Here is a 41,540-nt window from a genome sequence, read left to right on the forward strand (position 1 = left end):
CTGGCGCTGGGGTCCGTCGTGCTGGCCGTGACCGGTGCGGAAGCGCTCTACGCCGATATGGGGCATTTCGGACGCAGTCCGATTCGTGTGTCCTGGCTGTTCTTCGTGCTGCCCGCGCTGATGCTCAACTATATGGGGCAGGGTGCGCTGTTGTTCCGCGAAGGCGCGGCGGCGCTGCATAGCCCCTTCTACAATCTGGCGCCGCAATGGGGACAGTTGCCGCTGGTCGTGCTGGCTACGCTGGCGGCGATCATCGCGTCGCAGGCGGTGATTTCGGGCGCTTTCTCCGTCACGCAACAGGCTATCCAGCTCGGTTTCATGCCGCGCCTGCGCATTTCGCACACCAGCGCGTCGGCTGCTGGGCAGATCTATATCCCCCTGATCAACTGGGGGCTGATGACGATGGTCATCCTGCTGGTGCTGGTGTTCCAGACATCGTCCAACCTGACGGCGGCCTATGGCATCGCGGTCACGGGTGCGATGTTCATCGACAATCTGCTGCTGACTGTGCTGCTTTATCGTCTGTGGCATTGGAAATGGTATTATTCCGCGCCGCTGCTGTCGGTCTTCTTCTTTGTCGATGGCGCCTATCTGGCGGCCAACCTGACCAAGGTGCCGGACGGCGGCTGGTTCCCGTTGCTGATCGGCTTCGTCGTCTTCACGTTGCTGACTACCTGGTCGCGCGGTCGGCGGCTGGTGCAGGACCGTCTGCGGGAAGCGGCCATGCCGATCCCGGTGTTCGTGGCGTCCGCCGCCAACAGCGCGGTGCGGGTGCCGGGCACGGCGGTGTTCATGACATCGACGCCCGATGGCGTGCCCCATGCGCTGCTGCATAATCTGAAGCACAACAAGGTGCTGCATGAGCGGGTGATCCTGCTGACGGTGAAGATCAAGGATGTGCCGGTCGTCGAGGATGACGGTCGGTGCAAGCTGGAGGATCTGGGCCGCGGCTTCTTCCGCGTGGTGCTGCATTATGGCTTCATGCAGGAGCCGGACGTGCCCGCCGCGCTCAAGAATATCAGCGGTTGCGGTCAGGCGTTCAAGATGATGGACACCAGCTTTTTCCTCGCCCGCCAGACTCTGCTGCCGTCGGCCAAGCCCGGCATGCCGCTGTGGCGGGAGAAGATCTTCGCCTGGATGCTTCGCAACGCGGAAAGCGCGATGGAGTTTTTCCGCCTGCCAACGAACCGGGTCGTGGAACTGGGCAGCCAGGTCGAGATCTGATTTTCTGTTTTCATATGTGGAAGTTCACACCGTCGCCGGGATCAGGATTATTCCCATCGTTTCCGGATAGGACAGCAAAAAGGGCGCGGCCTTGCGGTCGCGCCCTCTTCTTTGTCATCTCGAAACGGGATCAGGCGGCGTCACGATCCTTGCCGCTGATTTCGACCAGCTGACCGCCATTGACGGCGATCTTCTTGGGCTTCATCGCTTCGGGAATCTCGCGGACCAGCTCGATCACAAGCAGGCCATCGGCCAGATCGGCCTTTTCAACGCGGACGAAGTCGGCCAGTTCGAAGCGACGCTCGAAGCTGCGGTTGGCGATGCCGACATGCAGGAACTTGGAGCGGTCGGCGCCTGACGCGTCATCCTTGCGGCCGATCACCTGGAGCAGGTTCTGCTGTGCGGTAATGTCAATTTCATCGGGGCGGAAGCCGGCAACGGCCAGCGTGACGCGATAGCGGTCTTCGGACAGGCGCTCGATGTTGAAGGGGGGATAATTGTCGCCCTGAGCAAGGCGGGCGTTATTTTCGATCAGGTCGAACAGACGATCGAAGCCCACGGTCGAACGGCGATAAGGGGTAAGGTCGAAACTACGCATGAGTCATAATCTCCAACGAGCAATATGAACGTGCCGGACCCGTCAACTGGCATCCGGCGATAATCTGTCCGGCCCCATGTGGCGGCTGGACGGAATTGATATGGTTGTACTCTTTCGGGTTTCAAGAGCAGGCGGCTGTTGGAAAACGCCGTCTTAACTTCGCATGTTTCCCGTACATTCCGACAGGATGTTGCGCGCGCCTGATCCTATCGGAAAGAAGTATGGCGCTAGAGCAGACTCCGATCCGATTACATAGGCTCGACTGCTCTATGGTTTTGCTTTGCCGCGCTTTCCGAGCCAGCAGGCGATTCCATCTGCTTGGAAAACGCACCAGGCGGCGAAGCATAGGGCCATGAGAATGCAAGAAAGGATCGCGATAGGACAGGGCCAATAAAAAACACCCGGATCGTGTTTTCACGATCCGGGTGTTTAATGGACGATTGCTCGTCTCCCCCTTGGCCTGCCTCAACCGCTTCTTAGCCCCCTAAGCTCGAAGCGGGATGCAGTATCCCTGAACCACGGCCTTTCACCTGTGCTTCGAGTTTCTTGCTATGACTGGAGCAGGCTTAAGTCACGGGCAAAATCGGACTGCTGTGATTTTCGGTCCGCCCCTGTGGCGGCGATGCAACAATCCTGCAATGCTTGCCGTTAAGCATGCCGATGCCTAAGCCATCATCCAGATCCATATTTGAAGGGCCGTTCGCGCCACATGATTCTATCCCGTTACGAACGCATGATCGCCAAGCGCTACCTGCTGCCGGGCAAGGGGGAAGGGTTCATCTTTCTCGTCGCTGGCATCAGTCTGGTCGCGGTCATGCTGGGTGTCGCTGCACTCATCATCGTCATGAGCGTGATGAACGGCTTCCGCGCCGAACTGTTCGACAAGATCGTCGGCCTCAACGGCCATGCCGTGGTGCAAGGCTATGGCGGGCGGTTGCCTGATTGGCAATCCGTGCTGAAGCAGGCCAGGGCAACGCAGGGCGTGACCCATGCCACGCCGATGATCGAGCAGCCGCTGGGTGCCATCTATCAGGGACGGTTCGAATTCGCGCTGGTTCGCGGCATGACGGTGGACGATATACGGTCCAGCCCGACGCTGACGAAGAACGTCAAGGGCGGCACCCTGGCCGACCTGAAGCCCGATAGCGGCAATGTCGCGATCGGATCGCGGTTGGCGGAAAATCTGGGTATCCAGGTCGGCGACACGATCACCATCTTCAATCCGGCGGGCAGGACCACACCGTTCGGCACGGTGCCGCGCCAGATCGCCTATCGGGTGGCGGCGATCGTCGAGATCGGCGTCTACGACTATGACAAGGCCTTCGTCATCATGCCGATCCAGGATGCGCAGACATTGCTGCTGCTGGGCGACGTGGTGAACATGATCGAGGTGCAGACGGTCAACGCCGACAAGGTGGGGCAGATATTGGAGCCGCTGGCCGCGAAGGTCGCTGGCCGGGCCGTCATCACCGACTGGCGGCAGATGAACGCGTCGCTGTTCGAGGCACTGGCAGTCGAGCGGGTGGCGATGTTCGTCGTGCTGTCGATCATCGTGCTGGTCGCTGTGTTCAACATTCTCTCCTCGCTGATCATGCTGGTCCGCGCGAAGACGCGCGACATCGCGATATTGCGGACGATGGGGGCGAGCCGGGTGGGGCTGGTCAAGATTTTCATGACCGTGGGCGTCACCATCGGCGCGCTGGGCACGGCGGCCGGCATGGTGCTGGGCTTCACCTTCCTTTTCTTCCGCCAGGGAATGGTGAACGCGATCCAGTTCGTCACGGGACAGAATCTCTGGGATCCTTCGGTGCGGTTCCTGAGCGAATTGCCGTCCAAGTCCGACCCGATCGAGGTGACGGTCATCTGCGTCATGGCATTGCTGTTCAGCTTCCTCGCCACGCTTTATCCGGCCTTCAAGGCCGCCAATACCGATCCCGTGCAGGTGCTGCGCTATGAATGATGTTCTGAAAGTCAGCGGCTTGACCCGCAGTTTCACCCAGGGCGGGGTGACGATCGAGGTGCTGCGCGGCATCGACCTGTCGGTCGGGCCGGGCGAGATCGTCGCGCTGCTGGGGCCGTCGGGGTCGGGCAAGTCAACCCTGTTGCAGGCGGTGGGCCTGCTGGAGGGCGGGTTCGACGGATCGATCCGGATCGACGGCGAGGAAGCGGCGAAGCTCGACAATGACGGGCGCACCCGGCTGCGGCGCGATGCGCTGGGCTTCGTCTACCAGTTCCACCATCTGCTCCCGGACTTCAATGCGACCGAGAATGTGGTGCTGCCGCAGGTGATCCGCGACGTGGAGATGGATGCGGCACGCAAGCGGGCCGAGTCGTTGCTGACGTCGCTGGGCCTGGGGCACCGGCTGGACCATCGGCCGAGCCAGTTGTCGGGCGGCGAGCAGCAGCGCGTGGCGGTGGCCCGCGCACTGGCCAATCGGCCGGCATTGGTGCTGGCGGATGAGCCGACCGGCAATCTGGACGAGCGCACGGCGGACGTGGTGCTGGCCGAGTTCCTACGGCTGGTACGCGGCGAAGGGTCCGCCGCGCTGGTTGCTACCCATAATGAGCGGCTGGCCGAGAAGATGGACCGGGTGGTCCGGCTGCATGAAGGGAAGCTGGAGGGGGTCTAGGCCGCTGCCGAAGCGCCGTCCCGCACGGTCGCGACCAATATGCGGTCGCGGCCTTCGGTCTTGGCGCGCAGCAGGGCGGCGTCTGCGGTCTGGAGCAGGCGATCGGCGCGGCCGTGGTCGGGATAGGTGGCAAGGCCGAAGCTGGCGGTGATCGCGCCCAGTTCCTTGCCGCGATGCTGGATCCGCAGATCCTGGATGCGGCGCTGGATCTGCATCGCGCGGCCGAGCGCCTGGTCGAGGCTGAAGCCGGGCATGAGGATGACGAATTCCTCGCCGCCCAGGCGGAAGGCGTGGCCATTCTCGCGGAGCGAATCGGATAGCACATTGCCGACGGCGCGCAGCACGGCATCACCGGCATCATGGCCGAAATTGTCGTTGAACCGCTTGAAATGGTCGATGTCGACCATCAGGCAGGTGAGCGGGGTCGCGTTGCGCTCCGCATCGTTCACCAAGGTCTGAAGCATGATGTCGAACTGGCGACGGTTGGGCAGGCCGGTGAGCGCGTCGGCCATCGCCATCTCGCGCAACACATCGCGCAGGCGCAGATTGGCGAGCGCGAGGCCGATATTTTCCGCCAGCATCTCCAGATATTTGCCGGTCCGCTCCAGGTGGTTGGCGTTGGCCTGCGCCGGTTCCTCATAATAGAGCATGCCGATGCTTTCCCCCTGCGCTGCGAGCGGGATGCAGATGGTGCTGATCGGGACCGTCGTGTGGAGATGCTCGCAGGGGATATCGACCATGTCGCCGATCGGCCGGTGGGTCTGGCCACGACGCAATGCCCAGCAGGCGGAGGGTGGAAACTCGATGCGGGAACAGGCTGGGGACAGCCAGTCGCAGGCCTGTGTCATGGCGTTGCGGCGGTTGTCGTGAATGTAGAGCCGGCCGGGAAAATCGGGCGCGATCTCGGGCGCGAAGCGGCGGACGACCTCCACCAGATCATGAACGCTGTCGCAGCCCTGTAGCCGCTGGGTCAGGCGGGACAGCAGGTCGCGCATGCTGTGGTCGATGTCGCGTTCCTGCTCCAGCCGCTGCCGTTCCAGGCCGTTTTCGCGGAAGATGCGGATGGCCTGCGCCATGTCGCCAATCTCATCGACATGGGCGGAGTCCGGCGGGATCGCGTCCCAATCCTGCGCGGCGAGGCGCGTGACGACGTCGCTGAGGCGCACGACGGGATGCAGGATGCGCTGTTTCAGAACGAAATAGAGGACGCAAAGGAACAGCAGGGCTGTGATGCCCAGCATGACTTCAGACATGGTGCGCCATTGGCGGGCGCTATCGGTCGCGCGCGCCACCGAATGGTCGGTGCGCTGATCCAGCATATATTGGAACTTGCCGACCTGCGCCGCGACGCGGTCCAGTTCGCGGCCATATTCGTCACCGAACAATATCGTGCGGCCGGTGCGGTCGTCGCCCGCCTGGACCGCGCGGATCGCGGCCTCCTGCTCGTCGGTCAGGGCGTCCGACCAGTGCAGTGCCTGTTGGAGCGCGGCCAGTTCGCCTTCACTGGCACCGGCGTCGCGCAGGTGGGCTATCCGGGCCTCGACCGAGCGCAGCGCGGCCTTTTCGCGGCGATAGGCGATCAGGTGGCTGGGATCTTCGCTGATGACGAAGCCGCGCGCCTGTTCGGTGAGGCGGTAGACATCCTCCTCCAGCGTGGCGGTCGCCTGATCGAAAGTGGCGCGCTGCGCCACGGCGGTGCGTTCCCGTTCCTCCGCGCCCGACGCCATCAGCATCGTGGCGCCCGAGGCGAGGGTCAGGGCGACGGTGGCCCCATAGGCCCAGTTGGTGATCGTGGACAGGCGCATGATCGGCCGGATCATAGCGACGACTGGTTGGCAATCTCTTAAGGATGGCGCCAAAGCGGCCGGTCTTTGGAATTTGCCCACAGATTTCGTCGTCAGGGGGGTGTGCCGAATCGGTCGTCATGCCTAGATTGAACGGATGCCTCATGCCGCTTTCGTTCCGCTTCGCGTCTTTTCCTCCTTCACCATGCTAGAAGGGGCGATCGATCCCAAGAAGATCGCCAAGCAGGCCAAGGCCTTGGGCTTCCCTGCGGCAGCGATCACGGACCGTAACGGGCTGTATGGATCGATGGCCTTTTCCGACGCCTGCAAGGGCGAGGGCGTGCAGCCGATCATCGGCGCGATGTTGGGCGTGCTGCGGCCGGGGCGGCCGGCCAATGCGGCGCCGGTACATGACTGGATCGCTCTCTATGCGCAGGATGCGGGCGGGTACGACAATATCTGCGCGCTGGTGTCGATGGCGCATCTCGACCGGCCGGTCGAGGAAGTGCCGCATGTGACGCTCGATATGCTGGAAGGGCGGACCGATGGCGTCATCGCGCTGACGGCGGGCGGCGAGGGCGCGCTGGCGCGGTTGTTCGCCGAGGATCAGCCGGACGCGGCGGTCGCCTATGTCCAGCGGCTGGAGACGCTGTTCCCGGATCGCCTCTATATCGAGATTTGTCGGCGACTGGACCCGGTGGAGGGGAAGGCCGAGCCGCAACTGCTCGACCTTGCCTATGACCGCAACCTGCCGCTGGTCGCGACCAACCCGACCTGCTTTGCCGAGCCGCATTTCCATGAGGCGCATGACGTGATGCTCTGCATCGCCGATAGCGCCTATGTCGAGACGCCCGATCGCCGGACCAGCTCACCCGACGCCTGGATGAAGCCGGTGGGGGAGATGAAGCGGCTGTTCGAGGATCTGCCCGAGGCGCTGGCCAATACGCTGGTCGTCGCGCAGCGCTGCGCCATTGCCGCGCCCAAGCGCAAGCCGATCCTGCCGAGCCTGGCCGGTGATATCGAGGGCGAGGGCGTGATGCTGCGCGAGCAGGCGGCGGCGGGGCTGGAGGCGCGGCTGGAGAAGGCGGGAATCATCGGTCCGGAAGCCCGCCAGCCTTATTTCGACCGGCTGAAGTTCGAGACCGACATCATCATCCAGATGGGATTTCCCGGCTACTTCCTGATCGTGGCCGACTTCATCAAATGGGCGAAGGATCATGACATTCCGGTGGGACCGGGCCGTGGTTCGGGCGCGGGGTCGCTGGTCGCCTGGGCGCTGACCATCACCGACCTCGATCCGTTGCAGCTGGGCCTGCTGTTCGAACGCTTCCTGAACCCGGAGCGCGTGTCGATGCCCGACTTCGACATCGACTTTTGCGAAACGCGGCGCGGCGAGGTGATCCGGTACGTCCAGCAGAAATACGGCGCGGACCATGTGGCGCAGATCATCACCTTCGGTAAGCTGAAGGCGCGCGCGGTGCTGAAGGACACCGGCCGCGTGCTCCAGATGAGCTATGGGCAGGTGGACAGGCTGGCCAAGCTGGTGCCCAACCATCCGACCGATCCCTGGACGCTGGAGCGGTCGCTGAACGGCGTTTCCGAATTCAAGGCGGAATATGACAATGACAATCAGGTCCGCCGCCTGATCGATTATGCGATGAAGCTGGAGGGCTTTCCGCGCCACAGCTCCACCCACGCAGCGGGCGTGGTGATCGGGGATCGGCCGCTCAGTCAATTGGTGCCGCTCTATCGCGATCCGCGTTCGGACATGCCGGTGACGCAGTTCGACATGAAATATGTCGAGGGCGCGGGGTTGGTGAAGTTCGACTTTCTGGGCCTCAAGACATTGTCGGTGTTGCAGAAGGCGGTGAAGCTGCTGGCGGCGCGCGGCGTGACGGTCGATCTCGATACGCTCGCATGGGATGACAGCGCGGTCTACGACCTGCTCCAGCGCGGCGATACGGTGGGCGTGTTCCAGCTGGAATCGGAAGGGATGCGCAAGACGCTGGCCGCCGTGCGTCCGACCAATTTCGGCGACATCATCGCGCTGGTGTCGCTCTACCGCCCCGGCCCGATGGACAATATCCCGATGTTCGGGCGTCGCAAGAACGGCCAGGAAGATATTGAATATCCCCATATTCTCCTGAAGCCCATCCTCGAAGAAACCTATGGCATCTTCGTCTATCAGGAACAGGTGATGCAGGCCGCGCAGATCCTGGCGGGCTATTCGCTGGGTGACGCCGACCTTCTGCGCCGCGCCATGGGCAAAAAGGTGAAGGCGGAGATGGACGCGCAGCGTTCCCGCTTCGTGGAAGGCTGCGCGCAGAGCGACATCAAGCCGGCCAAGGCCAATGAACTGTTCGACTTGATCGACAAATTCGCGGGCTATGGCTTTAATAAATCACACGCGGCGGCCTATGCGCTGCTTGCCTATCAGACGGCGTGGCTGAAGGCGCATTATCCGGCGGAATTCTATGCCGGGTCGATGGCGTTCGATATTCACCTCACGGAAAAGCTGACCGTCTTCGTCGACGATATGCGGCGCATGGGGATGACCTGCCTGCCGACCGACCTAAACCGCAGCGAGGCGGATTTTACGGTCGAGGCCGTCCCCTATGAGGGCGAGGATCCTCGCCTTGGCTTTGCCGTGCGCTATGCGTTGGGCGGCCTCAAGGGTGTGGGTGAGAAGGCGATGGAGCAGCTTGTCGAGGAGCGCGACAAGGGCGGACCGTTCAAGTCGCTGGACGATTTCGCGGACCGGATCGAACCGCGCCTGCTCAACCGGCGGCAGTTGGAAAGCCTGGCAGCGGCCGGCGCATTCGACGGCATCCATGCCGACCGGGCGGGCGTCCACGCGGCGGCGGAAACCATCCTTTCGGTGGCGTCCAGCAATGCGGAAGCGCGAGAAAGCGGGCAGGGCGGCCTGTTCGGAGATGTCGAGACGCCCCATGCCGATGTGCGCATCCCGCCGCATCAGGCCTGGACCGTGGCCGATCGTATGGCGCAGGAAAAGGAGGCGTTCGGCTTCTATTTCTCGGCCCATCCGGTCGATCGCTACCGGCATCTGGCCGATGCGCGAGGCGCGAAAAGCTATGGCCTGGTCTGCCAGTCGCCCATGCCTGCGCCCAATGCCGAAGGGCGCGCCATGACGATCATGGCGGCGATGGTCGAGGATGTCCGCTGGCGTGAGACAAAGCGCGGCGCGCGCTATGCCAATGCAACCTTCTCCGACCAGAGCGGACAGTTTCAGGCGAGTTGCTTCGACGAAGAGGCGTGCAAGGCGATCGAACTGCTGGCGGCGGATGGCGATTGCGCGCTGCTGATCGTGGAACTGGACCGTCTGCCCGGCGAGGAAACGCCGCGTGTCACCGTGCGCGGAGTAGAGCCGTTCCGCGCGATTGCCAGCGCGTCGCGGATGGAACTGACGGTCGACATCGAAACAGTGCAGGCGGTCGAGGCGCTGGCGGCGTTACTGGCGGGCGCCGGCGGTGGTCGCAGCGAAGTGTTCCTGCGCGCGCCAGTAGGTGTTGGGCAGGCGGCGCGGATTTTCCTCGGCGACCGCTATAGTCTGGGCGCGGATCAGGTGGATGCGATCGCGACGATTGCGGGGCTGAGCATCCATCGGTTCGAGCGGATGGACGTGAAGGCAGATGGATATCGCACGAAGATGCGGCGGTCGGGAATGCGGCTGGTGGGGTGATGATTGCCCGCTTTTCGACAACCAGTCAGGTGCGCCAATTGCGCAGGATCGGTAGAAACTGAGGGGCGTGGCCGCCAGCGCAATGACCCTTGCGAAACGAAGTGTGGAGCGGCGGCCTTGCCGGTTTTAGTCGAAACTGGAGCGGTATCTGATCCGCAAAAGCGATACGATGGCGAATAACCAGGATGCTTTGCGTAGTGTTTGACGCAAAGCGTTTCTGGGTCAAAGCCTATGTCAGCGCCTTTTCGACTACCGCAACCGCTTGATCGAGCGGCTGGGCGCGATCACAGCTATTGCTGCATATTTCCTTCTGATAGCGCAGCTTCTGCAAGATATTCTCGGCCGCATCCCGATTGCCAAGACGGATTTCCGCGATAGCAAGCCCCGACATGGCGCCTGGATAGCCGTTCCGTCCCTGATACAGGCTTTTCTCGAAATAGCGGCGCGCGCCCTCGGCGTCTCCCATGCCCAACCTGGTAACACCTTTCAGAAAGCGGACCTGCTTGCTGCTGGTCCGGCCGACGATTTTCGACAGCAGGACGTCCGCCTCGGCATAATGACCGGTAGCGATCAGCCCTTGCACCGTGCCAATGTCGCTACTCTGCCAGAAAGGGCGCGAGAAATCGGTGACGCCATAGCCACCGTAACTATTTACCGGGGCTGACATTGGCGTGCCCAAGTTGAAATGTATCCCCGATACGCCGCCCACATGCTGAGCATGGGCAGGGGCTGCAACAGCAAGGGCGATAGGAAGAAGGGCAGTCAGGCGCATCGCATACTCCTCCGTCTAGTGCAGAGAAAAATTATGACCTTTGCAACATCTTGTCAAATTTAAGTTTCATGTCTGAACCTTTCTAAACTATATTTGTCATATTTTCGGCTTCTGCCTTGCGCCCGGCATTTCGCTTGCCCAGCGATGAGAGGGGCGCTGTTTCTGACCTGCCGTCCTCCCCTAGAACAACCGCATCTGCGCGCCCTCGGGTGGGCGAAACAGGTCGGATCGCAGCACCAATCGTTCGCCGCCCAGTCCTGCGCGGCGGCGCGCCTTGACGAAGCGGGTGCGGATCAGGTCGGCCCAGACGCCCCGACCCTTCATCCGGCTGCCGAAATCGGGATCATTGTCGCGGCCGCCACGAAGGTCGCGGATCATGGACATGACCTTGCCCGCGCGATCGGGATAATGTTCGTCGAGCCAGGCGCGAAAGAGCGGGGCAACTTCGTGCGGCAGGCGGACGAGGATATAGTTGACGTCGCGCGCACCGGCGGCAGCGACGCGAGCGACCACGCTTTCAATCTCATGATCGTTGATGGCGGGGATTATCGGGGACATGTTCGCCGATACCGGCACGCCAGCCTCTGCAAGCCGCGCGATCGCGGCGACGCGGCGGTCGGGATGCGGCGCGCGCGGTTCGAGGGCGCGGGCGATCTTCGGATCGAGTGACGTGACGGAGATCATCACCGCCACCAGATTGTCGCGGGCGAGGTCGGCGAGCAGATCGATATCGCGCAGGATGCGGTCGGACTTGGTGGTGATGAAGGTCGGGTGGCGCGTCTCCGCCAGCACCTCCAATACCTCTCGCGTGATCTGCCAGTCCTTTTCGATCGGCTGGTAAGGATCGGTGTTGGTCCCCATCGCGATGGGGCTTGCGACATGGCCCTTCTTCATCAACTCCGCGCGCAGCAATTTGGCCGCGTCGGGCTTGGCGAAGAGCTTCGTTTCGAAATCCAGCCCCGGCGAAAGGTCGTGATAGGCATGGGTGGGGCGCGCGAAGCAATAGATGCAGCCATGTTCACAGCCACGATAGGCGTTGATCGACTGGCTGAAGGCTATGTCCGGGGAATTGTTGCGTGCGATGATGGTGCGGGGATGTTCGACCGTGACTTCCGTACGGAGCCGGGGCACTTCCCCGTCGATGGCTTCCAGTGCGTCCAGCCAGTCGCCGTCAGCCTGGCGTTCAGGCATGTTGAAGCGCCGGCTTTCGCCGTTCAGTGTCGCGCCTCTGCCCCTATATACGGCCATGGTGGATGAATAGAACAAAATAGGAACATTGGCAAGTGGCGCGCTGCCTACTCGGCAGCTTCTTCCTGCAATCCGGAGGTGTAGCCGCCGATATCGGGCGCCAGAAAGCCGACATTCTGTTCGCGGATGTGGGCGGCTGCGTCGTCGTAAAAAAAGGGAAGGAAGGCATAGCGGCGGCCGCTGGTCACGGGCAGCGCTTCGTGCAGCAAGGAACAGGAGAAGACCAAAGCGCCGCCGGTGGGCGCGCGGTAGCTGCGCACGCCATATTCAGGGAAACGCAGTTCGCCGCCCTGATATTCCTCGGCATTGAGGTTGATCGTGCAGGCGAAACGGCGGTGCGCGGTACCCTTGGTCGTGTTGTCGCGATGGGGACGGAAATAACCGCCCCGTTCCGCGTCATAGCAGGCGATCAGGAAACGTTCGACGCGGGTCACGTCGAACTGGAAGGCGCGATGGATCATCGGGCGGAGCGTGCTGGCCATCCGGCCCTTGAGCTGCGCGATCAGGGCGGCATCCTGAATCATGTGGTCCTGCCGCCTTTTGTGCGAATGATCGAGCTTCAGGACGGTGATTCCGTTTTCCTCGCGCATGAAGCCGGAATCCTCGCCGCCGCCTTGCTCATGCAGGCTGATCAGGTGGCGGCAGAGAGGGGGTGGAAAAATGTCGGGTACGATGATGACGGGCGGATCAATGTCGGGCAGCGGGGGCGGGCTGCTGCGCAGCGTGGCGATCAGGGCTTCGCCTTCCGCCAGCGGTGCGATCTGGCGCACGCGCATCATCGGGTCGATCAGTAGCCAGTGGGGGTGATAGTGCTGATCGCGCAGCGCGCCGAACTGCGTCGAGATCGCGCCGTCATAGTCGAGGAACCAGCGGATGCCGGGCAGGCTTTGCGCGATGCGCCGCTGAGCAGCGTCCTGCGGATCCATCGTTACGCCGAAAAAGCAGGCCCGATCATCGTCGAAATAATTGCGGTGGCGTGCCAGCAGGGCGAGCGCATCGGCGCTGCCCGGCGCGGTGCCGCTGCCCATGAAGAGCATGACGATCCACCGTCCGCCCACGCTGTTGAAGGCGTAGTTGGGATTGCTGTCCAGCGCAGCGCCATGGAACCAGGGCGCCACCTCTCCGGGTGTGAGCAGGCGTGTCATGGCGGGAGAGTGCTTTGGACAGGGCGTGCCTGCAAGGGGGCTTGACGGCGAATAATGGCTACCACTGGCGGGATGGCATCCCTATACCCGGTGCATGGCATCGACCCAGAAGCACAAGAAACCCGAAAAGGTCCGGCCCGCCGGCTTCCCCTCCAAAGATCAGGTCATGGCGTTCATCGCCGAATCCGATACGCCCGCGGGCAAGCGGGAGATCGCCAAGGCGTTCGGCCTGAAGGGGCAGGAGAAGATCGCGCTCAAGGCGTTGCTCAAGGACATGGCGGACGAAGGGCTGATCGACATCGGCCCGGCGCGCGCCTTCCACAAGATGGGCGGCGTGCCCAAGGTGACGGTGCTGCGGATCGTCGATGTCGATGACACGACGCTGATCGCGACGCCCGAGCGCTGGGAAGCGGAGGGCCAGCCAGCACCGCGGCTGCGCGTGGTAGAGCGAGGGAAAAGGGGGGGGCTGACGATCGGCGATCGCATCCTGGCTCGCACCGAGGAGGCCGGGCGCGGCTGGGTCGCGCATCCGATGAAGAAACTCGCAAAGGCCAGCGAGGAACTGCTGGGCGTGGTCGAGGAAATGGCCGACGGCAAGCTGTGGCTGCGCCCGGTCGACAAGCGCATCCGCAAGGATACGCCGATCAGCGATGTCGGCACGGCCAAGCCGGGCGATCTGGTGCTGGCCGAGCCGCATGGGCGGCCGCCGCGCATTTCGGCGCGGGTGACGGACATATTGGGCGATCCCTTTGCGCCGCGCAGCTTCAGCCTGATCGCGATCCACAAGCATGGCATCCCCCATGTCTTCCCGGAACGGACGGAGGAGGAGGCGGTAAAGGCTTCCGCCCTGCCGCTGCACGAGGATAAGCGCGAGGATCTGCGCCACCTGCCGATCGTGGCGATCGACCCGGTCGACGCGCGCGACCATGACGATGCGGTCTGGGCCGCGCCGGATGAAGATGAGGCAAATCCGGGCGGTTTCAAGGCAATCGTCGCCATTGCTGATGTCAGCTATTATGTCCGTCCGGGCAGCGCGCTGGACAAGGAAGCGCGGAAACGCGGCAACAGCGTCTATTTCCCCGATCTGGTCGTGCCGATGCTGCCGCATCAGCTGTCGTCCGACATGTGCTCGCTGCGTGCGGAGCAGGATCGGGCGGCGATGGCGTGCCACCTCACCATCAACGCGCAGGGCAAGGTGACGGCGTGGCGCTTCACGCGGGCGGTGATCCGCGTGGCGGCGGTGCTGGCCTATGAGGATGCGCAGGCGGCGATCGACGGGCAGAAGGATCATGAACTGCTGGAGCCGGCATTGAAGCCGCTCTGGGCTTGCTGGGCGTTGTTGCAGCAGGCGCGCAAGGCGCGCGATCCGCTGGCGCTGGACCTGCCGGAGCGGCGGGTGGTGCTGGACGACTATGGCAAGATTGTCAGCGTGGCGGTGCGCGAGCGGCTCGACGCGCATATGCTGATCGAGGATTATATGATCGCGGCCAATGTTGCAGCGGCCAAGGCGCTGGAAGTAAAGAAGGCGCCGGTCATGTATCGGGTCCATGAAACGCCGAGCCGCGACAAGCTGGTGGCGCTCAAGGAATATCTGGCCACTTTCGACATCGCTTTCGCGCTGGGGCAGGTGGTCAAGCCATCGACCTTCAACCAGCTCATCAGGAAGATCGAGGGGGCGGAGGAGAAGGAGCAGATTATGACCCAGATCCTGCGTAGCCAGACGCAGGCCTATTACAGCCCGCAGAATATGGGGCATTTCGGGCTCGCACTGGGCAGCTATGCGCATTTCACCTCGCCCATTCGTCGCTATTCGGACCTGCTGGTGCATCGCGCGCTGGTGGGGGCTTATGGGCTGGAATTGCCCGCGCCCAAGGGGAGTGAGATTCCGGACCGCTCGTCGCTGAGCCAGGATGATTACGAGAATATGGGCCGGGTCGGGGAGATGATCTCCGGCCACGAGCGGCGTGCGATGGAGGCGGAGCGGGAGACGATCGACCGCTACGTCGCGGCCTATCTGGCGGCGCATGTTGGCGAACTGGTGAAGGCGCGGATTACGGGCGTGCAGAATTTCGGCTTTTTCGCGACGGTCGAGGGGCTGGGCGGCGACGGGCTGGTGCCGGTGTCGACGCTGGGCGCGGAACGCTTTTTCTATGACGAGGCCGGCAAGGCGCTGGAAGGCGTGGAGAGCGGCGAGCGCTACACGGTCGGGCAGCGGCTGGAATTGCGGCTGGCGGAGGCGGACCCGATCAACGGGTCATTGCGCTTTGAACTGCCCGATGCGCCTGCGCCGCGTGGCGGGCCGATGAAGCGCGACCGGACGCGGCCGGGCGTTGTCCATCGCGGCCGCCCCAAGAATATCCGGCATATCGGGTCGAAGCGGGGCAAGCACAGGAAATAACCTCCGTCCGTTTCGAGCGAAGTCGAGAAACGGATAGAACTGCCCCGCCGCGTTTCTCGACACGCTCGAAACGAACGGAGGTGTTTACTTCAACTCAGCCGGTCGATGGCATCGGCGTCAAGGCCGCCGGGAATGACCATGATGGGGCAGGGGAGCTTGCCTGCGTCCGCGCCGGCGAAGTGCGAGACGAGCTTGCCAGGATTGCCGCTGGCGGCCGCGCCGAGCACCAGCGCGGCGACATCGTCCATTTCTTCCAGTGTCTTGCGGACGACTGTTACCGCGTCGCCCTGACGAACGGTGATGCTGGGGCGGATGCCGGATTCGTCGCTCAGCGTGCCGGCGGCGCTCGTCACCAGAGCTTCCGTGCGTTGCAGCGCTTCATCCTCCATCGTCGCCTGCACGCCGCCCCACTGGACGAATTCGGCGGGCGGGATCAGCGCAAGGATGCGCACGGCTCCCCCGGTCTTGGCGGCGCGGCGCGCCGCGAAGCGCAGCGCGGTTTCGGCCTCCGGCGATTCGTCGACGACTACCAGATATGTCCGCACTCTTATCGTCCCCGTGTTGAATTTATGGCGATGTCAGTCCGGAAATCCGGCCAACGAACCATAGAGGTGAAATGTGGGGTATAAATTCCCCTTCCGCAAGCGGTCGCTTGACCGATCCGGCGAATGGGTGGAAACGGGGCACCAAATGGCGCGAGCCAATAAACCAGAAGAGGCCCCGAACGCATGAGCAAGACGATCCAGATGCCCGCCCTTTCCCCTACGATGGAGGAAGGTACGCTGGCCAAGTGGCTGGTCAAGGAGGGCGACACGGTGTCGTCGGGCGACCTGCTGGCCGAAATCGAAACCGACAAGGCGACGATGGAATTCGAAGCGGTGGACGAAGGCGTCGTCGCCAAGATCCTGGTTGCTGAAGGTTCGGAAGGCGTGAAGGTCGGCACCGTCATCGCCATCATCGCCGAAGAAGGTGAAGATGTCGCGGCTGCGGCTGCCAGCGGCGGCAAGGCGGACGCTGCGCCCGCACCCAAGGCCGATCCGGTTCCGGAAAAGGCGGAAGCCGCTGCGCCGGCTCCCAAGGCGGATGCCGTTCCGGCGCCCAAGGCGGATGCCGCTTCGGACGACCGCGTGAAGGCCAGCCCGCTGGCCCGCCGCCTGGCGGAGGTGAAGGGCATTGACCTTGCTACTGTCACCGGTACCGGCACCAACGGTCGCATCGTCAAGGCCGACATTGATGGCGCAAAGCAGGGTGCGGCTGCGCCCGCTGCGGCTCCTGCGCCGGCTTCGGCACCTGCCGCCGCGCCTGTTCCGGTCGCTGCCGCGGCGCAGGACTTCGGCATTCCACACGAGGTCATCAAGCTCAGCGGCATGCGCAAGACCATCGCGCGCCGCCTGACCGAATCCAAGCAGCAGGTGCCGCACATCTACCTCACCGTCGACATCCAACTCGACAAGTTGCTGAAGCTGCGTGGCGAACTCAACGCCGGCCTCGCCAACCGCAAGGTCAAGCTGTCGGTCAACGACCTGCTGATCAAGGCATTGGGCGTGGCGCTGATCGAAGTGCCGGAATGCAACGTGCAGTTCGCCGGCGACCAGATGCTTCAGTTTACGCGCGCCGACATCAGCGTCGCCGTGTCGATCCCCGGCGGCCTGATCACGCCGATCGTGACGGACGCGGCCGGCAAGGGCGTCGCTGCGATTTCGAACGCGATGAAGGATCTGGCCAGCCGCGCCAAGGACGGCAAGCTGAAGCCCGAAGAATATCAGGGCGGCACGGCTTCGCTGTCAAACATGGGCATGTTCGGCATTAAGCAGTTCGAGGCTGTCATCAACCCGCCGCAGGGCATGATCATGGCGATCGGCGCGGGCGACAAGCGTCCCTATGTCGTCGATGACTCGCTCCAGATCGCGACCGTGATGTCGGCCACCGGCAGCTTCGACCATCGCGCGATCGACGGCGCCGATGGCGCCCGTCTGATGAAGGCGTTCAAGGAACTGGTCGAAAACCCGATGGGCCTGCTCGCCTGATGGCGTTCACCGACGAGCAGCCGCCGGCCGAAAGCCCGGCGGTGCGCGTCATCGCCATGCCCGCCGACACCAATCCCTATGGGGATATTTTCGGCGGCTGGCTGATGAGCCTGATGGATTCGGCGGCGGGCAGCGTTGCCGCACGGCACAGCCATGGCCGCGCCGTGACCATCGCGGTGGAAGGCATGACGTTCCTCCGTCCCGTCGTGGTCGGCGACGAGGTGTCGGTGTTCGCAACCCTCAAATCCGTTGGGCGCACGTCGATGAAGATCGACGTAGAAGCATGGCGACGTGCGCGCCATGACGACCGCAGCTATCGCGTTACCCGCGCGACCTTCACCTTCGTGGCGATCGGAGAGGATCGCCAGCCCCGTTCCGTGCCGCCGCTGGCGGAATAAGATTAGAGAGACTGATCATGGCTGAGAATTACGATGTCATCGTTCTGGGCTCCGGCCCTGGCGGCTATGTTGCCGCGATCCGTGCGGCCCAGCTGGGTCTGAAGACCGCGATCGTGGAGCGCGAGAATCTGGGCGGCATCTGCCTAAATTGGGGCTGCATTCCGACCAAGGCGCTGCTGCGTTCGGCGGAAATCTTCCACTATATGCAGCATGCCGGCGACTATGGCCTGGTGGCCGAGAAGATCAGCGCCGACATCGCGGCGGTGGTGAAGCGCTCGCGCGGTGTCGCCAAGCAACTCAATCAGGGCGTCACGCACCTGATGAAGAAGAACAAGATCACCGTCCATATGGGCGACGGCAAGCTGCTCGGTAAGGGCAAGCTGAGCGTCACCAAGGATGGCAAGACCGAGGAACTGACGGCGAAGAACATCATCGTCGCGACCGGCGCCCGTGCTCGCGACCTGCCCTTCGCCCCGGCGGACGGCAAGCGGGTGTGGACGTATCGCCACGCGATGACCCCGCCGGAAATGCCGACCAAGCTGCTGGTCATCGGGTCGGGCGCGATCGGTATCGAGTTCGCGAGCTTCTACAACGACATGGGCACTGACGTGACCGTGGTCGAGATGATGGACCGCATCGTTCCCGTCGAGGACAAGGATGTGTCGGCCTTCCTCGAAAAGGCGGTGAAGAAGCAGGGCATGACGATCATGACCGGCGCGGGCGTCGACAAGCTGGAAGTCGGCGCAAACGGCGTCAAGGCGGCGATCAAGGACAAGGATGGCAAGGTCGTCAGCGGCGATTACAGCCACGTCATCGTCGCGATCGGCATCGTGCCCAATACAGAGAATATCGGCCTGGAAGAACTGGGCATCAAGACCGAGCGCGGCCATATCGTCACCGATCCGATGTGCAAGACCAGCGTCGAGGGCATCTGGGCGATCGGCGACGTGACCGCGCCGCCATGGCTGGCGCACAAGGCGAGCCATGAAGGCGTGATCGCGGCCGAAGCGATCGCGGGCAAGCATCCGCACGCGATGGACGTGCGCAATATTCCGGGCTGCACCTATTGCCACCCGCAGATCGCCAGCGTGGGCCTGACCGAAGCCAAGGCGAAGGAAGCGGGCTATGATGTGAAGGTCGGCATGTTCCCCTTCATCGGCAATGGCAAGGCAATCGCTCTGGGCGAGGCGGAAGGCTTCACCAAGACGGTGTTCGATGCCAAGACCGGCGAACTGCTGGGCGCGCACATGATCGGCGCGGAAGTCACGGAAATGATCCAGGGCTATACCATCGGCAAGACGCTGGAGACGACCGAGGCGGAACTGATGCACACCGTCTTCCCGCATCCGACCATTTCGGAATCGATGCATGAAAGCGTGCTTGCCGCTTATGGGCGTGCGCTCCATATCTGATCGGCGGATATTACTGACAAAAGGCGCGGGGGCTCTGGCTCTCGCGCTTTTTTGCGTTCTTGCCATTGCGGTCATGCAGCGGGCGGGGTGGCTCGATGGTCTGAATGTCGGGCTGATGGGCTGGGCCGGACATGCGCGCGATACGGCGGTCGGACAGCATGTCACGGTCGTGATGCGGTTGGCGTCGGCGATCGGCGGGACGATCGGCAGGATCGCGCTGGTGTTGCTGGTGGCGGGGCCTTTGCTATGGGCAGGGCTTCGGCGGTCTGCGTTCTGGCTGTTGCTGGTCGTGATCGGCGGGACGCTGCTTAACCTTGCGCTCAAGCAGATATTCGCCGCGCCCCGTCCCGACCTGCTGCCGCATCTGGATGTGGTCCATACCTACAGTTTTCCCAGCGGCCATTCGGCGGGGAATATGATCTTTTTCGGTGCGCTGGCGATGCTCGCCGGGCGGCGCGGGGGCTATTGGGCGGCGGCGGTCGTGATCGCGCTGATCGGCGTCAGCCGGGTATGGCTGGGCGTGCATTGGCCGAGCGATGTGACTGCCGGCTGGATCGAGGGGCTGGGCTGGCTTGCCCTGTGTGGCGTCTGGCTACCAGCGCGGCGAAGGGAGCAATAGCGCGCGGGCGATGCTGCTGTGCGGGGGCTTGCCATCGCTAGTGATGAAGCCGTGCACCCAGAAACTGTCGAACGCCGTCGCGGCGGCGATCAGCAGCAGCGGCATGGCGGTAACGGCAAGGAGGCATGGTGCGCCTCTTATCGCGCGATCGGGCGACAGGGCGAGCAGCACCAACGGCAGTAGCGGCAGGAAATAGCGGCCCTGCGTCCCTTGAATATAGTTGGCGCCCAGCGGCGTGCCGGTGAGATACATGGCAGTCTCTATGAGCAGCGCGACGCCGGCCGCGATGGCCAGCCACCAGAGGCGCTGGACCAGGCCGAAGCGTGCGCCCGACCCACTTGCCACACCCGCAGCCAGCATCAGCATTGCCAGCGGATAGGCGAGCAGCGGCAGCAGGATCGCGTTCCAGCCGATGCGGCCGACGATCTGGAGCATGTAGACCGGCGCTCGTTCCATGACGCTGGTGACGAGAATGCGGACATAGCCTATCGGATCGTGGAAGACGATGTCGAGCTGGTCGCCGAGCGGTGCGGTCATCATCGTCTCGCCGGTTTTGCGCGACTGAATATGATAGAGCGCCTGACTACCGCCGGAATAGTGCATCCATCCGACAAAGGCGAGCGCGCCCAATGCCATCGCGCCGAGGACCAAACCGGGCCGGATATCGCGGCGATGCTGCTGCCAGCGCAGGCCCGCGGCCATCAACGGCAGATAGACGCCTTTGCAAAGTGCCAGCAGCGGTCCGGTGATGATCAGCGCGGCTGAGCGGGCCGGGGCTGCACCCATGAAGCCGGTGCGCAGGGCAAGCGCGAGGCATAGGAAGCCGAGGCCATTGATCACCGCATCGGGCGAAAGCGAGCCGGTCTGATAGGCGAAGGTTGGGAGCAGCGCGGTCGCCAGCATGGCGTTGCGACCGAAAGGCAGCAGGCGCAGCGCGGCGATCAGCAGGGCGAGGCCGGTCAGCAGGTTGACTAGCCGGCCGACATAGAAGGCGTCGATCCACGCCAGGTCCAATGCCCGGCCAAGCAGCAGCCCGGCAGCGCCGGGGGCATAGAGGCTGGGCGCATAGCTGGCGACATTGGGGAAGTCGGCGAAGGCGGTTCCGCTGCGACCGGCGTCGGCGGTGGCGCTGTCGGCTAGTTGTCTGCGATTGAAGCGGCGGAGTTCGGACGGTACGTCGGTCGGAAAATCCACGGCATGGATGTCGAGCGCTGCACGCGGCAGTTCCGCGCCGATAGCGTCGCCGCGCTGCTCGCTCAGGATGCGGCCCTGCGCCAGCGACAGGGCCTTCATATAATGCTGGTTTTCGTCGGGCGCCTGAAAGGGCGGCGTCACGATCGCGAAGAAGAGCGTCGCGGCGCAAATGGCGGCGAGGAGCAGTTTCTCGATGGAGGTCCATGGGGCGGCGAACAGCATGTCCACGCCGCCATGTCGCTGCATCGATCGTCGTTCGTTTCGCATCGCCTGCCTGTGGCTCGTTTCGGAGCATCGCATCGTTCAAGGGGCCGCAGGCTGAACTTGTGGAAGGATCGAGCATCTCCACTGAAGGGAAAGGCAGCGATTCGACAGGTTCAGGCCGAACGGCGTGACGAGGCGGAGTTTGTCAGGCGAGGCTTAATATTTCGCGTTGGTATCGAACGATTGCGATGAAGAGACTTATTCTTCTACCACTTCCCGCTCGACTGGCGGATGGAGGCGGAGGCGGGTGACGCGGCGGCCGTCGCTGGCGACGATCTCCAGCTTCCAGCCGCTTTCGTCATGTTCGAGGATTTCGCCCGGCTCCGGTACGCGACCGGCCAGCACGAAAGCCAAGCCGCCCAGCGTGTCGACATCTTCCTCGACATCGCCCAATTTCGGGTCGATTTCCTCGGCGACATCGTCCAGTTCGGCGCGTGCGTCGGCTTCCCACAGGCCGCCGTCGAGCGGGACCAGCATCGCCTCCGGCGCATCGTCATGCTCGTCTTCGACCTCGCCGACGATTTCCTCGACCAGATCCTCGAAGGTCAGTAGCCCTTCCGTGCCCGAATATTCGTCGAGCACGATGGCAAGATGGGTGCGTTTGGCCCGCATTTCGGCGAGCAGGTCGAGCGCGCCCATGCTTTCGGGGACATAGAGGGGCTGGCGGATCAGCGGCGCCAGCGTTGCAGGAACCGGCTCCTTGCCCGCCAGGATCGCGAAGGCATCGCGAATGTGGATCATGCCCACTATGGTGTCGAGATTTTCGCGATAGACCGGGATGCGGCTATGACCAGCCTCGGCAAACAGCGCCGCGAGATCGGCGAAGCTCGCCTTTTCCTCGATCGCGATGATGTCGGAGCGGGGGACCGCCACGTCGTCGACCGTATGTTCGGAAAAATGGAGGAGGTTGCGGACCATCTGGCGCTCGATCGCCGACAGGTCGCCCTTGGCGGGCGGATTCTCGTCCTTTTCATCCTCGTCATATTCGTCGAGGGCTTCTTCCAGCTCCTTGCGAAGGCTGGTTTCCTCACCCTCGCCAAACAGAAGCGACTTGATGCCGCTCCATAAGCCGCCCTCGTTGCTACTGTCCGCTTCTTTCGAAGAGGTGCTGTCCTTCGGGCTGCCTTCAGCCATAATCTGATCTATTCCCCTGTTACTCGATCCCCATAGGGATCAGAAAGGCCCATGCTGAGGAGCGCCGCGATCTCCAGCGCTTCCATCGCTTCGGCCTCATTGTCCTCCATATGGTCATATCCAAGCAAATGAAAAGTCCCATGGACGATCAGATGCGTAGCATGGTCGGCGATCGATATGCCCTTTTCCGCGGCCTCGGCAGCGCAGACGCCCTCCGCCAGCACGATATCGCCAAGCAATACTTCGCCGTCGTCTGTGTTGGCGGTGACTTCCAAAAGGTCTTCCTGCACCATCGGGAAGGATAGCACGTTAGTGGGCTTGTCCTTGTCGCGATAGGCGCGGTTGAGGGCGTGGACTTCCTCGTCCGAGGTCAGCTTCACCGCTACCTCGTACAGCGTCTGGTCGGCCGCGAAGGCGGCGTACGGGCTGTGCGCGATGGCGGTGCTGACGGCGCGCTGGGCCAGGAATTCCCAGTCCACATCGGGCCAGCCTTCTTCATGGAGGACGGCGACTTCAATCATTAATTATACTCCGTTCGCTTCGAGAGACGTCACGAAGCGATGCGTTGTCGTTTCTCGACTTCGCTCGAAACGAACGGCTGCTATTCTTATGCATCCGGCCCCTCATAGGCCTGGACGATGCGTCCGACGACCGGGTGACGGACGACGTCGCCTACCCCGAACGGTACCATGGCGATGCCTTCCACGCCGTCGAGCCGCGCGACTGCATCGGCAAGGCCCGACACGCCCGGTTGCGGCAGGTCGACCTGCTTGGGGTCGCCGCAGATGACCATGCGACTGCCCTCGCCAAAGCGGGTCAGGAACATCTTCATCTGGGCGATGGTGGTATTCTGCGCCTCATCCAGCACGATGAAGGCATTGGCGAGCGTGCGGCCACGCATGAAGGCAAGCGGGGCAATCTCGATCTCACCCGATGCGATGCGTCGTTCGACCTGCTCGGCCGGCAGGGTGTCGTGCAGCGCGTCATAGATCGGGCGGAGATAGGGATCGACCTTTTCCTTCATGTCACCGGGCAGGAAGCCCAGCTTTTCGCCTGCTTCCACCGCTGGGCGGGACAGGATCAGCCGATCGACGCTGCCGGTGATGAGCTGGCTCACCGCCTGGGCGACGGCGAGATAGGTCTTGCCGGTGCCTGCCGGGCCGAGCGCGAAGATGATGTCGTTCCGGTTGAGCGCTTCCATATAAGTGACCTGCGTCGCGGAGCGCGGCACGATGGTCTTTTTGCGCGTGCGGATCATCACCTTGGGCGGTTCGGCGACGTCATTGCGGATGATGCCGTCTAGTGTCGGTTCGGAAGACATGGCTATCACCGCCTCGACCGCGCCGGCGTCGATTTCCTGACCGGCGATGATACGGTTGTAGAGGCCGGTCATGACGTCGCGCGCGCGGGCGGCCGCTTCGGCCTCGCCCTCGATCTGGAGCTTGTTGCCGCGCGCGGCGATGTAGACACCGAGCCGATTTTCGATCGCCACCAGATTCTGGTCATATTGACCGAACAGCGTGGTCAGCAGATGCGGCCGGTCGAACGTGACTTCGAGCCGGGCGCGTTCGGCCACATCGGTACGATGGTTCTGGTTGGGTTTCTTGGACATTCAGCAGCCTCCCTTGCTCGTCATTCCCCTCGATCGACCGGTTCGCTGCCGGGTTAGGGGGATTTGGGTTCCCGTGATTGCGGGATTGACGAGGCTTTGGTTCAAGCGGCCTTCCTCCTGCTGAGTTCGCCGGCCAGGCTGTTCGGGCCGGCGCTGATGATATCGACTTCGACCATGTCGCCGATGGCCAGGTCCGGGGCGGTCACGACGACCGACTGGAGCCAGGGCGACTTGCCGATGAGCTGGCCGGGATAGCGGCCCTTTCGCTCAAGAAGAATGTCGGTGGTGCGGCCCACGGTCGCGCTGTTGAATTCCACCTGATGGCGGTTGATCAGCGCCTGAAGCCGGGCGAGCCGGTCGTCCATTACTTCGGCCGGGATCTGGTGATCCATGTCGGCGGCCGGGGTGCCGGGTCGTGGGCTATATTTGAACGAATAGCATTGGGCGTAGCGGACCTGTTCGACGATCTTCAGCGTGTCCTCGAACTCTTCATCGGTTTCGCCGGGGAAGCCGACAATAAAGTCGCCCGACAGCGCGATGTCCGGCCGGACTTCGCGCACGCGTTCGATGATGCGCAGATAGGATTCCGCGCTGTGGCTGCGGTTCATCGCCTTCAGGATGCGGTTGTTGCCCGACTGCACCGGCAGGTGGAGGAAGGGCATCAGCTTGGGTTCTTCGCCATGGGCGGCGATCAGGCCGTCGCTCATGTCGTTGGGATGGCTGGTGGTGTAGCGGATGCGCTTGAGGTCGCTGATCTTCGCCAGTTCGCGGGCCAGCCCGTCCATGCCTTGGCTGCCGCCCTTGTCGTCCTCCCCGGTCCAGGCATTGACGTTCTGGCCCAGCAGCGTGATTTCGCGCACGCCGCCGTCGACCAACGCCTTCGCCTCGTCGAGGATCGCGCTCCAGGTGCGGCTGATTTCCGCACCGCGCGTATAGGGCACCACGCAATAGGTGCAGAATTTGTCGCAGCCTTCCATGATGGTCAGGAAAGCGGTCGGCCGCGCCTGCTTGGTGCGGGCGGGCAGAGCGCCGAACTTTGATGCCAGCGGCATGTCGGTATCGACGGCTTCCTCGCCCCGACCGACCTTGTCGATCAGGTCCGGCAGGCGGTGATAGGCCTGCGGACCGACGACGATGTCGACATTGCGGGCGCGGCGCTGGATCTCGCTGCCCTCGGCCTGCGCGACGCAGCCGGCCACGGCGATCATCGGGCGCGTGCCATCCTCGCGGGTCAGCCGGCCGATGTCGGAATAGACCTTGTCCACCGCCTTTTCGCGGATGTGGCAGGTGTTGAGGATCACGAGATCGGCGTCCGTTCCATCCGCAGCGGCGGTCATGCCCTGCGTGCCCAGCATCTCAGCCATACGCTCGCCATCATAGACGTTCATCTGGCAGCCGAAGGATTTGACGTGGAAGGTCGCTGGAGTCTTTTGGGCGTCGTTACGATTCATGTGGTCCGTCTATACAGGGCGTATCGTCGGAGAGGAAGGGTGCTGATGGGAGGCGATGCTTCGGCCTATCCGATCCTGTGCGATGGCTGCGATCGCCTTGCGGTCGGCGCAAGCGGCGGGATCGAACGGCTCCAGAAAGCGGATCGTGACTGGCAGCTTGCCCCTGCGACCGAGGATGCGTCTGGCGTTGGTGCCCGCCGGTTCGTCGCCATGCCAGGCGATGGCAGCGGTTTCAGCGCCATAGTCAATATGGACGGGCTGGATCATCACAGTGCGGGGCGGTGGGAGCAGTACGGCCAGAAGCGAGGGCTTGAAGGGCAAGAGGCCGCTGCCGTCGCTTGTGGTGCCTTCGGGAAAGAGCGCGACCGGCTGGTGTCCGAGCAGGGCGGCGCGCAGAGCATCGAGTTGGCCCGACAGCGCGCCGCGCCGTTCGCGGGATACGAACAAGGTGTTGTTCTGCGCGGCGAGCCAGCCGATTACCGGCCAGCGGGCGACGCCATCATGGGAGACGAAGGCGGCGCCGGTCGCGCCGCCCAGCGCCAATATGTCTATCCAGCTGACATGATTGGCGAGGATGAACATGTCGCCATCGTGCGGGAGACCTTCGATCCGCACCTTTGCACCGACCGACCGGGCCGCCAGCGCCAGGAAACGCGGCGGCCATAGGGAAGGCCGGCGAAAAAGACGCCACAGCAGATGAGGAATGAGGCAGAGCAGCAGGCTGCTGACCAGCGCGCCGATCCGCAAAAGGAGACGGGCGCTGGCCAAGATGGATCAGTTCTTGCGGTCGAGAGCTACGCCGTACAGTTCCATGCGATGGTCGACCAGGCGGAAGCCCAGCTTTTCGGCGATCTGCTTCTGAAGCTGTTCCAGTTCCGGGTCCACGAATTCAATGACGTTGCCGGTTTCGACATCGATCAGATGGTCGTGATGCGATTCCGGGGCGGCTTCGTACCGGGCGCGGCCGTCGCCGAAATCATGGCGTTCCAGGATGCCGGCTTCCTCAAACAGGCGCACCGTCCGATAAACGGTTGCGATCGAGATACCCGGATCGATGGCGGCGGAACGGCGGTGCAGTTCCTCCACATCGGGATGGTCGGTGGCGTCGCTGAGCACCTGGGCGATCACGCGGCGCTGTTCGGTGATGCGCAGCCCCTTTTCATGACAAAGGGCTTCGACGTCGATTTTGCGGTTCATGCAGGCTCGCTTGATTGCTTTTGCGAAAAGTCGGACAAAGCCTAGCGACTTTTATCCAAACAGGAAAGGGGCGCGTCGGCGACGCGCCCCTTCCGTGGAAGGCTCTGACGAGCGCGGTAATTATTTGCCGCGGGTGCGACGGCGCTTGGTGCCGAGGCCGATCTTCTTCGCCAGGCTGCGGCGCTGTTCGGCATAGTTGGGGGCGACCATCGGATAGTCGGCCGGCAGGCCCCACTTGGCGCGATAATCTTCCGGCGTCATCTGATAATGGGTCATCAGGTGGCGCTTCAGCATCTTCAGTTTCTTGCCGTCTTCAAGGCAGATGATGTAATCCGGCTTGATCGAGGAGCGGACCGACACGGCGGGTTCCGGCTTCACTTCAGGGGCGGCAACCGGCTGGTTCAGGGCCGAGAGGGCTGCGTGAACATTCTGGATCAGCGAAGAAACGTCCGAAACAGCGACGCTGTTATTGGATACGTGCGCAGCCACAATGTCCGACGTCAAAGTAATGAGCAGTTCGCTCTGAGCCGATTCGGTTTCCATTTTCCTGTTTCCTACAAGGCTATATTGTTTTGCGACCCGCCCGAGGAGATTATTTCAGGAGCGGTACGGCTTCGCTAGACCTTGCTCTTTCATTTCGCAAGGCCTGAATCTGTCACATTCGCATATCCAAGCGAAAACTTAATGCGTCATATAGTTGGCCATCATTACCGCGATAATAACCGGGGCGGCGATGAACATATTCGAACCCGGTCTTCTCATAGAGACGAACTGCATTGTTGGTCGCGCGTACTTCAAGATTCATTGATATGATGCTCTTGCGACGTGCAGTAACCAGACTGTCGCGCAACAGTGTTTCACCAACGCCGCGTCCACGCCAAAGTGGAGCGACCGCAAGCAGCAGCAATTCGCATTCGTCCAGAACCGACCGGACCAGCGCGAAGCCGAGCGGTGTCGCATCGACATGCGCGATCGTCAGCCAGGTGCCGGGCATCATCATCACGCCGGCCAGCTGGGGCAGCGTCCATGCTTCGCCATAGATGGGGTCGAAGGCTGCGACCATGACGTCCATCGCGTCGGACATCGCGTTGCGGTCCGCTTCTTCGTAGATGTCGAGGGCGAGGCCGGGGATCATGTTGCGGCGCGCTCCGCCATCGTCTTGGCATCTGCCCCCCGGCCATAGATGGGTGACGGTGGAAGCGGTGAGATATTTGCGATCAGCGGATAGTCGCCGGCATCGGGATAGAGGCTGACCGCCGTACCGTAGCCGCGGGCGGTGACGAGCGCTTCGGCACCGGTGCCGAAAACCGTGCCTGCATCGATCCTCTCGGCAAGCGCCGTGATCGGGGTCGATGCAATTTCGCTGGAGGCGGTCAGGCCGTCGGCGGTGAAGCTTTGCCAGAAGAGTTCGCCATGGCCGCCGGTGATGGTGACGATGATCGGTTCGTCACTCTCCGCTCGTGCCCGCGCGGCACAAGCAGCGATCAGGGAGGGCGCGCTGTAGCCGTGGAGCGGGATGTTCCAGGCGAGCGCCAGTGCGCGCGCAGCGGCGATGCCGATGCGCACGCCGGTAAAGCTGCCGGGGCCGACATCCACGGCGATAGCGTCGGCGCGGCCGCCATCCGGCAGGGCGGCGATTGCGGGCAGCAACGCTTCGGCGTGGCCGCGCCCGACAATCTCGTGAAACCGACCGATCGGCGCGCCGTCTTCCAGCAGCGCCACGGACAGGGCCTGTGTCGCAGTGTCGATCACCAGCAGGCGCAAAAATGACTCCCTCAAGCGGACCCGAAACGGGGGATTCGCCTAGCGGTTAGTCGATCCGGCCGGATTTGCCAAATCGCCTTGCGGTCAGACCGCGCGGACTTCCGTCACTTCAGGGACATAATGTTTGAGCAACTGCTCGATGCCGTTCTTGAGCGTGGCCGTGGAGGAAGGGCAGCCGGAGCAGGCGCCCTGCATCTTGAGATAGACGGTGCCCTTGTCAAAGCCGCGATAGATGATGTCGCCGCCGTCATTGGCGACGGCCGGGCGGACGCGGGTATCGATCAGTTCGCGGATCTGCTCGACGATCTCGGCATCTTCCGGATCGTCGGCAAAACCCTCGTCATCGGCCGGCACGCTGATGCCGGCGGCGCTGCCTGGAGCGAAGAGCGGCATGTTCGCCGAGAAATGTTCCAGCAACGTGGCGAGCACGTCAGGCTTTACGTCGGACCATTCCGATCCGGGCGCGATCGTGACCGACACGAAGTTGCTGCCGAAGAACACGCCGGTGACGTCGCCAAGGCCGAACAGCGCGTCGGCCAGCGGCGATGCTTCCGCTTCCTCGGGCGTCGCGAAATCGCGCGTGCCTGCTGCCATGACCTCGCAGCCGGGGAGAAATTTGATGGTCGCCGGATTGGGCGTCAGTTCGGTCTCGATCAGCATGGCGTTCATGTGGCGATTGATGCGGTCAAGATCAAGCGTTTCGGGAACTTCGCTTCTCTCCGTCCATTGAAAGGATAAGTCGCAAGGAGACAGGATGATGACCAACGAAGCCGATATTCGTGAGCGTTTCTGGGCGGATTTGTCGAGCAGCCCGTTCCTGATGGTCGGGTTGCAGAACAGCGCCGAACATAGTGTGCCGATGACGGCTCAACTCGATCCGAAGGCCAGTCACTGCTTCTGGTTCTACACGGCGAAGGATAATCGTCTGGCGCCGGGCGGTCCGGCGATGGCGCAGTTCGCGGCCAAGGATCATTATCTTTTCGCGTGCATAGAAGGCACGCTGGTGCCGGAACATGACCCGGCGGTGATCGACCGCTACTGGTCGAAGGAAGTGGAAGCCTGGTATCAGGGCGGGCGCAACGACCCAAATCTGCTCATGCTGAGATTCGATCTGGGCACGGCCGAAATCTGGCGCGCTGACCTGTCGATCAAGGGCGTGTTCAAGATGATGTTTGGCGGCGATGTACGCGACGAGATGAAGGGCAAGCACGCCGAGGTCGCGCTCTGATTCGCGTTGAAGGGTAAAAATCCGGCGGCCCTGTCGTAGTGCCGGGGCCGCTTGCTATTTGGCTGCACTTCCTCCATATGCGCTGCAACGCAGCAGATGACCTTTTGGTCCCCAGCGATTGGCAGCGTGATCGTCCCTTATCCCCGAAGGATTGGCGGACCGGCCAATGACAGTCTGCGCCAAGCTTGAGGCTTCCCTTTTCACGCGGGTCGTTTCGTAACCCGCCTCGCGCCCTTGCTGCGTCCGCAGCGAAGTCGGCGCATGGCCGACTTGTGAGTTTATCCATGGAATTTACCGATCTTGGCTTGTCCGAGCCGATCCTGAAGGCGCTTGCTGCCAAGAAATATGCTACTCCGACGCCGATCCAGCAGAAGGCGATCCCCGTCCTGCTGGAAGGTCGCGATCTGTGCGGCATCGCCCAGACCGGCACCGGCAAGACGGCGGCCTTCGCGCTGCCCAGCCTCGACTATTTCGCCCGCAACCCCAAGCAGACCCCGCTCAAGGGCTGCCGGATGCTGGTGCTGTCGCCCACCCGCGAACTGGCCGCGCAGATCGCGCAGAGCTTCCGCGACTATGGCCGCTTCTTGAAGCTGTCGGTCGAAACCGTGTTCGGCGGCGTGCCGATCAACAAGCAGATTCGCGCCCTGTCGCACGGCGTCGACATCGTCGTCGCCACGCCCGGTCGCCTGCTCGACCTGATCGACCAGCGGGCCTTCACCATCAAGGATACGGAAATCTTCGTCCTCGACGAAGCCGACCAGATGATGGACATGGGCTTCATCCATCCGCTGCGCCGCATTGCCAAGCTGCTGCCGCGCGAGCGTCAGAACCTGTTCTTCTCGGCCACCATGCCCAAGGAAATCGAAGCGCTGGCCGGCCAGTTCCTGAATGATCCGATCAAGGTCAGCGTCGCGCCGCAGTCGACCACGGCCGAGCGGGTCCGCCAACAGGCCACCTTCGTCAATCAGGCGGAAAAGCAGGCATTGCTGCATATCGTGCTGAAGACCGAGGATATCGACCGCGCGTTGATCTTCACCCGTACCAAGCATGGAGCGGACCGCGTCGTGCGCTTCCTTGAAGGGGCGGGCATCGACGCCTTTGCGATCCATGGCAACAAGAGCCAGGGTCAGCGCACCACGGCGCTCCAGGCTTTCCGTCAGGGTAAGGTAAAACTGCTCGTCGCGACGGACATCGCTGCGCGCGGCATCGACGTGTCGGGCGTCAGCCATGTCATCAACTTCGAGATTCCGAACGTGCCGGAGCAATATGTCCACCGCATCGGACGCACCGCGCGGGCCGGAGCCGAGGGCGTCGCGATCAGCTTCGTGGCGGACGACGAGCGGCCCTATCTGAAGGCGATCGAGAAAGCGACGCGCGTAAAGCTGGACATCGCGCCGCTGCCCGAGAATTTTATGGAGGCAGTGCGCAGCCTTCCCAAGCCTGCCGCGCCGCGCAAGGGGCCGAGCCAGACGCCCCAGCAGCAGGCCAGGCGCGCCGATGGCCAGCGTCGCTATCAGGACCAGCAGAAGGCCCAGCGTGGCGCGCCCGACAAGGCGCATCGCGGCGAGGGCGACGGTGCCAAGAAGCCGGTTCGCCGTCGGCGTCGTGGCGGCGGCGTCGGCACGCACAAGGGCGCGGTCCAGCGCACGGGCGCGCCGCGCTGATCTGAAAATCGCCATTCATTGCGTGACGAACGGAAGGGCTTTTCCGGTAGGCACGGGATGAACGGGAAATGGGGCGATCCATCCCAAGGTCGCCCCATGATGTTCTTTGTCAGTGGCCATTCAGGAAAATGCCGCTAGGCTGCTGCGCCTATGCGTTTTTCTTCCCGCCGTTCGGCTGCTTCGCTCACCATCCTCGCCCTGCTTCTGTCGGGTTCCGCGCTGCCTCTCGCGGCGAAGGCCGACCCGGCGGCTATTCCCGTCCCCGCCGCAGGCGCGACGCAGGCGCAGACGCGCCCCTGGCTCTACGAAAATAGCGATGTGCCGATCGATACGGCGTGGCGGTTCGGCACTCTGCCCAATGGGCTGCGCTACGCCATCCGGCGCAATGGCGTGCCGCCGGGGCAGGTGTCCGTCCGGTTGCGGATCGACGCCGGGTCGCTGATGGAGCGCGAGGATGAGCAGGGCTATGCGCATTATATGGAGCATCTCTCCATGCGCGGATCGCGCCATGTGCCCGATGGCGAGTCGAAGCGGATCTGGCAGCGGCTTGGCGTGACCTTCGGCAGCGACAGCAACGCGCAGACTACGCCGACGGGCACCACCTATGCGCTCGACCTGCCGCAGGCGACACAGGCGACACTGGGCGAGAGCATGAAGATCCTCGCCGGGATGATGCTCGACCCCAATATCGTCGATAGCGCCGTCGATGCAGAGCGCGCGGTCGTCCTTGCGGAAAAGCGCGAGAGCGATGGGCCGCAGAGCCGCGTGTCCGACGCCAGCCGCAAGCATTTCTTCGCGGGTCAACCGCTGGCGGAACATGCGCCGATCGGCACGGTGGCGACCCTGAATGCTGCGACGGCGGCGAAGCTGGAGGCGTTTCATCAGCGTTGGTATCGCCCCGAAAATGCAGTGATCGCGATTTCGGGCGACATCGATCCGGCGCTTGCCGAACAGCTGATCAAGGATAATTTCGCTAGTTGGACGGCCGCGGGCAAGGGGGCGGCGATCCCCGATTTCGGAGCGCCAGATGCCAAGCTGCCGGCAACGGCGGTGCTGGTCGAGCCGGGGGCGCCGACCGGTCTGACCATGGCATGGCTACGTCCGTGGAAGCCGCATGCGGACACGATCGTCTATAATCAGGACAAGCTGACCGACATGCTGGCGCTCCAGATCATCAGTCGCCGCTTCGAGCAGGCTGCGCGGGCGGGCGGCAGCTTTCTTCAGGCCAATGTCGAGCAGCAGGATGTGAGCCGATCGGCCGATGGTACTTTCCTGTCGATCATCCCCAGTGGCGACAATTGGGAAAAGGCGCTGAACGATGTGCGCTCCATCGTCGAGGATGCGAAGGCGACGCCGCCCAGCCAGGCTGAAATAGACCGCGAATATGCACAGATGGATATGGCGCTCGCCATTCAGGTCGAAAATTCGCCGACGGAAGCCGGGGCCAAACAGGCGACCGATCTGGTGAGCGCGGTCGATATTCGCGAAACCACGGTCAGCCCGCAGGCTGCGGTCGATATCTTCCGCTCAGGCAAGCCGGCGATGACTCCAGCCAAGATACTGGAGTCGACGCAGCGGCTGTTTTCCGCCGGGGTGTTCCGCGCGCTGCTGGTGACTGGGAAGATTCAGCCGGGCGTCGATGCGAAACTGGCAGCGGCCGTGGCTGCGCCGGTCAAGGCGGCGACCAACGCCCGCCTGACCGACAAGCCGGTGACGATGGACGACCTGCCCAAATTCGGTGCGCCAGCCACGGTGGTATCGCGCGAGCAGGTCGGCCTGCCGGGCATGGAGACGATCACCTTCTCCAATGGCGTCAAGCTGACCCTGTTTGCCAATGATGCCGAGCCGGAGAAGGTGCGGATCAATGTGCGTTTCGGTCATGGGCAGCAGGCTTTCTCACCAACCAAACCGGTCGCGAGTTGGGCGGGCGATTATGCGTTGGTGGCAAGCGGCATCGGCAAGCTGGGCCAGCGGGAACTGGACGAGCTGACTATCGGACGCCGCATGGGCCTGGATTTCGACGTCGATGACGATGCTTTCGAATTGCAGGCAATCACGCGCCCGGCCGACTATAGGGACCAGTTGCGGCTGTTCGCGGCGAAACTGGCCGCGCCGGGGTGGGATCCCGCGCCGATCGCGCGGGTGAAGACCGGTGCGATCGTCGCCTACGACGCCATGTCTCGGTCGCCCGACGCGGTGCTGGGGCGCGATCTCAACTGGCTGCTGCATGACAAGGATGTGCGGTTCCGCACTCCATCGCGGACCGAGATCGAGGCGCTGACGCCGCAGGCTTTCCGTTCGACCTGGGAGCCGGTGCTGGCATCCGGGCCGATCGAGATCCAGATTTTCGGCCATGTGAAGGCGGAAGAGGCGATCCAGGCGGTTTCGGCAACCTTTGGCGCCATGCCCAAGCGCGCCGACACGCCGGTGCCCGCCGCCAACAAGGCAATGCGTTTCCCTGCCCATGTGGAGGCGCCCGTCGTCCTGCGGCACAAGGGCGACAAGGATCAGGCGGCGGCGGTCATGGCCTGGCCGACGGCCGGCGGCTTCGCGCTCCAGAAGGAAGGGCGGCAGCTGGAAATCCTGACCCAGATTTTCAACGACCGCCTGTTCGACAAGCTGCGTTCGACCGAGGGGGCGGCCTATTCGCCCAGCGTGCAGAATAACTGGCCCTTCTCCTATGAAAGTGGCGGCTATATTCTCGTCACCAGCCAGGTCCGGCCGGCTCGGGTCGCCTATTTCTACGATGTGGTTAAGGCGACGGCGGCCGACCTGGTAAAGACGCCAGTCAGCGCCGATGAATTGCAGCGGGCGGTCGCGCCGATGCAGCAATTGCTGATGCGGGCGAGCACCGGCAACGCCTTCTGGATGAATCAGATGGAGGGGGCGACCCATGATCCTCGCTATGTCCAGGCGATGCAGACCATGTCGAAAGACATGCTGACGGTGACGCCGGCGGACTTGCAGGCGCTGGCCGCCAAATATCTGGTACCGGGCAAGAGCTGGTCCACGGTCGTCCTGCCGGAGGGCGCGACGGCGAAATAAGGGATTGGAAGACGGCGTAGTTGACGCTAGGCCCCGCTGATCATTGGGGAAGGTACGCGCGAATGACGGACATGGCGCGATGAGCCTGCGGGTCATATTGTCGGTCGAGGCGCTCGGTCCTCATCTGTCGGGTATCGGCCGCTACAATTGGGAACTGGCACAGCGCCTGCCGTTCGTCAGCGGCGTGCGCAGCCTTCGTTACTATCGCAACGGAAAATGGATTGCGCGGCCGGCACAACTGCTCGATCCGGCCGGTATCCCCTTATGGGGCAACAAGCCGTTGCGATGGTTGCGCAATCGATCCCGGTGGGCATTAAGGCTGCGCGACGCGGCGGCCATGCGTGGATGCGTATTCCATGGACCCAATTATTTCCTGCCACCGGCAGCGGCCGGCGGCGTCATCACGGTCCACGACCTTTCCATCCTTCGCTATCCCGACACCCATCCGGCCGAGCGGTTGCGCCAGTTCGAGCGCTATTTCCGCCGCTCGGTCGACCGGGCCGGACATATCATCACCGACAGCGAGACGACGCGCACGGAGGTGGCCGATTTTCTGGGTTTCGACGTAGGCAGGATCACAGCGGTTCCGCTTGCGGCCAGTCCGGCCTTTCATCCGCGCCCGGTGGATGCCATCAGGCCGGCACTCAAGCGCTATGATATGGTGCCGCAGGGCTATGCGCTTTGCGTCTCGACCGTCGAGCCGCGCAAGCGGATCAGCGAATTGCTCCATGCCTGGGAAAATCTGCCGTCGGCGGTACGCGACCGTTGGCCGCTGATGGTGACTGGCGGGGCGGGTTGGCTCAGCGATGGGGTGCGCAACCTGATGGACAAGGGCGCGCGGCAGGGATGGGTTCGCTATCTAGGCTATGTACCGGAGGAGGATTTGCCGCAGCTCTATGCCGGAGCCGCGCTGTTCGTCTATCCATCCGTTTATGAGGGATTCGGCCTGCCGCCGGTCGAGGCTATGGCGAGCGGCGTGCCTGCCGTGGTGTCCGACGCATCCTGCCTGCCCGAAGTCACCGGGGGCGCTGCCATGCTGGTGCAGCCGGAAGATGTCAGCGATTTTTCCCGGAAACTGGAGCGGGCGCTGGTCGATGCGTCCTGGCGACAGGCGGCGATCGCGAAAGGGTTGGCGGTGGCCGGCGGATATAGCTGGGACCGCTGCGCGCATGAAACGGTGGATGTGTATCGACGGTTGGTTTGAACCGTCAATGCACGGCCTTCAGTCCGGCGACGATCATCTGAGAGCCGCGTCGGGCGGCGCGCTGAGCACTCAGTTTCGGGCGCGAGACGCTGCGATGGCCGAATCCGAACATGCAGGCGAGGATCAATTCTTCCGCTGCGTCCAGCGCTTCGCCCGACAAATCGGGATTGGCGATGCAGGCGAAATCGCGCAGAATGGCACGAAATCCGGCGCATAAAGTGGCGATCGTTTCGCCGACCGCGTCATTGCGAAACGACTCGGCCAATATGTCGAAGGAGAAGGCCTCATCCTTCTCGCTTTCGGTGCCATGCAGCAAAAGTTGCTCGAAAGTTTGCTCAAGGCTGAGTTCGCCGGCTTCCAGCTTTGTGCGCAAAATAACCATGTCGGCATTCCATGCATCAGAGTCCGACTGGACCAGCGCCTCGATGATATCTTCCTTGCCCTTGAAAAGGCGGTAGATTTGGCCGACCGAAACCTGAGCAGCGGATGCGAGTTGCGCCATTGAGGTCTGATGAAACCCGCGTGTCGCAAACAGGTCACGCGCCGCGGTCAATATACGGCTTCGACCGTCTTTTTCATGCTGCACTGCAACCATTTTCTACCCCTTGGCGTTTTTCGCCTCTTGAATATTCTGTGCCATGATCCTACGTGCCGGGCAAGCGGAATGAACGTTCATTCCGAACATCTGATCCTTAGTGAAACGGAATTCAGCGATGCAAAAGGGGATTTTCACCGGATTGCTGGCGTGCGCGTCGGCCTTGGCGCTCAGCGCGTGCGGCGAGAGTCCGCCGCCTGCGCCTCCGCCGCCAGCAGTCGGCGTGGTGACGTTGAAGACCGAGTCGGCGCCGCTGCTCAACGAACTGCCGGGCCGCATAACCGCTTTCGAGACGGCTGAAGTTCGGCCGCAGATCAGCGGGATCATTCGCCGTCGCCTGTTCGAAGAGGGCGGTTTCGTGCGCGCTGGCCAGTTGCTCTACGAGATCGACGACGCCCCCTATCGCGCCGCGCTCGCACAGGCGCAGGGCTCGCTCGCCAGCGCCAATGCCACGATCAATTCGACCAACTTGCAGGCGCAGCGCTACAAGGAACTGGTCGGCATCAACGCCGTCAGCAAGCAGCAATATGACGATGCTGTCGCTACGGCGCAGCAGGCGCGCGCCAATGTTGCAGCGCAGCGTGGTGCCTTGCAGGCGGCGCAGGTGAACCAGAATTTCACCCGCATTCGCGCGCCCATTTCCGGCCGTATCAGCCGTTCGCTCTTCACTCCTGGCGCTCTTGTTCAGGCGGGGCAGGCGGATGCGCTCACGACGATCCAGCGTACCGATACGGTCTATGTCGACGTGACCCAGTCGGCTGCCCAGGTCATCGACCTCAAGCAGGCAATGAAGAAGGGTGGCGTCAGTGAAGCGGGAGGTGCGCGGATACAGTTGCTGCTGCCCAATGGCAGCGCCTATCCGATCGAGGGGCGCCTGCAATTTTCCGAAGTGACCGTCGATCAGACGTCCGGCGCTGTCACGATGCGCGCCAGCTTCCTCAATCCCGATGGTCTGCTTCTGCCCGGCATGTATGTGCGCGCGAAGTTGGTCGAAGGGCAGGTAGCCCAGGCTATCCTGGCGCCGCAGCAGGGCATTAGCCGTGATGCGCGCGGTCGTGCGACCGCGATGATCGTGGGCAAGGACAACAAGGTCGAGCTGCGTCAGGTCGAGGTCGACCGCGCCATTGGCGACAAGTGGATCGTGACGAGCGGCCTCAAGCCCGGCGACAAGCTGATCGTGGAAGGGCTGGTGAACCTGCGCCCCGGTTCCGTCGTTAGGCCCGGCGCGCCGCAGCAGATCACCGCCACCCAGAACGGAGCGCCGGGCGCGCAGGGCGGGGCGAAGTAAGCCATGGCCCGCTATTTCATCGACAGGCCCATCTTCGCGTGGGTCATCGCCATCGTCATCATGCTTGCCGGGTTGCTTGCGATCCGCTCGCTACCGGTCGCGCAGTTCCCCGAAATCGCGCCGCCGGCGGTGACGATCCAGACCACCTATCCGGGTGCCAACGCCCAGACGCTGGAAAGCACGACGACGCAGATCATCGAGCAGCAGCTCAAGGGCATCGATAATCTGCGCTATTTCTCGTCGACCAGCGACGGTTCCGGCAACCTCAACATCACCTTGACCTTCGAGCAGGGCACCGATCCCGACATCGCGCAGGTCCAGGTGCAGAACAAGCTGTCGCAAGCGACGCCGCTGTTGCCCCAGGAAGTGCAGCAGCAGGGCCTGCGCGTCAGCAAGTCGACCTCCAGCTTCCTGCTGATCATGGCCGTCTATGCCGATGACGGCATTCACGACCAGGAAGATGCAAGCGACTTCATCGCGTCGACGCTTCAGGATCCGATCAGCCGCGTCACCGGTGTCGGCGATACACAGCTGTTCGGTTCGCCTTATGCCATGCGTATCTGGCTCGACCCCTACAAGATGGCCAATCTGGGCATCACGACCGGGGATGTGAAGTCGGCGATCACGGCGCAGAACGCGCAGGTGTCGGCCGGTCAGATCGGTGGTTCGCCCTCGCCCAAGGGGCAGGCGCTCAACGCCACCGTCACCGCCCAGTCGCGTCTGCGCACGCCGGAGGAATTCCGCAATATCCGCCTGCGCAGCAACAGCGACGGTTCAGTCGTGCTGATGTCGGACGTCGCCAAGGTCGAACTGGGCGCGGAAACCTATGGTTTCGGCGTGAAATTCAACGGTCATCCAGCCTCGGGCTTTGGCGTCAAGCTGGCACCGGGCGCGAATGCGCTCGACACTGTGGAAGCGGTGAAGAGCCGCGTCGACCAGCTGTCGAAGAACTTCCCCAGCTGGGTCAAATATGACTTCCCGGTCGATAACTCGACTTTCGTCAAGCTGTCGGTCGAGCAGGTCATCCACACCCTGTTCGAGGCGGTGCTGCTCGTCTTCGTCGTCATGTTCCTGTTCCTTCAGAACTGGCGTGCGACGCTGATCCCGACGATCGCGGTGCCGGTGGTTCTGCTGGGCGCGCTCGCGATCCTGAGCGTGGCGGGCTTCACCATCAACACGCTGACCCTGTTCGGCATGGTGCTGGCGATCGGTTTGCTGGTCGACGACGCGATCGTCGTCGTCGAGAATGTCGAACGTCTGATCCAGGACGAGGGGCTCAGCCCTAAAGAAGCCGCGCGCAAGTCGATGGACGAAATCAGCGGCGCGCTGATCGGCATCGGCCTGGTCCTGTCGGCAGTGTTCCTGCCGATGGCCTTCTTCGGCGGCTCCACCGGCGTCATCTTCCGCCAGTTTTCGATCACCATCGTGTCGTCGATGATCCTGTCGGTGCTGGTGGCGTTGATCCTGACTCCGGCACTGTGCGCCACGATCCTGAAGCCGGCCTCGCACGGCCATAGCTGGAACGGGCCGATCGGCTCCGTCTTCGGCCGCTTCTTCGACTGGTTCAACCGCACTTTCGACAAGGGCGTGGTCCGTTACGGCAAGGGCGTCGAGAAGGTCGAGCATCGCTGGGGCCGGACGATGCTGGTCTACGGCCTGATCGTGGTCGGCATGGCCTTCATCTTCCTGCGCCTGCCGAGCGGCTTCCTGCCGGATGAAGATCAGGGCATCATCATCAACCAGGTGTCGCTGCCTGCGGGCACGACGCTGGAAGAAACCGAGCGCGCGCTGACCCGGATGCGCAACCATTATATGGTGGACGAGAAGAAGAACGTCTCTGCTGTCTTCACCATCGCAGGCTTCGGCTTCGTGGGGCAGGGGCAGAATGTCGGCATCGTGTTCGCCCGAATGAAGGATTGGGAGGACCGCAAGGCCGCCGACGACCGGGTTCCAGCGATCGCCCTGCGCGCCAACATGGCGTTCCAGAAGATCTCGTCGGGCATGGCCTTCGCCTTCGTGCCGCCGGCAGTGCAGGAACTCGGCAACGCGTCCGGTTTCGACTTCCAGCTGCTCGACCAGGCCAATCTGGGCCATGAAAAGTTGCTGGCGGCCCGTAATCAGCTCCTTGGTATGGCCATGGGCGACAAGCGTCTGGCGCAGGTCCGTCCCAACGGTCTGGAAGATACGGCGCAGTTGAAGCTGAACGTCGATCAGTCGGCGGCGGGTGCGCTGGGGATCGCCCAGTCCGACGTCAACGACACGATCAGCACCAATCTGGGTGGCACCTACGTCAACGACTTCATCGATCGTGATCGCGTGAAGCGGGTCTTCGTTCAGGCGGAAGCGCCTTTCCGGACGTCGCCCGATGCCATCAATGCTTTCCATGTCCGTGGTAGCTCCGGCACGATGGCGCCGCTTTCGGCCTTCGCCACCACCGAATGGGTGCAGGGGCCGGCGCGCCTGGAGCGGTTCAACGGCGTTCCGTCGATGAACATCCAGGGCGCGCCTGCGCCGGGCGTGTCGAGCGGTACGGCGATGCAGGCGATGGAGGAGTTCGCCGCCAAGCTGCCGGCCGGCATCGGCTTCAGCTGGAACGGCATTTCCTATGAGGAGCGGACGTCCGGTGGTCAGGCGCCCTATGTCTATGCGCTGTCGATGCTGATCGTGTTCCTGTGCCTTGCGGCTCTCTATGAGAGCTGGTCGGTGCCGATCGCGGTGATGCTGGTGGTTCCGCTGGGCGTGCTGGGTGCGGTGATCGCGGCCAGGCTGGCAGGGCTGAACAACGACATCTATCTTCAGGTCGGCTTGATCACGACCATCGGTGTGTCGGCGAAGAATGCGATTCTGATCGTCGAGTTTGCCGAGGAAAAGATGCGCGAAGGCATGGCGCCCGCTCAGGCGGCGCTGGAAGCGGGCAAGCTGCGTCTGCGACCGATCCTGATGACCAGCTTCGCCTTCATCTTCGGCGTGCTGCCTCTGGCGATGTCGAAGGGCGCAGGCGCAGGCGGTCAGAATGCGATCGGCTGGGCGGTTGTCGGCGGCATGCTGTCGGCGACGGTGCTGGCGGTCTTCTTCGTCCCCGTCTTTTTTACCGTCGTGAAGCGGCTGTTCCGCGAACATAAGAACCATGAAGCGGCTGACGATACGGCAACGCCGCACGCGCCGCAGGAGGCTTGAAAACCATGCGCAATTTGAAAGCGCTGGGCGCCGTTACTCTCTCGCTGGCACTGGCCGCCTGCGACATGGCACCCAAATATGTGCGGCCGGAATTGCCGGTGCCCGCCGCCAGCCCGCAGGGGCCGGCCTATGCCGCCGATGGCGGACAGGCCGCGATCGTGCCGGCAGAAACCGGCTGGCGCGATTTCTTCACCGATGTCCGACTGGCGCGGGTGATCGAAACCGCGCTCGCCAATAATCGCGACCTCCGTCTGGCAGTCGCGAACGTGGCGCAGGCGCGGGCGCAATATCGGGTGCAACGAGCCGATCTCCTCCCCACGGTGGGCGCGACCGGGACGGCGACCTATTCCGAACAGCCACTCGTCCAGTTCGGTCAGGCCCAGCGGTTGAACACGGACGTCTATCAGGCGCAGGTAGGGATATCGGCTTGGGAAATCGACCTGTTCGGCCGGGTGCGCAACCTGACCAGGGCGGCGCAGGAGCAGTATTTCGCGAGCGTCGAAACTCGCAACGCGGCGCAGACCACCCTGATCGCTGAGACGGCCAATGCCTGGCTGACGATGGCGGCGGACCAGGAAAGGCTGCGCATCGCCCGCGATCTGGAAAAAGCGTTCGGCAAGACGCTGGAACTGACCAAGGCGCGGTTCGACAAGGGCATAGCGTCCGAACTGGAAGTGCGGCAGGCGCAGACCAGCTATGATTCGGCGCGGTCGGACATTGCCGAGGCGACCACTTTGGTCGCGCAGGACCAGAATGCGTTGAACCTGC

Annotated in this window: 34 protein-coding genes; 16 read left to right on the forward strand and 18 right to left on the reverse strand. The window is 63.2% G+C overall.

Annotation, left to right across the window (positions count from 1 at the left end):
• A partial coding sequence (locus VMR39_RS20740) for a KUP/HAK/KT family potassium transporter (RefSeq protein WP_325418626.1) occupies nucleotides 1-1,224 on the forward strand: 1,224 nt, incomplete at its 5' end.
• Nucleotides 1,225-1,354: 130 nt separating this feature from the next.
• Here the strand turns inward: VMR39_RS20740 and VMR39_RS20745 are convergent.
• Nucleotides 1,355-1,822: an Hsp20 family protein gene (locus VMR39_RS20745; RefSeq protein WP_325418628.1), complete on the reverse strand. Its 468-nt coding sequence runs from the start codon at nucleotides 1,820-1,822 to the stop codon at nucleotides 1,355-1,357.
• Nucleotides 1,823-2,531: 709 nt separating this feature from the next.
• On the opposite strand from VMR39_RS20745, the gene VMR39_RS20750 reads away from it, so the two are divergent.
• Together VMR39_RS20750 and VMR39_RS20755 are read left to right on the forward strand one after the other, a co-directional pair.
• A complete protein-coding gene (locus VMR39_RS20750) occupies nucleotides 2,532-3,782 on the forward strand; it encodes a lipoprotein-releasing ABC transporter permease subunit (protein WP_325418630.1) in 1,251 nt (416 codons plus the stop codon).
• Nucleotides 3,775-4,452 carry an ABC transporter ATP-binding protein gene (locus tag VMR39_RS20755; RefSeq protein ID WP_325418632.1) on the forward strand — a complete coding sequence of 226 codons (678 nt, stop codon included), beginning with the start codon at nucleotides 3,775-3,777 and terminating at the stop codon, nucleotides 4,450-4,452. The genes VMR39_RS20750 and VMR39_RS20755 overlap by 8 nt, the downstream gene beginning before the upstream one ends.
• On the opposite strand, the gene VMR39_RS20760 is transcribed toward VMR39_RS20755, so the two are convergent.
• Nucleotides 4,449-6,257: a diguanylate cyclase gene (locus tag VMR39_RS20760; RefSeq protein ID WP_325418634.1), complete on the reverse strand. Its 1,809-nt coding sequence runs from the start codon at nucleotides 6,255-6,257 to the stop codon at nucleotides 4,449-4,451. The two genes, VMR39_RS20755 and VMR39_RS20760, sit on opposite strands and share 4 nt — an antisense overlap.
• 136 nt (nucleotides 6,258-6,393) lie before the next feature.
• Here VMR39_RS20760 and dnaE point away from each other — a divergent pair, with 136 nt between their 5' ends.
• A complete protein-coding gene (gene dnaE / locus VMR39_RS20765) occupies nucleotides 6,394-9,936 on the forward strand; it encodes a DNA polymerase III subunit alpha (RefSeq protein WP_325418636.1) in 3,543 nt (1,180 codons plus the stop codon).
• Between the two features lie 229 nt (nucleotides 9,937-10,165).
• Here the strand turns inward: dnaE and VMR39_RS20770 are convergent, their stop codons facing one another.
• The 3 genes from VMR39_RS20770 to VMR39_RS20780 all read right to left on the reverse strand — a co-directional run bounded on the left by VMR39_RS20770 (nucleotide 10,166) and on the right by VMR39_RS20780 (nucleotide 13,101).
• Nucleotides 10,166-10,708 carry a tetratricopeptide repeat protein gene (locus VMR39_RS20770; RefSeq protein ID WP_325418638.1) on the reverse strand — a complete coding sequence of 181 codons (543 nt, stop codon included), beginning with the start codon at nucleotides 10,706-10,708 and terminating at the stop codon, nucleotides 10,166-10,168.
• Between the two features lie 180 nt (nucleotides 10,709-10,888).
• On the reverse strand, nucleotides 10,889-11,956 hold the full coding sequence (locus tag VMR39_RS20775) for a PA0069 family radical SAM protein (protein WP_325418640.1): 1,068 nt from the start codon (nucleotides 11,954-11,956) through the stop codon (nucleotides 10,889-10,891).
• Nucleotides 11,957-12,003: 47 nt separating this feature from the next.
• Complete coding sequence (locus VMR39_RS20780; protein ID WP_325418642.1) at nucleotides 12,004-13,101, reverse strand: 2OG-Fe(II) oxygenase; 1,098 nt, start codon at nucleotides 13,099-13,101, stop codon at nucleotides 12,004-12,006.
• A 94-nt stretch (nucleotides 13,102-13,195) separates the two neighbouring features.
• Between VMR39_RS20780 and rnr the strand changes: the two genes are divergently transcribed.
• The gene (gene rnr / locus VMR39_RS20785; RefSeq protein WP_325418644.1) at nucleotides 13,196-15,499 is read left to right on the forward strand and encodes a ribonuclease R; all 2,304 of its coding nucleotides are present in this window, start codon (nucleotides 13,196-13,198) and stop codon (nucleotides 15,497-15,499) included.
• 89 nt (nucleotides 15,500-15,588) lie between these two features.
• Here the strand turns inward: rnr and VMR39_RS20790 are convergent, their stop codons facing one another.
• The gene (locus VMR39_RS20790) at nucleotides 15,589-16,044 is read right to left on the reverse strand and encodes a universal stress protein (protein ID WP_325418646.1); all 456 of its coding nucleotides are present in this window, start codon (nucleotides 16,042-16,044) and stop codon (nucleotides 15,589-15,591) included.
• A 183-nt stretch (nucleotides 16,045-16,227) separates the two neighbouring features.
• On the opposite strand from VMR39_RS20790, the gene VMR39_RS20795 reads away from it, so the two are divergent.
• From VMR39_RS20795 to VMR39_RS20810, 4 genes are read left to right on the forward strand one after another with little or no spacing between them, the layout of a single operon-like run.
• Entirely contained in the window at nucleotides 16,228-17,526 is a 1,299-nt protein-coding gene (locus VMR39_RS20795; RefSeq protein WP_325418648.1) for a pyruvate dehydrogenase complex dihydrolipoamide acetyltransferase, read from the forward strand.
• Entirely contained in the window at nucleotides 17,526-17,924 is a 399-nt protein-coding gene (locus VMR39_RS20800) for an acyl-CoA thioesterase (protein WP_325418650.1), read from the forward strand. Before VMR39_RS20795 ends, VMR39_RS20800 begins: the two co-directional genes overlap by 1 nt.
• A gap of 17 nt (nucleotides 17,925-17,941) precedes the next feature.
• Nucleotides 17,942-19,336, forward strand: coding sequence for a dihydrolipoyl dehydrogenase (lpdA, locus tag VMR39_RS20805; protein WP_325418652.1), 1,395 nt, complete (start codon nucleotides 17,942-17,944; stop codon nucleotides 19,334-19,336).
• A complete protein-coding gene (locus tag VMR39_RS20810) occupies nucleotides 19,314-19,955 on the forward strand; it encodes a phosphatase PAP2 family protein (RefSeq protein WP_325418691.1) in 642 nt (213 codons plus the stop codon). The genes lpdA and VMR39_RS20810 overlap by 23 nt, the downstream gene beginning before the upstream one ends.
• On the opposite strand, the gene VMR39_RS20815 is transcribed toward VMR39_RS20810, so the two are convergent.
• From VMR39_RS20815 to VMR39_RS20865, 11 genes are all read right to left on the reverse strand, one after another.
• On the reverse strand, nucleotides 19,929-21,371 hold the full coding sequence (locus VMR39_RS20815) for a DUF2142 domain-containing protein (protein ID WP_325418654.1): 1,443 nt from the start codon (nucleotides 21,369-21,371) through the stop codon (nucleotides 19,929-19,931). The two genes, VMR39_RS20810 and VMR39_RS20815, sit on opposite strands and share 27 nt — an antisense overlap.
• Before the next feature lie 240 nt (nucleotides 21,372-21,611).
• Entirely contained in the window at nucleotides 21,612-22,547 is a 936-nt protein-coding gene (locus VMR39_RS20820; protein WP_325418656.1) for a hemolysin family protein, read from the reverse strand.
• Between the two features lie 8 nt (nucleotides 22,548-22,555).
• A complete protein-coding gene (ybeY, locus tag VMR39_RS20825) occupies nucleotides 22,556-23,068 on the reverse strand; it encodes an rRNA maturation RNase YbeY (protein ID WP_325418658.1) in 513 nt (170 codons plus the stop codon).
• Between the two features lie 86 nt (nucleotides 23,069-23,154).
• Nucleotides 23,155-24,159 (reverse strand): PhoH family protein, encoded by a 1,005-nt coding sequence (locus VMR39_RS20830; protein WP_325418660.1) that lies wholly within the window; start codon nucleotides 24,157-24,159, stop codon nucleotides 23,155-23,157.
• Between the two features lie 101 nt (nucleotides 24,160-24,260).
• Nucleotides 24,261-25,610 (reverse strand): tRNA (N6-isopentenyl adenosine(37)-C2)-methylthiotransferase MiaB, encoded by a 1,350-nt coding sequence (miaB, locus tag VMR39_RS20835; RefSeq protein WP_325418662.1) that lies wholly within the window; start codon nucleotides 25,608-25,610, stop codon nucleotides 24,261-24,263.
• Nucleotides 25,611-25,619: 9 nt separating this feature from the next.
• Nucleotides 25,620-26,381 (reverse strand): lysophospholipid acyltransferase family protein, encoded by a 762-nt coding sequence (locus VMR39_RS20840; protein WP_414712566.1) that lies wholly within the window; start codon nucleotides 26,379-26,381, stop codon nucleotides 25,620-25,622.
• A 3-nt stretch (nucleotides 26,382-26,384) separates the two neighbouring features.
• On the reverse strand, nucleotides 26,385-26,807 hold the full coding sequence (locus VMR39_RS20845) for a Fur family transcriptional regulator (RefSeq protein ID WP_325418666.1): 423 nt from the start codon (nucleotides 26,805-26,807) through the stop codon (nucleotides 26,385-26,387).
• Nucleotides 26,808-26,927: 120 nt separating this feature from the next.
• Nucleotides 26,928-27,350, reverse strand: a complete 423-nt coding sequence (locus VMR39_RS20850) for a MucR family transcriptional regulator (protein ID WP_325418668.1) — start codon at nucleotides 27,348-27,350, stop codon at nucleotides 26,928-26,930.
• A gap of 112 nt (nucleotides 27,351-27,462) precedes the next feature.
• Entirely contained in the window at nucleotides 27,463-27,942 is a 480-nt protein-coding gene (locus tag VMR39_RS20855) for a GNAT family N-acetyltransferase (RefSeq protein WP_325418670.1), read from the reverse strand.
• Nucleotides 27,939-28,571, reverse strand: a complete 633-nt coding sequence (tsaB, locus tag VMR39_RS20860; RefSeq protein ID WP_325418672.1) for a tRNA (adenosine(37)-N6)-threonylcarbamoyltransferase complex dimerization subunit type 1 TsaB — start codon at nucleotides 28,569-28,571, stop codon at nucleotides 27,939-27,941. Before tsaB ends, VMR39_RS20855 begins: the two co-directional genes overlap by 4 nt.
• An 84-nt stretch (nucleotides 28,572-28,655) precedes the next feature.
• Nucleotides 28,656-29,231 carry a NifU family protein gene (locus VMR39_RS20865; RefSeq protein WP_325418693.1) on the reverse strand — a complete coding sequence of 192 codons (576 nt, stop codon included), beginning with the start codon at nucleotides 29,229-29,231 and terminating at the stop codon, nucleotides 28,656-28,658.
• A 97-nt stretch (nucleotides 29,232-29,328) separates the two neighbouring features.
• Here VMR39_RS20865 and VMR39_RS20870 point away from each other — a divergent pair, with 97 nt between their 5' ends.
• The 4 genes from VMR39_RS20870 to VMR39_RS20885 all read left to right on the forward strand — a co-directional run bounded on the left by VMR39_RS20870 (nucleotide 29,329) and on the right by VMR39_RS20885 (nucleotide 35,712).
• Entirely contained in the window at nucleotides 29,329-29,799 is a 471-nt protein-coding gene (locus VMR39_RS20870) for a pyridoxamine 5'-phosphate oxidase family protein (protein WP_325418674.1), read from the forward strand.
• Between the two features lie 284 nt (nucleotides 29,800-30,083).
• A complete protein-coding gene (locus VMR39_RS20875; protein ID WP_325418676.1) occupies nucleotides 30,084-31,463 on the forward strand; it encodes a DEAD/DEAH box helicase in 1,380 nt (459 codons plus the stop codon).
• Between the two features lie 150 nt (nucleotides 31,464-31,613).
• Nucleotides 31,614-34,508: a M16 family metallopeptidase gene (locus tag VMR39_RS20880; RefSeq protein WP_325418678.1), complete on the forward strand. Its 2,895-nt coding sequence runs from the start codon at nucleotides 31,614-31,616 to the stop codon at nucleotides 34,506-34,508.
• 79 nt (nucleotides 34,509-34,587) lie between these two features.
• A complete protein-coding gene (locus tag VMR39_RS20885) occupies nucleotides 34,588-35,712 on the forward strand; it encodes a glycosyltransferase family 1 protein (protein ID WP_325418680.1) in 1,125 nt (374 codons plus the stop codon).
• A 4-nt stretch (nucleotides 35,713-35,716) separates the two neighbouring features.
• Here VMR39_RS20885 and VMR39_RS20890 read toward each other — a convergent pair whose 3' ends face one another.
• Nucleotides 35,717-36,307: a helix-turn-helix domain-containing protein gene (locus tag VMR39_RS20890; RefSeq protein WP_325418682.1), complete on the reverse strand. Its 591-nt coding sequence runs from the start codon at nucleotides 36,305-36,307 to the stop codon at nucleotides 35,717-35,719.
• A 118-nt stretch (nucleotides 36,308-36,425) separates the two neighbouring features.
• Here VMR39_RS20890 and VMR39_RS20895 point away from each other — a divergent pair, with 118 nt between their 5' ends.
• From VMR39_RS20895 to VMR39_RS20905, 3 genes are all read left to right on the forward strand, one after another.
• A complete protein-coding gene (locus VMR39_RS20895; protein WP_325418685.1) occupies nucleotides 36,426-37,595 on the forward strand; it encodes an efflux RND transporter periplasmic adaptor subunit in 1,170 nt (389 codons plus the stop codon).
• Between the two features lie 3 nt (nucleotides 37,596-37,598).
• A complete protein-coding gene (locus VMR39_RS20900; protein ID WP_325418687.1) occupies nucleotides 37,599-40,772 on the forward strand; it encodes an efflux RND transporter permease subunit in 3,174 nt (1,057 codons plus the stop codon).
• A gap of 5 nt (nucleotides 40,773-40,777) precedes the next feature.
• Nucleotides 40,778-41,540: TolC family protein (locus tag VMR39_RS20905; protein ID WP_325418689.1), on the forward strand; the 763-nt coding region annotated here is incomplete at its 3' end.

It is taken from the genome of Sphingobium sp. (genome assembly GCF_035511395.1).
Taxonomy (GTDB): domain Bacteria; phylum Pseudomonadota; class Alphaproteobacteria; order Sphingomonadales; family Sphingomonadaceae; genus Sphingobium.

Excerpts from the sequence above, each read along its gene's own strand:
- VMR39_RS20880 (WP_325418678.1), top strand. The coding sequence starts at position 31,614 with ATGCGTTTTTCTTCCCGCCGTTCGGCTGCTTCGCTCACCATCCTCGCC.
- VMR39_RS20755 (WP_325418632.1), top strand. The coding sequence starts at position 3,775 with ATGAATGATGTTCTGAAAGTCAGCGGCTTGACCCGCAGTTTCACCCAG.
- VMR39_RS20770 (WP_325418638.1), bottom strand. The coding sequence starts at position 10,708 with ATGCGCCTGACTGCCCTTCTTCCTATCGCCCTTGCTGTTGCAGCCCCT.
- dnaE (WP_325418636.1), top strand. The coding sequence starts at position 6,394 with ATGCCTCATGCCGCTTTCGTTCCGCTTCGCGTCTTTTCCTCCTTCACC.
- VMR39_RS20795 (WP_325418648.1), top strand. The coding sequence starts at position 16,228 with ATGAGCAAGACGATCCAGATGCCCGCCCTTTCCCCTACGATGGAGGAA.
- VMR39_RS20830 (WP_325418660.1), bottom strand. The coding sequence starts at position 24,159 with ATGTCCAAGAAACCCAACCAGAACCATCGTACCGATGTGGCCGAACGC.
- VMR39_RS20870 (WP_325418674.1), top strand. The coding sequence starts at position 29,329 with ATGACCAACGAAGCCGATATTCGTGAGCGTTTCTGGGCGGATTTGTCG.
- VMR39_RS20875 (WP_325418676.1), top strand. The coding sequence starts at position 30,084 with ATGGAATTTACCGATCTTGGCTTGTCCGAGCCGATCCTGAAGGCGCTT.
- rnr (WP_325418644.1), top strand. The coding sequence starts at position 13,196 with ATGGCATCGACCCAGAAGCACAAGAAACCCGAAAAGGTCCGGCCCGCC.
- VMR39_RS20865 (WP_325418693.1), bottom strand. The coding sequence starts at position 29,231 with ATGCTGATCGAGACCGAACTGACGCCCAATCCGGCGACCATCAAATTT.
- VMR39_RS20885 (WP_325418680.1), top strand. The coding sequence starts at position 34,588 with ATGAGCCTGCGGGTCATATTGTCGGTCGAGGCGCTCGGTCCTCATCTG.
- VMR39_RS20810 (WP_325418691.1), top strand. The coding sequence starts at position 19,314 with ATGGGCGTGCGCTCCATATCTGATCGGCGGATATTACTGACAAAAGGC.
- VMR39_RS20780 (WP_325418642.1), bottom strand. The coding sequence starts at position 13,101 with ATGACACGCCTGCTCACACCCGGAGAGGTGGCGCCCTGGTTCCATGGC.
- ybeY (WP_325418658.1), bottom strand. The coding sequence starts at position 23,068 with ATGATTGAAGTCGCCGTCCTCCATGAAGAAGGCTGGCCCGATGTGGAC.
- VMR39_RS20895 (WP_325418685.1), top strand. The coding sequence starts at position 36,426 with ATGCAAAAGGGGATTTTCACCGGATTGCTGGCGTGCGCGTCGGCCTTG.
- VMR39_RS20760 (WP_325418634.1), bottom strand. The coding sequence starts at position 6,257 with ATGCGCCTGTCCACGATCACCAACTGGGCCTATGGGGCCACCGTCGCC.
- VMR39_RS20815 (WP_325418654.1), bottom strand. The coding sequence starts at position 21,371 with ATGCTGTTCGCCGCCCCATGGACCTCCATCGAGAAACTGCTCCTCGCC.
- lpdA (WP_325418652.1), top strand. The coding sequence starts at position 17,942 with ATGGCTGAGAATTACGATGTCATCGTTCTGGGCTCCGGCCCTGGCGGC.
- VMR39_RS20845 (WP_325418666.1), bottom strand. The coding sequence starts at position 26,807 with ATGAACCGCAAAATCGACGTCGAAGCCCTTTGTCATGAAAAGGGGCTG.
- VMR39_RS20900 (WP_325418687.1), top strand. The coding sequence starts at position 37,599 with ATGGCCCGCTATTTCATCGACAGGCCCATCTTCGCGTGGGTCATCGCC.
- VMR39_RS20775 (WP_325418640.1), bottom strand. The coding sequence starts at position 11,956 with ATGGCCGTATATAGGGGCAGAGGCGCGACACTGAACGGCGAAAGCCGG.
- VMR39_RS20890 (WP_325418682.1), bottom strand. The coding sequence starts at position 36,307 with ATGGTTGCAGTGCAGCATGAAAAAGACGGTCGAAGCCGTATATTGACC.
- VMR39_RS20750 (WP_325418630.1), top strand. The coding sequence starts at position 2,532 with ATGATTCTATCCCGTTACGAACGCATGATCGCCAAGCGCTACCTGCTG.
- VMR39_RS20800 (WP_325418650.1), top strand. The coding sequence starts at position 17,526 with ATGGCGTTCACCGACGAGCAGCCGCCGGCCGAAAGCCCGGCGGTGCGC.
- VMR39_RS20855 (WP_325418670.1), bottom strand. The coding sequence starts at position 27,942 with ATGATCCCCGGCCTCGCCCTCGACATCTACGAAGAAGCGGACCGCAAC.
- VMR39_RS20850 (WP_325418668.1), bottom strand. The coding sequence starts at position 27,350 with ATGGAAACCGAATCGGCTCAGAGCGAACTGCTCATTACTTTGACGTCG.
- VMR39_RS20745 (WP_325418628.1), bottom strand. The coding sequence starts at position 1,822 with ATGCGTAGTTTCGACCTTACCCCTTATCGCCGTTCGACCGTGGGCTTC.
- VMR39_RS20820 (WP_325418656.1), bottom strand. The coding sequence starts at position 22,547 with ATGGCTGAAGGCAGCCCGAAGGACAGCACCTCTTCGAAAGAAGCGGAC.
- miaB (WP_325418662.1), bottom strand. The coding sequence starts at position 25,610 with ATGAATCGTAACGACGCCCAAAAGACTCCAGCGACCTTCCACGTCAAA.